This window comes from Flavobacterium sp. (assembly GCF_965657075.1).
Taxonomy (GTDB): domain Bacteria; phylum Bacteroidota; class Bacteroidia; order Flavobacteriales; family Flavobacteriaceae; genus Flavobacterium.
In genome coordinates, this window is sequence record NZ_CBFHMV010000001.1 from 1 (window position 1) to 57,671 (window position 57,671).

The following is a 57,671-nucleotide window of genomic DNA, read 5'->3' on the forward strand; positions in this document are numbered from 1 at the left end:
CCATGATTCCTTTTAATTTTTCATCTACTTCTTGACTGGTCCAACTCAAACGAATTGAGTTTTGAGACATTTCTAACCCAGAAGTAGCTACACCACCTGCATTTGAAGCTTTACCTGGAGCAAATAAAATTTTTGCTTTATGGAACACTTCAATAGCTTCTGGAGTTGAAGGCATGTTTGCACCTTCAGCTATACAGATACATCCGTTTGCAACTAATGCTTTAGCTTCCTCTTCATTTAATTCATTTTGAGTAGCACAAGGTAAAGCAACATCACATTTTACTTCCCAAGGACGTTTTCCTTCTACAAATTTTGCATTAGGATATTTTTTTACATACTCAGAAATTCTTGCAAAATCAACATTTTTAATTTGCATTATGTGAGCTAATTTTTCAGCATCAATTCCATCAGCATCGTAAATATATCCTGAAGAATCTGAAGCTGTTACCACTTTTGCACCTAATTCTGTTGCTTTTTCAATAGCATATTGAGCTACATTTCCTGAACCAGAAACTACAACTATTTTACCATTAAAGCTATCATTTTTAGTTGCTAACATACTTTGAGCAAAATAAACATCACCGTAACCAGTAGCTTCTGGACGAATTAATGAACCTCCAAAAGAAATTCCTTTACCTGTTAAAACACCCGTAAATTCGTTTCTTAATCTTTTGTATTGACCAAACATATAGCCAACTTCTCTTCCACCTACACCAATATCACCAGCAGGTACATCGGTATCTCCACCAATATGTCGTGCCAATTCTGTCATGAAAGATTGACAAAAACGCATAATTTCGTTATCTGATTTTCCTTTAGGATCAAAATCTGCTCCACCTTTTCCACCACCCATTGGCAATGTTGTTAAACTATTTTTAAAAGTTTGTTCAAAAGCTAAGAATTTTAAGATACTTAAATTCACAGAAGGATGAAAACGTATTCCTCCTTTGTATGGGCCAATTGCTGAATTCATTTGAATTCTATAACCTCTATTAACTTGTGTTTTTCCAGCATCATCTGTCCAAACTACTCTAAACATAATGACTCTTTCTGGTTCTACCATTCTCTCTAAGAGCATTTTGTTTTGATATTTTTTATTTTCTTCGATAAAAGGGATAACAGTTTCTGCTACCTCTTTAACAGCCTGCATAAATTCTGGCTCGTTTGGGTTTCTTTTTGCAACCGCTTCAATAAATGATGAAATATTTTCAGTCATAATTAATATAATAAAAGTTTATAGAAAACGTTTTCGTAATTGTTGGCAAAGATACATTTATTTGTAATATCACAATTGATGTTTTAATAATTCTGAGTAAATTTTAACTCATTATTAGCAATTAAAGCTGTTTATAGACCTTGAGTTTTATCAAATGATTAATTTTAAGTGATTTGTTCGATGTTTTCAAGTTATTTATTTTAATCTGAAATTTGTTTTTATATATTTGTAAATTAAAGTAATAAACCCCAAATGCTAAAAAAATCCTTATTTTTAATTTTAATATCAATTGTACTGAGTGATAATGCTTATTCGCAATTTGGTTTTTCACACGAAATAGGTGTTATAACTGGTCCAGTAGCTTTTCAATCCGATTATGGAGAACGTAGTGATTTTGATACAAATTCTGGTAACACAGGATTTGGTTTTGGATTAATTCACTACCTAAATTTTTCATACAAAGCAGAATGTAATTGTTATACTCCTGAAACTTATTTTAATGATCACTTTAAATTAAGAAGTGAGATTTCTTACAACAAAACTAATTTACAACATTTTGGAAGATGGGTTGATCCAGACAGAACTTCTGTTGGAGCTCAACAACTGAGAGACATGAGAGGTTCAACCGAAGTAATTGATTAGGGAATGCAATTAGAATATTTCCCTTTAAGTATTAGAGATTTTACAGTAACTGAAGGTGCTCTTGCTCCTTTTATTAGTTTGGGTGCTCACTATTCATTTTACAATACCGAAGCAAGTTCTTTACAAGGGCCTTTAGGAACTCCTTTAACAACTCCTGTAAAATATTTAGATGCTTTCAGAATTGGTTCAGGAAATACTTGGTCTATTGTTTCAAGTATTGGAACTAGATACCGATTGAACGATACTTCAGATTTAATGTTAGATTTAAGATGGCAATATTATTTTTCAAACTGGGTAATGGCTTGAGTCCTGATCCGGCAAGATATCCAGAAAATAAAGCTAACGATTGGAATTTATGGTTGAACTTTGGATACATTTATTATTTAAACTAAGATTATATTTTTAACAAATACAAAAAGCTCTGAATTTAAAATTTATAGCTTTTTGTATGTAGAAAACCCTTTTTTATGTTAAAGCTTGTTTCAAATCTTCTAATAAATCATCAATATCTTCTACGCCAACACTCAAACGCACTAAATCATCTGTGATTCCCATTTTTGCTCTTTCTTCTATAGGAACTGAAGCATGTGTCATAGTAGCTGAATGATTGGCTAATGATTCTACTCCACCTAATGATTCTGCTAAAGTGAAAACTTTTAATTTTTCAAAAAAAGAAACTGCATCTTCCATTTTACCAGATTTAAAAGTAAAAGAAACCATTCCACCAAAACCACCTATCATTTGTTTTTTGGCAATTTCATGATTGGGATGACTTAGCAATCCAGGATAATATACTTTTTTAACTGCTGGATGAGAACTTAAATAATTGACTACTTTCATTCCGTTTTCACAATGACGCTGCATTCTTAAATGTAGGGTTTTGATTCCTCTTAAAACTAAAAAACTATCCATTGCTCCTAAAATTCCACCAGTTGCAAATTGAGAGAAATGTAATTTTTCACCTAATTCTTTGTCTTTAACAATTAACGCTCCAGCCATAACATCCGAATGTCCTCCCAAATATTTTGTGGCTGAATGCATAACAATATCTGCTCCCAAATCTAAAGGTTTTTGTAAATAAGGTGTTCCAAATGTGTTATCTACTGCTAAAAGTATATTGTGCTTTTTAGTGATTTTAGATATTTCAGTAATATCAGCTAATTTCATCAAAGGATTTGTTGGTGTTTCTAGCCAAAGTAATTTTGTTTTTTTATTTATAAGAGATTCTAATTTTACTAAATCTGTCATATCAACAAAATGAAATTTTATTCCAAAATCTTGATATACTTTGGTAAACATTCTATAAGTTCCGCCGTATAAATTATCTGTAGCTATAACCTCATCATCGGGTTTTAGGATTTTCATTAAAGCATCTGTAGCAGCTAAACCAGATGCAAAAGCCAAACCTCTTGTTCCATTTTCTAAACTTGCTAAAGAATTTTCTAAAGCAGTTCGTGTTGGATTGGCACCTCTAGAATATTCATAATCTCCAATTGGTTTTCCTGGACTTGTTTGTGCAAAAGTAGATGTCAAAAAAACAGGAGGTATAACTGAACCTGTTTCTTTTTCGTGATGTTGTCCTCCGTGTATTGTTTTGGTATTGAATTTCATTTTAACTGTTTTAAAGAAATTTTTTAATTTGCATCATAATTCCATAATGAATTCCTTCATGATAATTATTGAATTCGATTGCCTCATCTAATGAACCTAAATAAAACCCAGTTTTAGTTTGATACGCATTAAATTCTTTAAAAATACCGTTTTCATAATCCGATTTGGTTTGATTGACTAATGAAATAAGTAGTTTTTTAATTTCGTCAACTTCTTCTTGAGAAACTTTCCCATCAGGTTTTGAACCATTTTGATATTTTTCTAACATTTCCTGAGAAATATGCATTGGTAAACCTGATAAAACGTAAACTAGTTTTTGTTGTGAAACGATTATGTGAGCTATATTCCAAATCAAATTATTGCTAAATCCCTCAGGAATTTTATTTAATTGTTCTAAAGAATACGTATCTAAATATTTTAAATATAAGTTTCTGCTGGTTTCCCAAATACTAAAAGTTGTTTTCATTTGCCTAAATTTTTTATAAAATTACTAATTTATAGCCACTAAAGACTGTATTTTTGTAAACCAATTAAAAATTTACCAAAAATGAATAAAATATACTACTTAGCCTCTTGTGACACTTGTAGAAAAATTATTAAATCATTACCAAAGGGCATTGAATTAGAATTTCAAGACATTCGACAAGATAAAATAACAGTAGAGCAATTAGAACAAATGCGCGAATTAGCTGGAAGTTATGAAGCGCTATTCAGCAAAAGAGCTCAATTGTATAAAGAAAGAGGTTTAAAAAATCAAACACTAACAGAAGAAGATTACAAAGCTTTAATTTTAGAACATTATACTTTTTTGAGTCGACCAGTTTTCATCATTAAAAATGAAATTTTTATTGGAAACTCACAACCCAATATTTTTAAATTAATGAAGACTTTAGAAAATGTCTAAAAGAACCTTAGCCATTATTGGAGCAACATTTGTAGCCTTAATTTATGGAACCAATTTCACGGTTGCTAAAGATGTTATGCCTACATATGTGCAACCTTTCGGATTTATTTTAATTCGAGCTTTGGGTGCTTGCTTTTTATTTTGGTTGTTAACTTTTTTTGGTCCTAAAGAAAAAATTGATTTAAAAGATTTTCCGAGAATTATGGCAGCAGCTTTGTTTGGCGTTGCTATAAACCAATTGGCTTTTTTCAAAGGATTGAGTTACACTTCTCCAATTAGTGCTTCCGTTATTATGGTTACTACTCCAATTTTGGTTTTAATTTTATCTGCAATTTTAATCAAGGAAAAAATCGAACTCAAAAAAGTAATCGGAATTATTATTGGTTTAAGTGGAACTTCAATTTTAATCCTTTACGGAAAAGACATTCAGAATAGTCCGAATGCAAGTTTTGGAAATTTTTTAGTGTTTGTTAATGCCTCTTCCTACGGAATTTATTTAATTGTCGTTAAAAAACTAATTTTAAAATACCATCCTTTTACGTTTGTGAAATGGATTTACACTTTCGGATTATTATTTGTTATTCCTTTTGGATATAATGAATTTACCGAAATTAATTGGCAAACTATTCCAACATCTATTTATTTTAATATTGGATTTGTAGTCTTGTTTACCACATTCTTTGCCTATCTAATCAACTTGATGGCTTTAAAAGAATTAAAACCTACTACTCTTTCCATTTTTATCTATTTACAACCATTATTTGCCAGTATAATTGCGATAAGCTTACAAAAAGATAAACTTACTTTTATCAAAATAATTTCTGCTATTTTAATTTTTGTAGGTGTTTTTTTAGTTACGCACAAGAAAGTAACTAGTGATAAGTAATTAGCCATTAGCTTTTTTGGACACTATTCCCTAATTACTTTTCCCTAATTACTAATTACTTTTCTTATCTTTGAAGTCAATTAAAAATCAAGAATGATACAATCAATGACCGGTTTTGGGAAAGCTTTTATGCAATTGCCAAACAAAAAAATAACCGTAGAAATTAAATCATTAAATAGCAAAGGATTAGACTTAAATGTAAGAACTCCTTCTATTTACAGAGAAATGGAATTGCAAATTAGAAATTCAGTTGCTCAACGATTAGAACGTGGGAAAATTGATTTTTCTTTATATATCGAAGTAACTGGTGAAGAAACTTCAGCTAAGATTAATGTACCCATTGTAAAAGGATACATCAACCAAATGAAAGAGGTTATTCCAAATGCAGATGAGACGGAATTGATGAAAATGGCTGTAAGAATGCCAGATGCTTTAAAAACAGAGCGCGAAGAATTAGACAAAAACGAATGGCTTCAAATTGAAAAAGTCATTGATGAAGCTTTAGTTAATATTTCAACTTTCAGAAGTGATGAAGGTCTTTCTTTAGAAAAAGAATTTGAATTAAGAATTTCCAATATTGAAAACTTAATGAATGAAGCTGTTTCGTATGATTCAGAAAGAGTTGAAACCGTAAAAACAAGACTTCGCACAGCTTTAGAAGAATTAAAAGCTACTATTGATGAAAATCGTTTTGAACAAGAGTTGATTTTTTATCTAGAGAAATACGACATTACTGAAGAACGTGTTCGTTTGGGAAATCACTTAAAATATTTCTTAGAAACCATGAAAAACGAGGAAGCTTTAGGAAGAAAACTAGGTTTCATCACACAAGAAATTGGTAGAGAAATCAACACCATGGGTTCAAAATCCAATCATACTGAAATGCAAAAATTAGTCGTGCAAATGAAAGATGAATTGGAAAAGATTAAGGAGCAAGTATTGAATGTATTATAAAAAGTAATTAGAGATTAGTAACTAGTGATTAGCTTTGCCTCTTACTAGTTACTAATTACTATTCACTAATCACTTAAAAAAATGAATAAAGGAAAATTATTTGTATTCTCAGCGCCATCAGGTTCAGGAAAAACAACTATAGTAAGACACTTATTAGAAAAAGAAGAATTAAATTTAGAATTCTCCATTTCATGTACAACACGTGAACCTAGAGGAACAGAAATTGACGGAACAGATTATTATTTCATTTCTTGGGAAGCGTTTAAAAATCATATCAAAGCGGAAGATTTTGTGGAATGGGAAGAAGTTTACACGGATAATTTCTACGGAACTTTAAAGAAAGAAATTGAAAGAATTTGGGCTTTAGGCAAACACGTAATTTTTGATATTGATGTTGTTGGTGGATTAAGAATAAAACATAAATTTCCAGAAGAAACTCTAGCTGTTTTTGTAAAACCACCAAGTGTAGACGAATTAAAAAGAAGATTAAAATTACGTTCCACAGAAAGTGAAGACAAAATCAATATGCGAATTGCAAAAGCATCTGTGGAATTAGCAACAGCACCACAATTTGATTCCATTATTAAAAATTACGATTTAGATACAGCTAAGGATGAGGCTTATCAATTGGTTAAAGAATTTATTAGTAAAGAGTAATTAGTAATTAGCTTAAAATGAATGAAATAAAATCATATAAAGATTTATTAATTTGGAAAAAAGGAATTACAATTGTTAAATTAGTTTACGAACTTGTAAAAGTTTTTCCTCATGAAGAAATGTATGCACTTTCAAGTCAATTAAAAAGGGCTTCCGTTTCTATACCTTCAAATATTGCTGAAGGCTATGGAAGAAATACAGATAAATCTTTCAGCCACTTCTTAGATATAGCAAGAGGCTCTTTATTTGAAATCGAAACTCAATTAGTTATTGCAAAAGAATTAGGTTTTATTACTAATGAAAAAATTTACCAAGATTTATTAAACCAAATTGAAGAAGAATCAAAAATGATAAACGCTTTTTCTAAAAAACTCAAAAGCTAATTACTAGTTACTAATCACTAGTTACTAAAACAATGAAAATCGGACTATATTTCGGAACATTCAACCCCATTCATATTGGTCATTTGATTATTGCTAATCATATGGCTGAACATTCTGATTTAGACCAAATTTGGATGGTGGTTACACCACATAATCCGCACAAAAAGAAGAATACGCTTTTAGATGATTACCATCGTTTAGAAATGGTACATTTGGCTACGAAAGATTTCCCGAAAATTCAACCTTCTGATATCGAATTCAAATTGCCTCAACCGAATTATACTGTAAATACGCTAGCTCATTTGTTTGAGAAATTTCCACAACACGAATTTTCTTTAATCATGGGTGAAGACAATTTGAACTCGCTTCACAAATGGAAAAACTATGAAGTTATTTTGCAAAATCATGATATTTATGTTTATCCAAGATTAAATTCTGGCGAAATGGACGACCAATTTGCCAATCATCCAAAAATTCACAGAATTGGTGCTCCAGTGATTGAATTATCATCTACTTTCATTCGCGAAAGCATTAAAGGCGGAAAAAATATTGTACCAATGTTACCCAAAGAAGTTTGGGAATATGTGGAGCATAATTTGTTTTATAAAAAATAAAAAACACGACCATGAAAAAGTTTAAATTAATCACCTGCCTTTTTTTTATGACCTTCATTTCTTGTGATGATAAAAGTATTGAAAATCATTATGAAAATGATAAAATCAAAATCACTTTTAAAGAAAATAAAGCTGTTTTTTCTGAAAAATCTATTTCTTTACAGTTTGGGTCAAAGGATACAATTATTAAATCCAAAAATTATACTTTTAAAGATATTAAAGGATTACTAAACAGTTCTTTAAATAAGAATAACGAAGATTTAAAATATACAAATTCAAAAACATTCGACATTACTGTTGTTAAAAAAGATTCTTTGTTGAATGAAGAAGAATTCTATTTAGCATTTGAAAAGTTTTTGTCTGAAGAAAATATTACTATTAAAAATCATAAATAGGAAATCAAATATTGTCTTTTATTATAAAATAAAATAATATTATTTTTCGCTTTTCACTATGTTACCCAAAGATGTTTGGGAATATGTGGAGCATAATTTGTTTTATAAGAAGTAACTTAACATTCCTTTACCATTAGTTCCCAATAGCATTTTGTAACTTTGTAAAGATTCTGAAACAACTTCAGAATGAAAAAATCAAAATTTACAAAATGAACAATTTCGAATTATACAATCCCGTAAATTATGTCTTTGGAAAAGGACAAATTGAAAAATTAAAAGACTTAGTCCCTTCAAATACAAAAATCTTAATCGCTTATGGTGGTGGAAGTATTTTTAAAAATGGGGTTTATGATCAAGTAAAATCTGCATTAGCAACGCAATTTGAAGAAAATAATATCGTGGAATTTGGTGGAATTGAACCTAATCCAAGATACGAAACACTAATGAAAGCAGTTGCAATTATTCGTGAACAAAAAATTGGATTTGTTTTAGCCGTTGGCGGTGGAAGTGTCATTGATGGAGTAAAATTTATTTCTGCTGCAGTAAATTATGAAGGTGATGCTGCTGATATTTTAAGAAAAAGAATTCTTTTCAAAGAAGGTTCAGATGTAATTCCTTTTGGAACAGTTTTAACTTTACCAGCAACAGGTTCAGAAATGAATTCAGGAGCAGTAGTTACGATTGAAGCTACACAAGAAAAATTAACATTAGGTGGAAGTGCTTTATTCCCAAAATTCTCAATTGTTGACCCAACCGTGATTACTTCTTTACCAAAAAGACAGTTGCAAAATGGTGTTGTGGATGCTTTTACACACACAATGGAACAATATTTAACGTATAAACATGATGCCATCTTACAAGATAGAATTGCAGAAAGCATTTTGCAAACCTTAATTGAAATTGGACCAGAAGTAGTTGAAAATCCTTCAGATTATAAATTGGCTTCTAATTTTGTTTGGAGTGCAACTATGGCTTTAAACGGCTTAATTCAAAAAGGAGTTCCTTCAGATTGGGCCACACACATGATTGGTCACGAATTAACGGCTTTATATGAAATTGATCATGCTAGAACATTAGCTATCATTGGTCCAAATTTATATAGAGTCATGTTTGAAACTAAAAAAGATAAATTAGCACAATACGGAAAACGTGTTTGGAACATTCAGGAAGGTTCAACCGAAGAAATTGCTGAAAAAGCTATCGAAAAAACAGTTGACTTTTTACACAAAATGGGTATGAAAACTAAATTATCTGAAAACACAGATGATTATGCTAAAACAGCAGATTTCATAGTAAATCGTTTTGAAGAAAGAGGTTGGAAAGCCTTAGGTGAAAAACAAAACATTACTCCAGAAAAAGTTAGAGAAATTGTAGAGATGAGTTATTAATTTAGATTTTTAGATATTCAGATATTGGATGTTCAGACTTAAATAAATTCAAAAAGCGTTCAGGTAGTACTACTTGAACGCTTTTTTTTAACACCAAAACAAAAATTAACTTAATCTACAAGGTATGAATTCAAATAGATTTTCATACAGATAACGGCTTAGTATTTCCAAAATTGTTTCATGTTTACTAATATTGTGTTAAACTTTTAAAAGGATATGTTTTTACCAAGATTTGTTATTGAAATATTAATTAGTATTTTTGACTATTAATAATGAAAAATATGGATGCTAAATCAAAGTTTGCAGTAATTGGAGGAGGAAGTTGGGCAACTGCAATAGCTAAAATGTTGTGTGAAAACCAGCCGGAAATTGCTTGGTACATGCGCAGTACTTACGCTGTAGAACATCTTAAACATCAAAGACATAATCCCAATTATTTGAGTTCTGTTGAGTTTGACATAAAAAAATTACACCTAACTACCGATATTAATGAAGCTGTAAAATATGCAGATATCATTATTTTTGCTATTCCGTCTGCTTTTTTAAGTGCAGAATTAGAAAAACTTACCGAAAGTTTAGAGGGAAAAATAATTTTTTCTGCCATAAAAGGTATTGTACCTGAAAGCAGTTTGATTGTGGGTGAGCATTTTAATACCAAATACAATATTCCTTTAGAAAACATTGGTGTAATTACTGGACCTTGTCATGCCGAAGAAGTAGCCCTTGAACGTTTGTCCTATTTAACTATTGCTTGTGGTGATCGCTCCAAAGCACGTTTTGTAGCTAAAAACATGAGCAGCAGATACATTAAAGCAAAAACCACGGATGATATCATTGGAACAGAATATGCCGCTGTTTTAAAGAATATTTATGCCATTGCAGCAGGAATTGCTCATGGTTTAGGCTATGGTGATAATTTTCAATCGGTTTTAATGAGTAATGCCATTCGCGAAATGAAAAAATTCATTAAGGAAGTGCATAAAATGAAACGTAATATTAATAATTCGGCTTATTTAGGTGATTTACTGGTAACTGGCTATTCTGTTTTTTCTAGAAATAGAATGTTTGGAAACATGATAGGCAAAGGCTACACAGTAAAATCGGCACAAATGGAAATGAGCATGATTGCAGAAGGGTATTACGCTGCCAAAAGTGCTTATAAGTTAAATCAAAAATACGGTGCCAAAACCCCTATAATTGATGCCGTTTATGAAATTTTATACGAAGGTAAAGACGCTAAAAAAGTATTTTCTAAATTAACCGAAAAACTGGACTAAATTATTCAAAGTACACGTTAGGTGTATCAGTAATTTTTAATTTCAGAATGTATTTTTTGTGTAGGTTTTTCTTTTCTTCTGACCAATTTTTAATGTTAGGATCTCTAAGCTCTTTTAGAAGAATTTTTTCTAATGCTAAGGATTCTTGACCTTTTTTGTACCCACCTTCAAAACCTTTAAGTTTATCTAAATTTTCCATCCAATAAATAAAGAAACCGTTTTCCGTTGAATTGATGACATTCTTTAAAATAGAATAAGACGAGATAGAACTCATTCGTGGTTTATCTTTTGAAAAAACCTCGTATAAGTCATTTGTAATTACTTTTAACAAAGAATCATTACTTGTAGCTGCTAAGTATTCACTGTAAGAATATAATGTCCTGATGCTTCTGTCTCCAGCAGCGTAGCGTTTTGGATTATTAGCGTTTTTATAATCTGGATGAAGTGCCGATTTTCCAATATCTAGAACAAAGTTGCTTTCTACATTTATGTTGGAATGATGCACATAGTTTTTATCCGCATCAAAAAACAACAAAACAGGCACATGGTCAAAGGTTAATTTTGAAGCATCCATTAACGCTTTTTCATCGGGTTTTAAATTGCCATCGGCATCGCCTTTGGTGTCCATTTTGTAATTGATGAAATACTTGTTGTAAAATTTAGAAACCACCGTATCCGTTTCTAACAATTTACCCAACTTTTTACAAATGGCACAGTCAGAATTGTAATATTCAACAAAAACAACCTTCTTTTGTTCTTTTGCTATTTTGAACGCTTCTGTTAAAGAAGATTCAAACTTAACTTGTGCATTGCTGCTCATGGTAATTAGTAAAAAGGTAAATAGAACTGTTATTTTTTTCATCTGTAAATATTTATTTTTTTTAAAGGTAATCGGTTTTAGTATTATTTTAATGGTTTGGCAAGCCAATGGGTTTGTTTGTAGCTATTGCATTGTTTATTGCTATTAAACATTAAAAATAAAACAAAAACTACACCAAAGTTGTTAATCAACTGTTATTTCATCTACAAAAATAAACGCTTCGCCATCAAAAGGATGTCCTTGATGCCATTCTGGAAGTTTTCCAAAATTAGTGGCAACCACTTTTACATATCTTGCTTTTTGAGGTTTTATTTTTAGTTCAAAAGGTTTTATTACGACTTCATATTCTTTTGGATCTACAGTATTATCAACGGTTCCTACTTTTGTAAAATTGACATTGTCTTCAGAAATATAGTAGTCTACTTTTGTGGGCATTAGTATCCATGCACGAGTATCTTGTAGGTAATTAGAGGTGATTGAACTAATTTCACGTGTGGATTGCATATCTACGACACACTCAAAATCTTGGGTCTGATAGCCTTGCCATTCTCCTTTTCTCCAGTTTTCGTTACCGTAAATTCCGTCTAACAAACCTTCATCACCACCAGCATGATATTGTGGATTATATTTAGATTTGATGTTGATGGTAAAGTTTGTTGGTTTTTTGAAGAATTGGGCTGAGATTGTGTCGCTTGAAATCATAAAATCAGGCTGAAGAAAAGCTTCAATTTTTGAAGTTTTTGTTATAAAAAAAGGTTTTACATATTCCTTAAAGTCTCCCTTTGGCTGAGATTCATCTATTATTCTATAATATGCTTTAAGCATTTCCTTTTCTGGTACAAAATCTAATTGATTAAAAGAGATAGATATTTCAGTTTTTTTAATAAAACTTTTGCTTTTAGCTTCAATAGTTGGAACAGGAACTATTGGCCCCCAATAATCTCCTGAACTTTTATTTAAATGCTCCATAAATCCAAAAAGATAATACTCTTCTTCAAAATTCTTTATTTTTTGAATTATCCCGCTAGGTTTATTTTCAAATTTTACTTTTATAAAATCAAAAAAAGGTTCAGTGGTAGACCAAGCAACCTTACCTGGAGTTACATTATAAATCCCCATTGAACTCAACACGTACCACGCACTCATTTGTCCGCAATCTTCGTTGCCTATTAAACCGTCTGGTGTGTTTTTGTAGAATTCGTTTAAAATGTAATGTACTTTTTCTTTTGTTTTTTCTGGTTTCCCTACATAATTGTATAAATAAGCCATATGGTGACTGGGTTCGTTTCCGTGTGCATATTGTCCGATTAAACCGGTAACATCTACTTGTTCTCTTCCTGTGGTTTTGCTTTCACTGTTGAACATTTCGTCTAATTTAGCTTCAAAGTTTTCTGGTCCACCATAAGCTTCAATCATCCCAGGAATATCTTGTGGCACAAAAAAGGAGTATTGCCATGAATTGCCTTCGGTAAAGTTATTGTTCACTTCTCTTGGGTCAAAAGGTTTGTCCCAACCCCCATTTTTCTTTGGACGCATAAACTTGGTATTCCAATCGAAAATGTTTTTCCAATTTTGAGAACGTTTCATGAAGTATTCGTACTCTTCTTTTTTGTTTAAAATTTTTGCCATTTGCGCAATACACCAATCATCATAAGCATATTCAACGGTTTTTGAAACACTTTCGTGGTCATCGTCCATAGAAATAAAACCTTGTCTTTTGTAGGCTTCCAATCCTAAAACATCTCTCATGGCTGAGGCTTTACTTGCTTCAAAGGCTTTTTCATAATCAAAACCTTTAATTCCTTTTGCCATAGCATCTGCTATCACAGAAACTGAATGATAGCCAATCATACAATCGGTTTCATTGGAAGCTAGTTCCCAAACCGGTAATCTTCCACCTTGTTCGTATTGTTTTAAAAACGTGTTGATGTAATCGGAAGTGCGTTTTTTATCAATCAAAGTATATAAAGGATGAGCTGCTCTAAACGTATCCCAAAGTGAAAAAACAGTGTAATAATCAAATCCTTCTGCGGTGTGAATTTGGTTATCTCTACCACGATATTTTCCATCTAAATCTTGAGCAATATTGGGTTGCATCATCGTGTGATATAAAGCGGTGTAGAAAATCGCTAACTTTTCTTTATCATTTGAAGTGACTTCAATTTTAGATAATTCTTTGTTCCATAGCGCTTCTGCCTCTTTCTTAACTTTTTCGAAATCCCAATGTTTGATTTCAGAACTGTTTAATAAAGCACCTGAATAATTTGTTGGAGATAGAGACACTTTTACAAGGATTTTTTCTCCTTTTTTGACCATTTTAGAAAAATGAGCTTTAAGTTCTGTTCCTGAATAAAAATCTCCTCTTGTATCACTATTAGACTTGACTTTTGTGAACTTCATAGGAACATTAAACTCTATTCGTGCATATACATACTGATTGGTTGCCCAAGCTTCACTTCTTCTTAAAACTTCAATGGTTTTGTCGTCTATAATTCTCATTGTTCCTTCTAACAATTTATCTCGATGATTCAGATCAAGAATGATGTTAACTGCTCCCGCTTTATTAAAAGTATATTCGTGAAACCCTACACGAGTTGAAGCTGTTAATCGAACATCAATGTTGTGTTTGTCTAATTTTACGCTATAAAAACCTGCAGAAGCTTTTTCGTTATCGTGTGAAAATGAAGAAGCATATATTTTATTGTCAAAGGAAGGTTCTCCCATAGTGGGCATCAACATGATATCTCCATAATCAGAAACTCCGGTTCCGTTCAAATGAGTATGTGAAAATCCATAAATTACATTATCTGAATAATGATAACCACCACAACCGTCCCAACTTCCATCAATTCGTGTGTCAGGAGATAATTGTACCATTCCATAAGGTGTTGTTGCACCAGGAAAAGTGTGTCCGTGTCCACCAGTTCCGATAAATGGGTTTACGTGTTTAGCAAAATCTTGAGCAGAAACCGCTGTTGCCATAAAAAGTATTGAAAAAAGAAAATTCTTCATTGTATGGGTTTTAAATTGCTATAAAATTGAGGAATTTTTATGATTTAAGCAATTTAATCTCAAAAAGCTCTTAAACTGTGGTGTGTTTTTATAAAAAAAGAGAGGTGTACACTATTGAAATTGAAAAATAATAAGAGGAATTTATTAATTTTTGATTTTTTTAGGGTACCACAACCTAGGCTTTTCTATACCTTTACTATGCCTTTTCTATACTGTTGCTATACCTTAAGAGTATGATGACTTGCTTTGAAATGGTTTGTATTTGGTGCGTAATTGATTCGCAAAAGCACCCGTTTTTGGCAAATGCATAGGAATTAGTTACAAAGTAGGGGTACCACAACTGCGAACGAAATACGAATGAAATACGAATGAGATACGAATAGTAAAAAGTCACTATTTGTTGGATTAAGGTGTAAAATAAATGATTTTTTTTTATATTTACTATACTATTTTTAGTATTGAGTAAAAGCAAGGGGTGCGTTTGAAAACATAAAACAAAAAGCCTAATGATATGAAAAAAAATGGAACTCAATTTGTTTTGAACCTTCTCCGTATTTATTTACTGGGAGGAATTATGAGTTTAGTACTTTTAATTTACCTGGTAATGAGCGATCCTTATTTTAAAAATCTTGATTTTAAACTAGAAAATTTTAAAATGAAAATAGATCAATATTTATTATTTACATTTTATATACCCTTACTTTTACTTTTGCTTTTTTGTTTTGTGCTATTAATTAAAGCCAAATCTAAGAAGGATAGATGTATAATTGGCACTTCCTCTTTATTTGGTGTAATTGGATTTGTAAGTTTTGATAATTTTATTAAAAAAAATATTTTATATCCCGATGGAATTTTGTTAGGTTTGGTTGTAAGTTTTTTATGCTACCTGACGCTTTTATTTTTGGTTGATAGAAAAATAACGACCGATTATAAAAACATTCATCATAAAGAATAATGTGTATCAAAAAAACTATAAAAGCAATAAAATGAAGATATTTATGTTTCCTATTATGATATTGTGAAATCCTCTTTTAATGTTATGGCGAATACTAATGGTGAAAAAAATTGGAGTTTAGAAAAATATCAGAGAGCCTTAAGAAATTATCATGATGAGAGTAGCTGTGTCTCATAACATCAATTTATTTTGATTTGATTGTGGGTAAAATAATAAAACATACAAAAGTCACAACAAGCATTGTAATCATGCATAGTAAGAGAAATTGTTGAAAATAAAATATTGTTTCAACAGATACTGCTTCAATTATTATTATTTTAGCAAAAAACACAAATATACATGCAGGTAAAACCTTTTTTAAAATGGGCTGGTGGAAAAACCCAATTAATTACTGATATTGAAATACTTTAACGCGAATTTAGCTGCTTAACATGAATTTAAATTTCAATATCGACCTTGCCAATGGTTATAAAAGTAACTCACAAATTGCAAGAGTTTTAACTGAAAATTGGGTTAAACAAAATTCTTATTGTCCAAGCTGTGGTCAATTACCTTTGAACGAATTTGAAAACAACAAGCCAGTTGCAGATTTTTATTGTTTAAGTTGTAAGGAAGAGTTTGAATTAAAAAGTAAAAGCGGAAAATTGAGTAGCATAATTAATGATGGTGCTTATGACAGTATGATAAAAAGGATTACTTCGGACACAAACCCAAATTTTTTCTTTTTGACCTACGATAAAAACACTGTGAATAATTTTCTAGTAATACCAAAACAATTTTTCACTCCAGAAATTATCATTAAACGAAAACCTTTATCAATTAATGCTAAACGAGCAGGTTGGATTGGTTGCAATATTGATATTTCAAAAGTTCCAGAAAGTGGAAGGATATTTATTGTCGAAAATTCTAAAATAATCGAACAAGAAAAAGTACATATTAAATTAAAAACCACTGATTTTTTAAAATCTAAAAGTTTAGAATCTAGAGGTTGGATACTAAATATTTTAAATTGTGTTGAAGAAATTAAAAAGCAATCTTTTACATTAGATGAATTATATGCTTTCGAAGAGAAGTTAAAAATTAAATATCCAAACAATAATCATATCAAGGATAAAATCCGTCAGCAATTACAGTTTTTAAGAGATAAAGGATTAATTGAATTCAACGGAAGAGGAAATTATAAAAAAATAGAAATATGAAAAAATTTATATTTATTTCACCTGAAGGTTCAACTGAAGCTCCAAACAATTTATACGAGATAAATAATATGCAAGTAATAGGAATTATTGAAGATGTTAAAGATGAAGATGAAGCATTAAAAAAACTATTAATTGAAAATGAATGGATAATTGATGCTGAATTCAATGTTGCTGAATTTATTTGTTACGAGATTTTATAAATCCCGTGAGGGATTAAATTTTGGTAGAATTTAATCGATAACAAAAAAAGTCCCATAGAGACGAAATCAATATGGCAAATACATACACACAAATCCACATTCAATTTGTTTTTGCGGTAAAATACCGAAACGGATTAATTCATTCGTCATATAAAGAGGAATTATACAAGTATATTTCGGGTATTATTAAAGAAAATAATCATAAATTACTAGCAATTAATGGCATGCCAGACCACATTCATATTTTTATTGGTATGCGACCTACACAATCCATTTCTGATTTATTACAAGATATAAAAGGAAGTTCCTCCAAATGGATTAATGAAAAGAAATTTTTAAAAGTAAAATTTGAATGGCAAGAAGGATATGGAGCGTTTTCATATTCTAAATCACATGTCAATAATGTTATTAATTATATTCAAAATCAAGAAAATCATCATAAAAAAGAATCTTTTACAGCCGAATACTTACGCTTTTTGGAGTTGTTTGAGGTTGATTATGATGAGCGTTATATCTTTAAAGAACCTATTTAATATCATCCCTACGGGATTTTGTTTCAAGTATGTATATTTTTTACCCAAATTTTATCCCTACGGGATTTACTTCAAATAAATAAATCGGCCATCAATTCCTGATTTTTTGAGAATTTCTGCATTCTCTTTTCCGTAAGCAATAAACACACTTGGAGCACCAGGAGTGCCTTTTTGTTCACCATCAATATTGTAAAATTTAATTCTTCCTTTTACAAACAGAATGGCATCAGCATCATACCAAATATGATTAAAAAAACATTTAGTTTCGGTTCTAGCAAAAATTAACACAATTCCGTTACCATGATTTTTTAGTTTTTCAATCCAAATTTCCATACCTTTTCCATAAGGGGGATTCATATAAATTCTTCCAAACCAAGATCTAGCTAAACCATCTTCAATAACAGTAAAATTAGTTTTGGCATGAACAAAAGGCGGATTTATTGGAGTACAAGGGTCTAAATCAAATTCACCTAGTTTTTTCACTAAATCTGGTGGTGTTAGCCATTCTACAGTTGTTTTTTCTGAACGTTCAAAAGAAGTATCCATATTATTTATTTAATTTTCCAAAGAAATAAATTTAAAAAATGCTACACAACCCACAATAAGTGTGATTCTGTTTTTTTTTAAATCAATAAACAAAGGTAAATGGGACAAATCAGAAGGGTTTGATTTTATCAATGATTTTAATCATAATTGGTTGAAACAAGTTAGAGAAAAACTAAAAGACAACGGTACTATTTGGATAAGTGGCATGTATCATAATATCTTTTCTGTTGGTCAGTTATTGCAAGAATTAGATTTTAAAATCTTAAACATAATTACTTGGGAAAAGAACAATCCACCACCTAATTTTTCTTGTAGATTTTTTACTCATTCAGCCGAATTAATTATTTAGGCTCGTAAAAAAGAAAAGGTTCCGCATTATTACAACTATGAGTTAATGAAACGTTTAAATGGTGACAAACAAATGAAAGACGTTTGGAAATTACCAGCCATTGCCAAATGGGAAAAGTCATGCGGTAAACATCCAACCCAAAAGCCTTTGTCTGTTTTAACTCGAATTATTTTAGCTTCTACCAAAACTGGAGCTTGGATTTTAGACCCTTTTGCAGGTAGTTCAACAACTGGTATTGCGGCAAATCTTGCAAACAGAAGGTATTTAGGTATTGATATGGAAACCGATTTTCTGGAAATAAGCAAAAACAGAAAACTAGAAATTGAAGATGAAAAAATTGCTAATTCTTACAGACAAAAAATAAATGGTTTTGAAACTAAGAAACAATTAGAATTATATTTAGCAGAAGAGCCAAAAACAGCATATTCATTGGATTTGGAATTGTAATTTCATTAAATTAAAAGGGAGATAAATACCATTCGTAATTGAATACATTCGATTATTGTGATTAGTAAAAAAGATACTTAGAAAAGATGCTAAAACGAATTCATAAAGACAAAAACCAAGCATTAAACACCCATTACGCCTCTTTTACCTATTGCAGGTAAATCGGTTTGAGCGTTTATGTTTATGGAATTGGTTTTGAAGATGAATTTCTTATCATACATTTTATTTCCAATGAAATAGGATAACGAAAATTCGTTGTTCAATTGCAACACATTGTTTTCTAGGAATTCAATTTTTACAGCAGTTTGTGTGTCAACCGTTGCAAAAGCATGTCGCAATTGCATGGTGTTACGGTTTTCACCATTTATTAAACCATAAGCTCTTGAAACAATCATTGCCATTTCTAGGGTTTCATTAGTAGCGTTTAATAAATACGCATACCAACAATTTTCTTGAAAATCATCGCTCCATTCTTGAATGGCTACAATGTGAACGTTTTCTACTTTTGGGATTTCTATGTCTGCTTTCATTATAAAAAAATTAACCCTTCTAGGGTTTTAAACCCTAGAAGGGTTATTAATCATTATATCGTTGCTTTAAATTGCTCTAAGAATCGAACATCGTTTTCATAGAACATTCTGATGTCTCCAATTTGGTATAAAAGCATGGCAATACGCTCTACTCCCATTCCGAATGCGAAACCTGAATATTCTTCTGCATCAATGCCACAGTTTTTTAGAACATTTGGGTCTACCATTCCACAACCACCAATTTCTAACCAACCGGTTCCTTTGGTGATTCTGTAGTCTGTTTCTGTTTTTAAACCCCAATAAATATCGATTTCTGCACTTGGTTCAGTGAACGGAAAATAAGAAGGTCTAAGACGAATTTTTGATTTTCCGAACATTTCTTTTGTGAAGTATAACAAAGTTTGTTTTAAGTCAGCAAAAGACACGTCTTTGTCAATGTATAATCCTTCTACTTGATGGAAAATACAGTGTGAACGAGCCGAAACGGCTTCATTACGAAAAACACGACCTGGAGAAATTGTTCTGATTGGTGGTTTGTTGTTTTCCATGTAACGTACTTGCACGGATGACGTGTGTGTACGTAAAAGTAAATCGGGATTGGTTTGTGTAAAGAAAGTATCTTGCATATCACGTGCTGGGTGATATTCTGGTAAATTTAAGGCTGTAAAATTATGCCAATCATCTTCAATTTCTGGTCCTTCGGAAACGTTGAATCCTAAAGTGGAGAAAATATCAATGATTTGATTTTTTACGATAGATATTGGATGACGAGAACCAATAGCAATAGGTTCTCCTGGTCTTGTTAAATCACCGTAAGTTCCTTTTGCTTCGTCTTTTGTTTCTAAAATTTCCTGAAGTGAAGCTACTTTTTCTTCTGCAGTAGCTTTTAATTGGTTGATTACTTGTCCGAATTCCTTTTTCATTTCGTTAGGAACATTTTTAAATTCGGCAAATAACTCTTTCAATAAACCTTTGCTACCAAGGTATTTAATTCGAAATTCTTCTAATTTTTCTTTGTTTTCAGCACTGAACGCTTTGGCTTCTTCAATGTGTAATTTAATCTTGTCTATCATCGTTCTTTTGTAAAGGGCAAATTTAAGCTTTTTTAGTGATTAGTGAAAAGTGATTAGTAATTAGTTTTTTGCTAATCACTAATTACTAACAGCTAATTACTTAATAATCTCTTTCTCAAGAAAGTAATTCACAATGGCATCTTTCATTAAAATGGATTGTTCTCCTGCTTTTAGCGTTGGTAATTCTTCTTTTACTTTGTAATGAGGCCAACCATCATTATCAAAATAATCGAATTCGTAATAACCATAAGGTTCTAGTAAACGGCAAATAGCAATGTGCATTAGGTTGACTTTTTCGTCTTTTTTGAATTCTTGGTTGAATTTTCCTAATTCTTGAACTCCTATTAGGTATATAATGGCATCAAGGTCAAGTGTTTCACCATCAGCAAATTTGTTTGATAATAGTGTAACTACTGATTCCCAACGTTCTTTTAATTGTTCGTCTCTAGACATTTTTTTTAGATAAAAGAGAAAAGAGAAAAGAGAAAAGACTCTTCAATTTTCTAAATTTTGAAGTTGCAAAGATAGTAAGTAGGATTTTGACTTTCGATAATTCTTTTATCTTTGTTCTTTTCTATTATCTATTTATCTATCGTATGAGTTTTATTGATATTGTTTTTGCTTCTTTATTGGGTTATGCTTTGTATAATGGTATAAAAAATGGGCTTTTTGTAGAATTGGCTTCGTTGATTGCTTTGTTGGCAGGCATTTTTATTGCTTTAAAATTTTCGGGATTTGCTAAAACCCTTTTAGAAGATTCTTTTTCTTGGGATTCTAAGTATATTGAAATTACCGCTTTTGCTTTGACCTTTATTGCTGTTGTTGTGGCCATTCATTTGTCTGCCAAACTGTTGACTAAGATAGCAAGTTTTGCCTATTTGGGCTGGTTGAATAAATTAGCTGGTGCTGGTTTTAGTATGATTAAAACTATTTTAGCCTTGAGTGTTGTGCTATTATTGTTTGAAAAAATCAATGTAAATCATATGATTGCAGAACAAAAAACCTTAGATGATTCGATGTTTTATAATCCGATTAAGAAGGTTTCTGAGTTTATTTATCCTAAGATTGAGGAATGGTATGAAAAGAGTGTTCAGTCTTCAGTTGAGAGTGAGGAGAAGACAGATGGCAGTGATTAGTGATTAGTGATTAGTGATTAGTGATTAGCAAAAATAAATTTTATGAAAATTACACTGTTTTTTTGATTGTATAATTTTGTTTTTAGTTTCTTCTGAAATTTGAACAGTACAAAAACTACCTAACTTCCTTAATAGCACTGCTCAAAACCCAACCTTCTGTTTTATTTGGTAATTGCACTTTTTTGAAATTATCCATAGTTTCCAATACGTTTACTTTTGTACCTTCATGAAGTAACAGCACTTTTTCGGCATCTGATTTTGGTTCAGATTTTAATTCTATTATTGCATCAAAAACGATGGCAGGTTGATCGGTTTCTATAAATTTGTTAAGTGTAAATGCCATAAAAAAGGAAAACATCATCAAAAATAAAGCAGAAAATATTCCGATAAAGAAATATCTTTTTTGTTGGGATTCTTTTTTAAACAAAAATCCAAGTACGGCTGCAAAAACACCGAACGAAAACAAAACACTTAACCATGTCCATACGTTTAAAGAAAAAACAGATGCCGTTTTTTTAATAACATTTGAAAACCCGATTTCTTTTAACGTTTTAAATTGATCTTTTGTTTTCTTTTGAGCAAATGCTAGGTTTGTTGTGATTTTTTCATCATCAGGTGCTAGTAACAAGGCCTTTTCGTAATAATATATTGTTGGTCCTATTTTATTGAGTTTGTAGTAGGCATTTCCTAAATTAAAATACAAATCTGCTGATTCTTGTTTTAAACTTTTTTCAATAAATTCATATTTTTGAATGGCGTTTTCGTAGTTTCCTTGTTTATACATTTCGTTGGCAAGTTCAAATAATTGCGTGGCTTCTTGGCTTGGGTTTTGACCAAAAACATTGGTTATTTGTGTTAGAAAAAAGAATATATAAATTAGATTTTTCATTTTTTTGACTGAATTTCAGTTTACTTTTTCAATTGCTTTTCTAAATCAGTTATTACGTTTACGGCTTTATCAAAATCGGTTTGCATGGAATGACTGGATGAGGGTGCATATCTGGCAAATTCGGCCGATTTCATCAAATCAATAAATGCATTTATGGTTTCCGAAGTGGCTTGTTTTTGAATTAATAATTCGCGAATGTTCTCTTTGTCCATTTCAGAAGTTTCGATGTTTAATTTGGCTTTTAAGAAGTTATGCAAAGCTTTTTCGATAGACAAATAAAACGAAGAGGCATTTCCTAAAGCTCCTTTTGCTTCGCTTAAATATTTTTTAGCCAATTTATCTTTGTTTTTTAGTTTTAAGCCTACAACATCTTCTTGAACGGCTTCTTTTTTACGTTTTATAACAAATGCCACAGGAATAAAACAAAGAGGCATTAATAAAAGTGCATAGTACAAAGGACTTCCAAAAGGATTGGATTTGTTTTTGCTTTCAAATGCAGTTGTAGTATTGATGAACTGAAAGGTTTTAATTTTTTTAAGTTCTTCTTGGTCGTTATTTGCCAAGCTACTTAATCCTGGACCGTCTAAAACATCAATAGTTATAGGATCTGAAGTTATGGTTTTGTATTGATTTGAATCTGTATCAAAATAAGAAAAGGTAATGGGTTTTAAAGTCATTTTACCTTTGGATTGAGGTACAATAGTGTAAATATCTGCGGTATTACCTATCATTCCTGTAACTACAGAACTGGTGATGTTTTCTTGATGTTTTGGTTCAAATATTTCTAACTCAGGTGTGTTTTCTACTCTTGGTAAATTGATTAAATTTAAGTTTCCTTTTCCGATGAGTTCTACTTTTAGGTCTAAAGATTCTCCAAATTTGATTTGTTTTTTGTTGGGAATCACGTTTAACTCAAAAGTTCCGACAGCGTTTGTAAATTGGGCTGGTTTATTATTTTCTGGAAGTGCTTTTACCTCAATTTTTTTTGGTCTACAAGTTATATTTTGATTGATAATGCTGTATCGGTTATTGAAAAAACCAGCATTAGGGTCTTCAATTTTTAAATCTAAATTAAGCGTTAATGGTTCTAAAGTTTGATTTCCTGCTTTAAGTGGAATTAGAAGTGCTTTTCTAAATTCTATAACACCATATTCTTTTCCATCGTAAACTTCTAAGTAAGGTCGTGGATTGTTATCACTTTCAAACTGACTCCAAAAGTTATTGAAGGTTGGTGCTTTATTAACAAATACATTGGTAATACTTGTGGTTGGATCAAAATATATTTTGTAAATTACACTAACTACTTCGTTGACATAAGCTGTTTTTTTGTCTGTTTCGGCAATTAAGAAAACACCATTTCCAACCAGTCGACTGTTGTTATTTGATGCATTTGGATTGGAATTGGTTCTGGAATCGGTAATTTGTATGGTTATGGGTTTAGAATAATATTTTTTGCCTTTGTAATCAATTTTAGCCGCTTGAATGGTAAAATTTCCTTTGGCTTTAGGCGTTAAAAAGAAATTATTTTCGGTATAAATAGAACGTTTTGTGGTTACTCTTCCGTTTACAACCGTCACGGATTCACTATTTCCTTTGAAAATTTGTGGTCCTTCTACTTTAAAGCCCTCAAAAGTGGGCGGTTCAAAGTTGTCGCCATCAGTATTTATTCTAAAAGAGACTCTGATTTTTTCATCTAAAGCATAAGTAGATTTATCTGTAGATGCCTCAAATTGAATTTCTTGAGCGTTTACAGTTAACGTTATTGTGAAAATAAAAAATAATAAAATCTTTTTCATTTTTGTATTACCAATCTTTTTCGTTTTTGTTACTTCTTCTTTGTTCTTTTCTTGAATTGACTTTTTGTTGCAATTCTTGTTCCGCGTTATTAACCGCTTCTAAAATGCTTTCTATTTGTTGTTGGTTTTGACCTGAAGGTTTGGGCTGATTTTCTTGTTGTTTTTCCTTCTCGCTGTTATCATTTTTTGGCTTTGGTTGCTTTTGGTTGTCGTTTTCTTGTGGAGCACTGTCTTTGCCATCACCTTCGTCTTTTGGACTGTTTGGTGGTGGATTATCTTTAAGCATTTTTTTAGCCAAAGCATAATTATAACGCGTTTCTTCGTCTGAAGGATTGTTTCTTAAAGCATTTTTATAACTGTCCACAGCATTGGCATAGTCTTTATCTTTCATAAAAGCATTCCCTAAGTTGTGAAAAGCTTTGTGTTTTTCTTCTTTAGTTTTTGCCAATTCTGTAGCCTGAAAAAAACTGTATTTTGACTCATTGGGTTGATTGCTTTTGTAAATACTGTTTCCTAAATTGTAAAAAGAAGTGGCCTTTGAACTTTTATTTGTATTGGTTGAAGCTCTAAATTTGGCTTCCGATTTAGTGAATTTTTTGTCGTTATAAGCTTTATTGCCTTCGTATAAATTATTGGTTTCATCTTGAGCCAAAACCCAAGTGGATGTCAATAAAAACAAATAGGTTAGGATTTTATTCATGATTTTTTTCTTTAAATAAATTTAACTTATTAAACCAAGCAGTTTTTCTTTCTAAGAAGAACATATCCATTAACAAAAGTAAAAAAGCAATGCCAATAAACCACTGAAATTGCGATTTGTATTCAGAAATTTGTTGGCTTTCGGACTTGTTTTTTTCAATTGCATTTATGGCACTTAGTAAGCTTTTTATGGCTGTTGATGAATTGTTTCCGTTGATGTATTTGCCATCAGTATCACTTGCAATTTCTTTAAGGATGTCTGCATTTAATTTTGAAACTACAATTTCACCGTCAATATCTTTTTTATAGCCTACTACTACTCCATTTTCTAAAAACGGAATGGTGCTTCCTTCTTCAGTACCTAAACCAATAGTTACGATTTTGACTCCTTTTTCTTTAGCTTCATTAATAGCATCGTCCATATCATTTCCGTGATCTTCACCATCGGAAAGCAATACAATTAATTTACTCTTTTTCTTTTTATCAAAAAATGTAAGTGCTAAATTAATGGCATCGTTAATAGCGGTTCCTTGCGAAGACAACATGTTGGTATTCATGTTTTGAATTTGCATTTTTCCCATGCTATAATCTGAAGTTATGGGTAAAATGGGATAAGCACTTGCTGCATAAGCTACAATTCCTATTCGATCGCCGTTTAGTTTATTAATGGTTTGGTTTACAATTTGTTTAGATTTTTCTATTCGGTTTGGAGCTACATCATTCGCCAACATACTTTTGGAAACATCTACTGCAAAAACAACATCAATTCCTTCTAATTGCACCGTTTCCATTTTACTTCCAAATCTAGGATTGCAAAGTGCATAAATGATTAAAGCCAGTGAAATGACAAAAACCACAAATTTCAATACAGATTTTGTTGGAGAATAATCGGGAATTAATTTTTTGAGTAATTCCACATCACCAAACTCCTTTTGTTTTCTTTTTTTCCAAAACCAATTCCACAAGAAAAGCACTACTAAAACTGGAATTAGTAGCAATAAATACAAATATTTTGATTCTTCTAATATATACATTTATATAATTCCTTTTAAAATTGTGTTTCTTAATGTTATTTCAATCAGTAATAAAACCAAAGCAATTAGAGCAAATGGTCTATATAATTCTAAGTAATTGGTGAATTTATTTTCTTTAATTTCTGATTTCTCTAATTTATTGATTTCGTTATAAATGGCTTCAAGTTTTTCATTATCTGTAGCTCTAAAATATTTTCCGTCTGTTTTTTGTGCTATGGTTTTCATTAAATTTTCATCTAATTCTACATCCATTAGTTCAAAAACATATTCACCTGCTAGATTTTTTCTGACAGGAAACAAAGCTCTTCCGTTGGTTCCGATTCCGATTGTGTAAACTTTTATACCGTATTGTTTGGCAATATCAGCGGCCATTTTAGGATCAATAGTTCCCGAATTATTTACACCATCTGTCAATAAAATAACGACTCTACTTTTGGCTTTACTTACTTTTAAACGATTGATGGCTGTTGCCAAACCTACTCCAATTCCTGTGCCGTCTTGCAGTATCGAATTATTGTATTCAATTGATTTGATGGCTTCCTGAATGACTAAATCATCGGAAGTTACTGGAGATTTTGTATAACTTTCTCCTGCATAAACCACTACTCCAATTCTGTCATTTGGGCGTTCCAAAGCAAATTTTGAGGCTACTTTTTTTAAGGCTTCTAATCGATTCGGTTTTAAATCTTTTGCCAGCATACTTCCAGAAACGTCGATGGCCATTACAATATCAATTCCGCTTGTAACATCATCTGAACCTGATGCATCTACCATTCTTGGTCTAGTTAACGCTATAATTAAAAAACATAAAGCAATTACTCTAACATAAAAAAGAAACGGTTTTAATTTTGAAAGTAGTGTTGTGTTGTTTTTAAAAACAGCTGTTGCGCTCATTTTTAAAGTTGCTTCTGTATTTTTCTTATTGAAAAAATGCCAATATACAAGCAATGGAATGGTTAAGAACATCCAGAAAAAATAAGGACTCATAAAGGTTATTTGATCCATCATTACCAATTGGTTTTTTTTAATTCGATTGAGTTGATTACTTTATCCATCATTTCTTGAGCATCTTTATCATTATCGTTGTAAATCAAGAAGAACTCCTGAATGGCATTGTATTGTCTGAAAACTACTATTTCAAATTTCTTTTTTGTGGGATTTTTACCTTCTTTATCAAATTGTGTAAAGCTTCCTTTGGCTTTTAAACCTTTTAAATTGTTAGTTTTGGTCTCAAAACTTTGGGTTTGAGTAAAAATGTTTTTAGCACCATCTGTTTCCATTTTTTTGATTCGATTTTCAATTACTAAATCAGGAATAATTTCAGAAATAGAATCATTTGGATCGATTTTTAAGGTCGTAAGATAAATGGCATATTCGTTTAATGTACTTTCGTATTTAAAAGTACTCATTGGATTTGACTTTTTAGCGTCTTTCCAATTAGGATCTAAAATGCGTTCTAATGGCCTAGGTGTTTCAATCTTGATTGCTGGATCACCATATTCAGAGGTTACCCAATCTGTGTCGAGGATTTCTTTGGCAGAATAGCCTATAAAATTTTCCTTCAAAAAATCATATCCAAGCGTAAAAGCAAATGTTAAAGAAGCTATTAGAAAAAATAGAATGATAATCAATGAAGTTAAAAAGAAACGCTTGTTTTTTTGAGAAACTACTTTTTTAACACTGGTTTTTTCTATAATTTCTTGTTCTTGAGCAATAATTTCCTCTGGTTTTGCTTTTTCTAAATCGATTATAAAAGTAGCCACAATGCTTTTATCTGTTTCTATTTCCGTTTGAACGGGTTTGGATTTGGCAAATTTTACCAAATCAGCGTTTTTTAGCACCGAATAAAACTGATTTATAGTTTCATTGCTTAGTTTTATTTTCTTGTTTTTTGTTTCTTCAATTAAAGCATCAATTAATTCTGAAGAAGTGCTTTCCATGGCTGGAATTGCCATAGACTCTTCAATATAAATTCGGACAATATTGGTTAATTCTGAATAATAATCTTTTACGTTTCCGTTTTGCCAAAGTTGTTTTTTTTCTAGTTCTTCTGAAAATGCAATGGCTTTTTCAATGGGAGACGTGTATTTTTGAGCGGCTTCAATTTTAGATTTGTAAATCATTTTAATAAACATGTAAGCCAAATAGCCTAAAAAAGCTAAAAACATGACATAAAGAAGATATTTCCACCAATCGCTGTTTTGTTTGGTAGTTGCAATTACCCCTTTTATATCGTACATAGGTTGCTTTAATGTATCGACTTTTACATCGTTCACACGAACGGAAGTTGAATCCGAAAAAACATCTTTTTTATTGATTTGAACGGCAATTCGAGGAATTTTATAAATTCCTGAATCAAATTGTGTTAAGCCATATTTTTTTATTAGTTCTAAATTGTTATCTTTTTTAATGGTATCAATTGGGTACGATTCTAAAACCTCTAAACTACCTATATATTTAGGTTCAGGAAAAACTACTAAATCCGACAACTTTACCTTAGCTTTTAAAGTCAAATTGACTTGAGCGCCTATTTTTATTTGAGTAGAATCAATAGAAGTTTGAAGGGTTTGCGAAAAACCAAAACTGCAAAACAAAAGGAAACCGACCCATACAATTGATGATGGATGCGTTACTATTTTTGATTGCAACATTTTTAACATTTTCATAGTTATGTTTTCGTTTTTCATTCGATTGGATAGAAAATAACGATTTGTTTTTTTTAATTTTATTAATTTAAATATAAAACATTCCTAGGCTTTAGTACAGAACATCTCTATTATATTTATTTTATTACCATTAGGGTTTTTAAGATTCTTTAAGAATACCTTTTTAACCTTATAAACACTTAACCTTTTAACCCATTTCTAACTTCAAATTTATCATCATCTTGCTTTGAAATAGCTTAAAAGTTTTTTCACATAATCCTCATCTACTCTAGAGTCGATGGTTCCTGCACCAGATTTTGAAAAAGTCTCTTTAAAATAAGCTACATGTTCTTTAAAATGATTTTCATAATCGCTTCTGGTTTTCTTGGCATTGGTATCTACGTAAATCAACTCATTGGTTTCAGCATCAAGCATTGGAATTACTCCAATGTTAGGAATAGTTTCTTCTCTTTTATCATAAACTCTGATGCCTGTTACATCATGTTTTTTTGAAACAATTTTCAAAGTTGTATCATAATCCTTAACCATAAAGTCTGAAATTAGAAAAACAATGGCTTTTTTCTTCATCACATTAGATAAAAACCTTAATGCATTGGACAAATTTGTTTTCTTGCTTTTAGGTTGAAATTCGATCAGTTCTCTAATGATTCTTAAAACATGAGATTTCCCTTTTTTGGGTGGAATAAACAATTCGATTTCATCAGAAAAAAGAATCAATCCAATTTTGTCGTTGTTATTTGTGGCAGAAAAAGCCAATGTTGCAGCTATTTCGGCTACCACATCGTTTTTGAATTGCTTTGACGTTCCAAAGTTTTCTGAACCCGAACAATCTACTAAAAGCATCATGTTTAGTTCACGTTCTTCTTCATATACTTTTATGTAAGGCTCATTATATTTGGCTGTTACATTCCAATCGATATTTCTAACATCATCACCAAACTGATATTGACGCACTTCAGAAAACGTCATTCCTCTTCCTTTGAAAGACGTATGGTATTCTCCCGAAAAGATGTGATCGCTCAATCTTCGGGTTTTGATTTCTATTTTACGTACTTTTTTAAGAATTTCTTTTGTATCCATTTTTTTAGTGATTAGTAAATAGTGATTAGTGATTAGTAGAAAGCACAAAGCCAATTACTAATTACTAGTTCCTAATTACTACTATGGTACTTCTACTTCATTAATGATTTTATTAATAATATCTACAGAAGTAATATTTTCTGCTTCAGCTTCATAAGTAATTCCAATTCTGTGACGAAGTACATCGTGAACTACTGCTCTAACATCTTCAGGAATTACATAACCTCTTCTTTTAATAAATGCATAGCATTTGGATGCCATTGCTAAATTAATACTACCACGAGGAGAAGAACCAAAACTGATTAACGGTTTTAAGTGGGCTAGTTTATATTTTTCAGGATAACGTGTGGCAAAAATGATGTCTAAAATATATTTTTCGATTTTTTCGTCCATGTAAACTTCCTTAACGACTTCTTGCGCACGAAGAATTTGCTCTGTTGAAATAACCGCTTGAATTTTTTGAAAATTACCCGCTAAACTTTGCTTCATAACGATTCGTTCTTCTTCCATTTTTGGATAATCGATAACTGTTTTAAGCATGAACCTGTCTACTTGAGCTTCAGGTAATGGATAAGTTCCTTCTTGTTCTACTGGGTTTTGAGTTGCTAATACGAAAAAAGGTTTGTCTAAAGTAAACGTTGTATCTCCAATAGTAACTTGTTTTTCTTGCATGGCTTCTAAAAGAGCCGATTGTACTTTAGCAGGAGCACGATTAATTTCATCTGCTAATACGAAGTTGGCAAAAATAGGTCCTTTTTTAATTGAGAATTCATTTTGCTTCATGTTATAAATCATGGTTCCGGTAACATCTGCAGGTAATAAATCTGGTGTAAACTGAATTCGACTAAACGAACCTTCCACGGCTTGAGCTAAAGTATTAATTGCTAATGTTTTTGCTAAGCCAGGCACTCCTTCTAACAAAATATGTCCTTGCCCTAATAATCCAATTAACAATCGTTCTATCATGTGTTTTTGACCCACAATAGTTTTATTCATTTCTCTAGTTAACAAATCAACAAAAGCACTTTCTCTTTCAATCTTTTCATTAATAGCTCTTATGTCTACTGTTGTTATGTTTTCTTCCATTTTATTATTAATTTAGTACGCTATGTGTCGTTTAAATGTTTTTTAAATTTTAACATTTCAAAATTGTGATTTTTTTTAGTTTATTGTTGTTAACATTGCGTTAAAAGTAATAAGATTTTGACCCTTTTGGCAATGATTTATGATATTGTTTTTACTTTTAAGAAAATTTTTAATACATACACTTTATGAATGCAAAACTTTCACCTATTGTAGCTGGAGTTATGAATTGGGGCATTTGGGATAAAAACCTCAACGAGCTCGAAATGATTTCATTAATAAATTCATTTCTAAATCAAAATATTACTTCATTTGATCATGCAGATATTTATGGTGGTTACACTACAGAAGCTGCTTTTGGAAAAGCTTTTTCAAAATCTGGAATTGACCGAAATTCTATTCAGTTGATTACAAAATGCGGTATAAAACTTATTTCTGATGCTAGAAATTATAAAATAAAGCATTACGATTACAGTGCTGAATATATCATTTGGAGTGCAGAAAACTCTCTAAAAAACTTAAAAACAGATTATTTGGATGTGTTTTTATTGCACCGTCCAAGTCCACTACTTCAACCTGACGAAGTGGCTCAAGCCGTAACAAAATTAAAATCAGAAGGCAAAATACGTTCTTTTGGAGTTTCTAATTTTACCAATTCTCAAAGTGAGTTGCTTCAAAAAAGTGTACCCATTGCTTACAATCAAATTCAATTTTCAGCTACCAATTTTGAAGCAATGTTGGATGGAAGTTTGGATTATATGCAAAGCAACCAAATAACACCAATGGCATGGAATCCTTTAGGTGCTGTTTTTAAAGAAAATACCGAACAAACAAGAAGGTTGAAAAAATTGTTGACCAACTTAGTCATTAAATATGAAGTTTCTTCAGACGTTATTTTATTGGCTTGGATTTTACAACATCCATCGAACACGATTCCAGTTGTTGGAACAACTAATATTACTAGAATTCCTCAGTTAAATAAAGCATTAAGCCTTCAACTTGAAAGAGAAGATTGGTTTAGCATTTGGGCCGAAAGTCAAGGAAATGAAGTTCCGTAAAAAATAGTCATTGTTCAGTAGTTGTAGGCAAAATTTAGTGGTTATAACTATGATTTAATAATAAAAAATATGATTAACAAACGCTTGCTCATTAAAAACTTATTGGCTCACAATGATGAGAACAGTTTTTATGACAAAAAGCGTCAACTGAATTTGCATACAAAAGAAGGAAAAGCTAAATTTTTAAAACACATTTGTGCCTTGTCTAATTCCAATCCCACCAACACTTCATTTATTGTAGTTGGTGTTGAAGATGAAACCAATGAAATTGTTGGAGATGATTTTTTTGATGACAGTCGCATTCAAAATTTGGTGAATGCTTATCTTGAAAATCCGCCAAAAATTCAATATGAAAATGTACCTTTTCCTAATTTGCCAATAGATAAAGTTGTGGGTTTAGTTAGCATAAAACCAAATGGAAAGGTTTCTAAGTTCAAAAAAAATATTCATACTATTTTGGCCAATTCTACTTTTATAAGAATAGGAAGTAATACAATGCCAACAGAAGAAAAGGTTTCGTTTTCAAAATTAAATACAGAAACCGTTATCAGTATTGAAAATAATTCGAGAAACAATATTGAATACACCTTGGAAAGTGTTTTAAACTTTATAAATATTACACACAAAGATTTGTCTTCAGAATATAAAGTTTTTAAGGAACTTTTTGTGGTTTGTTGGGCAGGAAATCGTAAAAAAGTAAAAGACAAAACTTATTATTCAAGAGTTGATATTGAATTGGTTAACGAACAAGTAAAATTATTTTATTCTGCTTTAGATGAAATAAGCATATCTTTTGATAATGAATCTTTTACAATAATTGAATATGTTCAGTTGGGTTTGAATGACAAAACCAGTTATTATCCTTTAGAAAAATTAAAGATTACTTTTTTTGATAATGGCTATTATAAAATGGATACCGAATTTTTATTTGAACCACCACAATACAACAGAAAAATGTTGTATCACATTTACAATGCTACCTTAACGTTAATTCAGAAAATGAATAAGGGAAACTCTTTAACTTCTCAAGAAAAAAAAGATGTTGAAAATATTCCGTCGGTTCTAATGATTTGTTACTTGAATGGTTTTGATGAAGCTAAACAAAAGTTAATTGATGCCAAATTAGTTTTAAAACATTTTGAAAATTCCGAAGTTTACATTGCTTTTAAAGAAGCTTTACGGGTTTTGAGAAAAATGAAATATAATAAAAATGAATAACACGTTTGTAATTGGTGACATTCACGGTGGTTTAAAGGCTTTGAAACAAGTTTTAGAAAGAGCAAAAATTACCCGAAATGACACTTTAATTTTTTTAGGTGATTTTGTAGACGGTTGGAGCGAATCACCACAAGTTTTAGATTTTTTAATGGCATTAGAACATACACATTCCTGTATTTTTATAAAAGGTAATCATGATGATTTGTTACTCAACTATTTGAAAACGAATACTTACAACGAGGAATGGTTTAAACATGGTGGAAAATCAACCGTAGAAGCTTATCAAAATTGTGATGAAATGACCCTAAAAAATCACATCGCTTTTTTAGAACGATTAAAGCCTTATCATCTTGATGATGCCAACCGATTGTTCATTCACGCTGGATTTACTAATTTAAAAGGAGTTGCCTTTGAGTTTTTTAAACCGCTTTTTTATTGGGACAGAACTTTATGGGAAATGGCTTTGGCTTTAGATGGAAACATTCCTTTTGAAAGTGACTTGTATCCCAGTCGTTTAAAATTGTATAAAGAAATTTTTATTGGGCACACACCCACCACAAAAATCAATCAAAAAATACCGGTTCAAAAGGCTTGTATATGGAATGTTGATACAGGAGCCGCTTTTCTGGGTTCGTTAACCATTTTGAACATTAATACCAAAGAATTTTTTCAAAGTGATCCCTTGCCTGAATTGTATCCTAACGAAACAGGCCGTAATTAAATTATCTTTTTATATTTGTATCGAATTTAAATACATTACATCATGAAAAAAATTACTACATTTTTAATTATTTTGGTAACTTTTACAGTAAATGCTCAGGTTTTTTCTGGAAAAGGAGATGCAAAATTTCAAGTTGGAGCTAACATGCAAAATGGAGGAACTGGTATAAATGTTACTACCGATTTTGGTTTAGGTGAAAATATGTCTTATGGTTTTGCGGCAACTTACTTATTAAATGCTGATAGAATAGCAGATGTTAAACCTGATTTTGAAGACCGAGTAGATTTAAGACTTCGTTTTAATGCGAATATTGGAAGTGTTTTAAACATTAATGATGCCTTAGATGTTTATCCTGGATTGAGTTTAGGACTAAGAAATTTTGGAGGTCATGTTGGAGCTCGTTATTTCTTTACGGATGGTTTCGGGGTGTATTCGGAAGTGGGTTTTCCTATTGCGAGCTATAAAAATAATTTAGTGGGTTTTGATAAATACAACAATCAATTTACTTTTAACATTGGAGCTAGTTTCAATTTATAAAATATTAAAATGAGTATAGTTACCGAAAAAAGATTAAAAGACCGAAGTAATTCGGTGTGTGAAATTAGTGGAAGTGATGAAAATTTAGTAGTATATCTAGTAGAACCTAAAACAGAAGATATTCCTGAGAATTGCGTTTTAATCACTAAAAAACTAAAAGATCAAATTGAACATCCAGAAACTACTGATGCTAACGATTGGAGAGGTTTAAGTGATAGCATGTGGAATGAAAATCTTCCGGTTCAAATTGTCTCTTGGAGAATGCATGCCCGTTTAAAAAATATGGATATGTTAGAAATGATGTATCTTGATGAAGATGCTTTGGAATGGGCCAAAGCTACTGGTGAAGCGGATGACGATGAAGGTAAAATTATTCATAAAGACAGCAATGGAAATGTCTTAAACGATGGCGATTCGGTTGTTTTAATTAAAGATTTAGATGTTAAAGGAGCTAACTTTACAGCAAAACGTGGAGCTGCTGTTCACAACATTAAATTGGTTTGGGATAATGCGGAACACATTGAAGGACGCGTTGAAAATCAACACATTGTTATTTTAACCCAATATGTAAAAAAGACAAAATAAATCATTTGATATAAATTTTTTATTCAACCTCTCAAGAGCACTTAACCTTTGAGAGGTTTTTCTTTTCTTTGTTTAAACCAATTTTACTTTGCTAAAGACTTAAAAACACTTTGCGTTAAAAAAAATTATACCTTTGCTTTATGGAATTTACTTATCCCAAAAATGAAAAGCTAAAAAGCAAAAACACAATAAATGTTCTGTTTAGTGAAGGTAAATCGGTCTCTAAATATCCATTGCGATTGGTTTTTGTTGAAAATCGTTTAGAAGAATCTGAGCGAATTAAAATGGGTGTTTCGGTTTCTAAAAAATATTTCAAAAAAGCAGTAGACAGAAATTATTTTAAACGTGTTTTGCGCGAATGTTATCGTTTAAACAAACACATTTTAGCAAATCATCTTGAAAAACCTTATGCTTTCATGTTTTTTTATCAATCTAAAGATCGTTTAACGCATCAAGAAATTAATGAAAAAACCATTCAATTGTTCCAAAAATTTGTTGAAAATGTTAAGTAAAACCTAACTTTGGTTTACTTTTTGCATATAATTAATTACATTCGTAGTTCCTTTTTATTTAATTCAAACATTATGAAGTCTCTTTTTAGAAAAAGAATTATTTTTCCTATCATAGGTATTGTGTTTTTGTTTGTTGGTGTGAGTTTTAAAAGCGATTTTTTTGAACTTGCCAAACAAATTGAAATATTTACCAATTTATTTAAAACTGTCAACCAAAATTATGTAGATGAAACCAATCCAGGCGATTTGATGGATAAAGGTATCAAAAGCATGTTAAAGGAACTTGATCCTTACACCGTTTTTTTTAATGAGCAAGATGTAATCAAATTCAAAATAAACAATACGGGTGAATATACTGGAATTGGAGCGATGATTACTCGCAAAGACGACAAAGTAATTTTAAAAGAAATTTATAAAGATTTTCCAGCAGATAAAGCAGGTTTAAAAGCAGGTGATGAAATTATTCAAATTGATGATGTAGTACTAAAAGATTTTAAAGATGATGCTTCACAACTTTTAAAAGGAACCAAAAACTCAAAAGTGAACATCGTTTATTTCCGTCAAGGTAAAAAAATGAATGGAACCATTATTTTAGATGAAGTTGAAATAAAAGCCGTTCCTTATTTTAAATTACTAGATGATTCTATTGGCTACATTGTATTGTCTAAATTTACTGAAAAAGCCAGCGCTGAAACAAAAGCAGCTTTATTGGAATTGAAAAAACAAGGAGCAACAAAAATTGTTTTAGATTTAAGAGGAAATCCTGGTGGTTTATTGAGTGAAGCTGTAAATATTTGTAATTTGTTTGTTCCAAAAAACGAAATTATTGTTACTACAAAATCAAAAGTTCAAAAACACAACAATACTTACAAAACGCAATTTGAACCTGTAGATTTAGAAATTCCTTTAGCAATTATTGTTAATGGTCGAAGTGCTTCGGCTTCCGAAATTGTTTCTGGAGCATTACAAGATTTAGACAGAGCGGTTATTGTTGGCAACAGAAGTTTTGGAAAAGGATTAGTACAAAGACCTTTAAATTTATCTTACGGAACACAAGTAAAAGTCACTATTTCAAAATATTATACGCCTTCAGGAAGATGTATTCAGGCTTTAGATTATTCTCAAAAAGACGAAAACGGAAAAGCCATTCGTACCGATTCTAAAAACTTTAATGCTTTCAAAACCAAAAAAGGAAGAGTAGTTTATGATGGTGGTGGTGTTTTGCCAGATGTGGAAGTTGTGGAAACAAAACCTTCAACAGTTTCAAAATCTTTAGAAGCTAATGATGCTATTTTTAATTTTGTAACTGAATTTTATTATAAAAATCAAAACAATCCCAATGCACTTTTTACTTCTAATGAATTTGACTCGTTCAAACAATTTGTAAAAAAGAACGAATATAAACTCAATACAGAAACCGAAAAAGCTTTATTAAATGTTTTAGAAGTTGCTAAAACTGAAAATATTGATGCTACCATTCAATCCGAATATAATGGATTAAAAACTGCTATTGATAAAGCCAATGAAAAGGAAATGGACAAAAATAAAACCGAAATTATTGGGAAAATTAACGATGAAATCATCACCCGATTTGCCTACAAAGAAGGTTTGTTTGAATACGATACTAAAAATAATTTAGAAATTAAAAAAGCCATTTCTATTCTTAATAACACATCAGAATACAACAAAATTCTAAAAAAATAATGCGTTTTCTAACATACCTTTTGTTACTTACTATCTCCATTTCTTATGCACAAGAAGAAGAAGCTATTCAATCCATTTTCTTTGATTTTGATAAGTTTGATATACGTGAAGATCAACAAAAAATATTCAAATCATTTATTGCAACTATTGATACTAGTAAAGTAGAAAGTGTACAAATTTTTGGCTATTGTGATGATAGAGGAAAAGATGCTTACAATTACGATCTATCTACCAAAAGAGCTACAACCGTAAAAGATAGTTTGAATAAATATGGCGTTAAAAACAAAGTAATTATCTCGATAGAAGGTAAAGGAAGAATTTTGATTGATGAAGATTTAGAAAGTAACGTTCCTGCTGCAAGGTCTAAAAACAGAAGGGTTGATGTCTTAATTAATTTTAAACCCCTTTTAAAAGAAAAAAGAACAACTCCCGAAAATTATACCATGCTAAAAAAAGATGTTATTGTTGGAGATGTCATCACCTTAGACAAAGTTCTTTTTGATAGAGGAAGTAGCAAATTAACAACTTCAGCCAAAAAAGAATTGGATAAAATTGCCATCAGACTTCACAGATATCCTAATATTGAGTTGGAAGTTCAAGGACATGTTTGTTGTACGCCTGAGTTTCAAAAAGAAGCTGTAGATATTGCTACCAAAAAAAGAGAACTTTCTGTTAATAGAGCAAAAGCTGTATATAAATATCTGATTTCAAGAAGAGTTAATGCAAAAAGAATGATTTATAACGGTTATGGCAATACAAGACCTTTAGGTAAAGCTAGTGAATTAGACAGAAGGGTAGAATTGGTAATTACAAAAGTGGAATAATTTTAAACAATTATGGATCATCTTAAAAAATCAGGTTTAGTGCGTTGGGGAATTATTGGCTGTGGTAATGTTACAGAAGTTAAAAGTGGACCAGCCTATAAATTAACCAAAGGTTTTGAATTAAAAGCTGTAATGAGAAGAGATTTGAATTTACTTAAAGACTATGCCCAAAGACATCAAATTGAGAAATATTATACCCAAGCCGATGCATTAATTAACGATCCAGAAATTGATGCTGTTTATATTGCCACGCCACCAGATACTCATTTGCTTTATGCTTTAAAAGTAGCAGCTGCAGGAAAACCTTGTTGCATAGAAAAACCATTAACACCTTCCTATGCTGAAAGTTTAAAAATTTACGAGACTTTCAAAGACAAAAACATACCTCTTTTTACTGCCTATTACAGAAGATCTTTACCACGTTTTGAACAAATAAATACTTGGTTAAAAGAGCATAAAATTGGTGAAATTCGAACCATCAATTGGCAATTTTGTAAACCTCCAAGTGCCACAGATTTAGCCGAAACCTACAACTGGAGAACTGATGCAAAAATCGCTCCAGGTGGTTATTTTGATGATTTAGCAAGTCACGGTTTAGATTTGTTCATACATCATTTAGGAACTATTAAAAATGTCTTTGGAATTAGCTTAAACCAACAAAATTTATATGAAGCCAAAGATGCTTTTGTAGCCTGTTGGATTCATGAAAACGGAGTAACTGGAACCGGTAATTGGAATTTTGGAGCATCAGAACACAAGGATGTTGTTGAAATTATAGGAAGTAAAGGTAAAATTACTTTTTCGGTTTTTGAAGAAAATGCTATTACTTTACAAACCAACGAAACAACTATGGAACTTTTTATTGAGCATCCCAAACACGTTCAAATGCCTCATGTGGAAAACCTAAAAAAACATCTTTTGGAAGAAAATTATACCCATCCTTCAAGTGGTTTTAGTGGTTTGCACACCAGTTGGGTTATGGATAAAATATTAGGTAATTTGTCTTAAGAACAATTATTTTCTTTTCATTTGAATATGAGGAATATCATCTTCTAAATACATTTCGCTGGTTTGTTCAAATTGATGCGTTTCATAAAATTTTTTAAGATACTCTTGAGCTGAAATGGTTATTTCTGAAGTTTTGAATTCTTGTTCTACGGTTGCTATAGAAACTTTCATTAATTCGTGACCGAATTTTTTTGCTCTTACTTTTTCACTTACCACTACTCTACCAATAGAAGCTTCTTCAAAATAATATCCTTTATCAAATAATCTGGTGTAAGCTACTAATTCGTCTTCAAAAAAACCTAACACATGAAGTGCTTTCTCATCTTTGCCATCAACATCCTGATAAACGCAATTTTGTTCCACTACAAAGACTTCGCTTCGTAATTGTAATAATTTATATAGCTCTTGTAAAGATAGTTCGTTAAATCGCTTTATTTTAAAGGTAAGCATGATAAATAAAATTAAAAAAGAGCAAATAAACCAATTTCAAAAACGAGTTTCATTGCTCTTTATATGATGAAAAAAAACAGTTTATTTTATAATTTTGGCCGAATTAATTATTGCTTCTAATTCAAAAACGTGATCTCTTTTAGCTTTAGCAGGTAAATAAGTAAATCCTTCAATAATAACGTATCTGTTGTTTTTAGTATCTTTTATGGCATAATTTACAAATGGACCAGCCATAAAATCGTTTTTAAGATACCAAACCCCTTTTGACAAGTAAGTGAATTTATTATTTATTTTAGTTTCAAACAAATAAGGCGGATAAGCTTTGTCAGTTTCCATCCAAGTGTTATCAATCACTCCATGAATGTTTTGTTTTCCGATGGTATCTCTTAAATTGATGATGTTTTGGGTAATTTCACCGTCTTTTTCAACCTCAGCAATTGGCGCTGTGTAAATTAAAATACTGTTATAACCTGAAGTAAATTCTTTTCTTAGCCAAACAAAATCTTTTTTAACCATATCGTATTTATACCCATAACCAATATTCATTTTAAGACCAAAAAGCTTTTCTAATTGTGCATCATCAACCAATGACTTATTCATACGGCGTTGATTTTCTTTAATTTCTCCTTGTTTAATTGAAGTAATTATTTCATCTGCCTTATTTTCAAAAACAGTAATAATGTCTGCCGCTGATTTACCTGAAATTACAAATAAATTTTGTGGTGCTGCGTAAGTGTCTTTTTGAGCAGAAAAAGTGTTTTGTTCACCTTTTTGAATGAAGATGATGTTTCTCCCTTTTTTAACAAATCCGTCAAAAATTTTTGTTGGATATTGATTGATGTTAAAAAGAGGCTCTTCATTTTGCAATCCATCTACTGGAGCGGCTAATTTTTTTCTGATGGAATCTCCTATTTCGCTATTCCAAAGTTGATCGTCAATAAATACAGAAACATTATTGATATTTCCTGATGAATCTCCTACATTAGACTTGTTGGTACTAGTTGTTTCGTTGCATGAATATAAAACTAGCGTTGCAATAATTAATAAGAAAATCTTTTTCATTTTGTGCGTTTTTTTTGTGATTTTACCCTTTGGTTTTTAATTTCATTCCGGGTTTAATAGTATCACCACTAATACCGTTCCATTTTTTTAAATCTTCGGCAGAAACTCCTGGAAATTTTTTAGCTATTGAGTATAAACTATCACCATTTCTAACTACATAGGTCATTTGACCTGAAGTATTTTTAATTTCTTTTTGTGAGGCAACTCCGTAAAGTTTCAGTTTTTGTCCGTACATGATGGTGTTCGAACGCATGTTGTTCCACTTTTTTAAATCTGATACAGATACATCGTATTTTTGGGAAATTAAACCTAAACTTTCTCCTCTTTTTACTTTATGGTAGGTTGGTTTCGAAGTTGGAGAAGCTTCAGAACTATTGGGTTCTTCAACTGAAGTTGAAGCCACTGAAGTAGAACTGTCTTTTTCTAATTTGTTTTTTTCGTAATCAATGTACGCATATACTTTTTCTTCATTGGAAACAAAAACACCTATTTTGTCTTTTGATAATCTTAAGAATCTGGGTTTGTCTTCATCAAAAGGAATGATATTTAGTTTGTAAATGGGATTCAAAAACGAAATCTCATCTTCAGGAACATCAAAAAGGTCTGCAATTTGCTTGAAAGTCATTTCCTTTTTGATTCGAATAGTATCGGTTTCAAAATATGTTGTATGCGCTTTTTTTGGTTTTAAGCCGTGTTCTTTATGATATTCATAAATATAAAATGTAGCCAAAAAAGCAGGAACATAATTAGCTGTTTCTCTTGGTAAATATTTTCTTATATTCCAATAGTTTTGACTTCCTCCAGAACGTCTGATGGCTTTTGAAACATTACCTGGTCCAGCATTATAAGAAGCTAAAACCAAACTCCAATCTCCAAAAATTTGATAAAGACTTGATAAATATTGGCAAGCAGCTTCTGTAGCTTGAAGTGGATCAAAACGTTCATCAATATAAGAAGTAACTTCTAAATTAAATTGTTTTCCTGTTGGATACATGAATTGCCACAAACCTGAAGCACCTACTCTACTTCTTGCTTTTGGATTAAGAGCAGATTCTACAATTGCTAAATATTTTATTTCAAGAGGTACATTGTATTTGGCTAATTTATCTTCAAACATTGGAAAATAATATTCTGATATTGCCATTAATCGTTCAAAACCTCCTTTTCTATTTTTAAGAAAAGATTTGATTACATTTTCTAAAGCTGCATTGTATTCGATGTTAAAAGGAGATTTATCATCTAATTTTTTTAATCGTTTTTTTAATAATTCTGTAGACAGGTCAAAAGTTACGGTTTCATCTATATCTAAAGTTGAAACATCGTTATATAACTCATTGAATGGTTGTTGATTAGTTAATTCTTGCAACCATCTATCGTCTATACAATTACTCGTATTGTGATCGTTAAAAGTAGCTTTAATAGAATCTAAAAAGGATAATTTAATAAATTCTGGTTCCACAAAATTATTTTTTGTACTTTCTTGAGCAAAAGCTACAATAGGAACTAGTAAAAACAGAAATTTTTTAATCTTCATTTTTTAAATTTTTTAATAGATTTAAAGGATAACTTAAAAATCTAATAATTAGTATTTAGTCTTCTAAAATTGCTTGAATTCCAGGCAATGTTTTTCCTTCTAACATTTCTAACATGGCACCACCACCAGTAGAAACATAACTCATTTCGTCTTCTAGCTTAAATTGTTTAACAGCAGAAACTGAATCACCACCACCAACTAATGAAAAAGCACCATTTTTAGAAGCTTGACCAATAAATTGACCCACTCGTAAAGTTCCGTTTTCGAAAGAAGGCATTTCAAAAACACCTACTGGACCATTCCAAAGAATTGTTTTTGATTTTAGGATTACCTCTTCAAAAATTTCTAAAGATTTTGGACCAGCATCTAAGCCTTGCCAACCGTCAGGAATTTTATTTACTTCAACAATTTGTGTTTTGGCATCATTTGAAAAAGAATCGGCAGCAATTACATCTACTGGAATATGGATTTGTACATTTTTGGCTTTAGCTTGTTCTAAAATTTCTAATGCCAATTCCATCTTATCATCTTCACATATAGAGTCTCCAATAAAACCACCTAAAGCTTTAATAAAAGTATAAGTCATTCCACCACCAATAATCATATGATCCACTTTATCTAAAATGTTCTCAATAATTGTTATTTTAGAAGACACTTTTGAGCCACCCAAAATAGCAGTAACTGGTTTTTGAGAATCTTTTAAAACTTTATTTATGCTTTCAATTTCTTTAGCCAATAAAAATCCGAAACATTTATGTGTTGGAAAGAATTTTGCGATAATTGTTGTTGAAGCATGAGCTCTATGTGCTGTTCCGAATGCATCGTTAACATAAATATCGCCATAAGAGGCTAATTTTTTAGCAAAATCTTCATTTCCAGCTTCTTCTTCAGCATAAAAACGTAAATTTTCTAATAAAACTATTTGACCTTCTTGTAAGTTTTGACAAATAATAGCGGTTTCATCTCCCATACAATCTTCTGCAAAAATTACATTTCTTTCTAAAACTTCTTCTAATTTAGAAATTATATGTTTTAATGAATACTTGTCTTCTTTACCTTTTGGTCTTCCAAGATGCGACATTAAAATTACACTTCCACCTTCATTAAGTATTTTATCGATAGTTGGTTTTGCAGCTTCTATACGAGTTGCATCTGTCACTTTAAAATTTTCATCTAAAGGAACATTAAAATCTACTCTAATAATTGCTTTTTTATTTTTAAAATCGAAAGTGTCTAGTGTTTTCATGTATCTGTTTTTTTTTAATGGTATTGTTTGGTATAGCTTTTATATAAAATTTTGGTTTCTACTTATTTTCTATTAGTGATTTTACAATGCTATTTTGCAAATATATTTAATATTAATTTAGAATGAAAGAAAATTAAAAAAGACCCATTCCTGAGTCTTTTTTTAAAAGTAATTTAATTTTTTTAGCTGAGTTCTTCCTCAACTTTTAATGCGACCATGAGTTGTTTGGGACAAAAAGGTTTTGTTTGTAAAATTACTTTTGTATTATCTGTGATTTGTGTTCCTATTGTGTTTATAGGCATTATCCAAATGTCGTTGTAATATTTTCCCTCAACATTGGAATAATACAAGCTGCATGCACTTGACCAATTGTTGTGTTTGCTTACATAAACATATCTGTAATTGTTTTTTGGGTTTATGAAATAATTGGCATCAATACCCATACTTCTTAATTTTGCGGTAAATCTTACGGCGTTGGAATGAACTCCAAATACTCCAGCGACTACGTAATAACCTTCATCCATGTCGTCAATCTCAACTGTTGGACCTAGAAGCGCCGTAACTTTAGGTTTTGATCCAAATTTTTGTTGAGCTACTCTACTTAAATTTTCGCTAATTAACAATGCGTTATTTGTAATTGCTTTAGCTTCAGCTATTGGGTTTACTTGCGGTTTCTCTTTTGAAGTAACTGTTGTCTTAACCTTTGGATGATTAACTTCTGGAGCTTTTATAGGTTTTACTGTAGGTTGAGCAATAGAAACTTTTTTATTTGTTGCTTCAATTTCTGCAGATAATATTGGTCGTTCAGTAGCACTATCCACATTAGAAATTTCTTTTAAAGGCTTTTTGTTGTTGCTTGTATTAGATACCACAGTTTCTTTAGTTGTTGGTATTTCTTTTTTGATTACCGTTTCTTTAATTTCGGGCTTTTTATTAATCTTATTGTTTGAAACTATAGTATTATCTTCTTTATTTTCAATAAGTTGTACTTCAATATTAAAGGCGTTAAAAAATACAAAATATCTATCACCAACTGTCTTCAATTTTAAAGTAACTTCGTCTGTATTGTTTTGAATAACCGTATTATCAGGATTATTTATTGTTATTAAACTGGTGTCGTACCCTAAAGTATTTTTACTGTTTGGATTTCTAAGTGTAAAAAACTCATCTTCCACAACAATGTTACTGTTAAAAAAATTATTTTCTTGTTTTAACGAATTGCTTAATAATGTGAATTTTTCTGTGAACTCTGATTTAATTTGAAGTTGGTCACCAGATAAATTATTATCACCTTCTAAACCAGCACAAGCTAACTTTGCAATTACTTTACCTTCAGGTAATGATTTAAATCCAGTAAACGAAATATCTGTATCTTTGTCTGTTACGCCTGCAAAACCATCAAAAGAGGTAATGAACTTTGAAGTTTCAGTTTCATCTTCATAAACAAAAAATATAGTCCAACCTCCAGAAACTCCACCTTCAATTTCACCTTGAGTCGCTTTAATATTTGCTACGGTGTATTCTCCTGTTGGATCTTCTAAATCTTTAACTAAATAAGTAATATCGGCATAAACCGCATAAGGAGCGCTTTCATCAAAACCTTTTTTATTGATTCCATCAAAAATTACTTCCCCTTTGATGTCTACATAAGTATCATAGCTAGGAAGTTTTATTTTTATTTCATCAAAAGCTTCTCTATTTTTATCAAAAGCTTTAAATTTGTTCTGACTTTTTCTTACACCTGAATTATACTTGTAAGTTGCAGACCAATATAAACCTGCATATACTATTTTTTTATTTGGGCTGTTTTTAAGATTTAAAGTTGCAGCACTTGAACTGAAAGTTGAAAAGTCTTTATCAATATCGATATAGTACATTTTAAATTCATCGTTAAGTTTTGCTGTTTTTGTTGCGTTGTTATATGGAACATTTGGAGCGCCAGAATAATCTTTTCTATTTACAATGTTATTTGCAATTACCGTCATATCGCCTTTAACATAAGATTGATATCTAACTTTAAAAGGGACTGGTAATTGTGCTAACGAAATATTTGATGCAAAAAACGTTGCAATCATTAATACGGAAAGGAAAGATTTTTTTAGCATAACAATAGTATTTTACAATTTAACGACAAACTGAATTTAATAACGTAAAAAGTGTTAATAAAGTCTTTTGTTTTGTGAGCTATTTTTCACATTACTAAATTATCAATAACCAAACGTGATTTATCAACACCAAAAAAGTAGTTATCAACAATTTTTAAGTTGTTATAAACAAAATATAAAATAAAACCATCCGAACAGTGTTTAAAAGTGTAATTGGTAATAAAAAATTAGTAGATTATCTTGTTTCAAGTGTGGATAATCAAAGGATACCGCATGCTCAACTGTTTGTTGGCCCTGAAGGAATTGGCATGTTAAATACTGCCATTTACTATGCAGATTACATAATCAATCACAACAAAAATGTTGAAAACTCTTTAGAAAAGAGCAGGTCAAATCGTGTAATTGAACTAGCACATCCTGATGTTCACTATGTATTTCCTGTCATTAACACTGAAAAAATTAAAAAAGCCATTAGTGATGATTATTTACTTTCTTTTAGAGAATTTGTATTGAATAATCCATTTGGTTCCTTAAAAGATTGGCTTGATTTTTTAGGTTTAGAAAAAAAGCAAAGTCAGATAGGAGTAGACGAAATTCAGAGTGTTTTAAAAAAAATAGCATTAAAATCCTATGAAGGTGGTTATAAAATAATGATCATTTGGATGGCTGATAAAATGAACACCTCTTCCTCCAATAAAATTTTAAAGCTTTTAGAAGAACCGCCACAAAAAACAGTGTTTCTATTAATAACTGAAAAATTAGAGGATATAATTCCAACCATTCTGTCTAGATGTCAAGTCATTGAGTTCAATAAGCCAAATAATGCCGAAATAGAGGCTTTTTTAGTTAACAATGCTGTAGATGCTTCAATAGCTAAAAAAGCGGTTCATTTGGCACAAGGTGATGTAAATAAAGCCCTAAAACTAGCACATCAAGAAAATGACGAAAAACAATTTGAAGAATGGTTTATAAAATGGGTAAGAACTGCTTATAGTGCCAAAGGAAATGCTGCAGCAATTTTAAGTTTAATTGCTTGGGGTGAAGAAATAGCCTCTTATTCAAGGGATGTTCAAAAGCAATTTTTGAATTATTGCATTCATTTTTTCCGACAAGCGTTACTTGCTAATTACAATACCAAAGATTTGGTGTATTTAGATGCTGGTTTAGAAGGATTTTCTTTAGATAAACTAGCTCCTTTTGTTAATGGTGCTAACATTGAAGAAATATTTAAAGAAATTTCGGATGCCATTTACCATATTGAACGCAATGGAAACGGAAAAATAATTCTTACCGACTTATCGATAAAATTAACCCGTTTGATTCATAAGAAATAAAACAGTAATCATTAAAAACTCCTCCAATATTCGCTGTAAAAATTATTAGTTTGCATTAGTACGTTATGATTTCCTTGTTTTGTGATCGTTTTATTATCTAAAACATAAATTACATCAGCAATGTTCTTTAAAGCATTTAAACGATGAGAAATGAAGAAAATAGCACAATTGGGTTTTATCTTTTCAAATAAATTCATGGTGAAGTTTTCAGTATTTCTGTCCATAGCAGAAGTAGCTTCATCAAGAATTAGAAATTGAGGTTTTTTATACAAAACTCTTGCTAATGCAATGATTTGTTTTTGTCCACCACTTAAATTAATTCCTTCTTCTCCAAGAATGGTTGCAAAACTTTGTGGCAATTGATTAAAATAAACATCAAAACCAAAATCATTTAAAAACTGCATTATGTTTTCTGGTGTATCAATTGCGCCTAATAAAATATTATCAATTACATTTCCATTAAAAATGGTAATTTCTTGCGGAATTACGCCAATTAAATTTCTATAACTTTTTAACTCAATTTCATTTAATTTATGTTGATTATTTAGTATAATAGAACCATTTTCAAATGAATAAAAACGTTGTAAAATTTGTCCTAATGTACTTTTTCCACTACCACTTTCTCCAACAATAGCTGTAAATTTTCCTTTTTCAATGTTTATGTTTATGTTTCTAAATAATTCACGTCTTCCTGCAAATCGAAAAGTTAAATTTTTAATAGCTATTGAATTTATTTCAATCATGGGCTGTCCTTCTTCCTTTTCTTTTTCAATAGATGCAAATTCATACATTCTGTTAAAAGCAATTTTAGCTTCATTTATAGGAATGGAAATCAAAGCTAAATTTGCAATAGAAGGCATTAAAGAACCTACAATTCCTAATATTGCCATCAATTCCCCTAATTTTATTTCTTTATTAAAAACCTGAATAGAAGTATAAATCAAAACACCAATCAAAAAGAATACACTTGCCAAACCCGATTGCCAAGAAAGAGTAATATTAATTTTCCCTAAATTGATTATTTTCTCTTGAAAATTAGCAAAAATCACTTCATTGGTTTTATTAAAAACTTCTTGTTTGTTATCATTTTTTATGGTTGCAATGCCTTGAATGGTGTTGATGTAATTACTTTCGTTAAAAGCATAACTTTGCATGACTTCTTTTTGCGAATTGATTATTTTTTTATTACTTCTATAAATAATATAAAAGTAAATTGGCACACTCAACAACGAGATTAACCCTATTTTCCAGGAATACATAAACAAGAAAACCATTGAAATTATTGAAACTAAAACATCAATAACTAAACTACTAGCAAGCATTTTAATAACTCGTTGCACTCGTTGTGTATCATTTAAACGTGCTACTAATTCACCTATTTTTCGAGTGTCAAAAAATGGTTTTGGCAATTGTAATAAAGAAGTAAAAAAGTTAGTGTTAATTCTATTATTAAAATCTTTAGATTGTTGCAACAAAAAGAATTCTCTTAAAACCGAAATTCCAACTCTTGCAATCAATAAAATAGCTAATAATCCAATGCCAGAAACTAATTTTTTAATATTATTTGAAGGTAAAATATCGTCTATCAATTTTTGAGAAAACAACGACATGGCTAAACCTAAACCTGCCACAAAAACACCTAACAAAACCGAAATCCAAAGTAGTTTATAATCTTCTTTCAACAAGTTTAAAAACCATTTCTTTTGCGAATGTTTTTCGGTTTCAGTCTTTACAAAACTTTCATTTACTTCTAAAGTTAAACAACTTTTGGAAACCCAAATTTTGTCTAATTCGTCAGCTGTTAAATAATAAATTCCTTTTGCTGGGTCGCCAATTAAAAAACCTTTTTCACCATCATACGCATAACAAACTACATAATGTTGCAATTGCTCTTGAATCACAACATGCAAAATCACAGGTTGTTTATGGTCAATTAATGCCTGAATATCTGCTTCGCAGCCTTCGGCAGTAAATCCTATTTTGTTAGCCACTTGATACAATCCAAGCATGGTTGTGCCTTGTTTGGTTGTACCACTCAATTCACGCAGTTTCTCAATAGAATTTGTACCGCCATTTAATTTAATTAGGCTCATTAAACAAGCAACGCCACAATCTGATTGATCTAATTGTAGCGTATGTGTTTTCTCGATATGTTTTTTGTTCATTATTTTATTAAGATTTTGTCATGCTGAACTCGTTTCAGCATCTAATCATGCAGTAAAACTCGTAATTCCTAATTCGTAATTCCCAATTTTTTAATCAAATTTTCCCCTTTTATCTGTCCTTTTATTTTTTCAATCAAATTTTTGTCTTTGTCATACAACACTAAACAAGGCAAAGATTTAACATCAAAAGTAGTAGCGAAAGTAGCTTTTGAATCGCATAAAAAAGTAACGTTATCATAAGTATCTAATTGATGGTTATTTGCAAATTGTTTTATTTTTTCATTTTTTTCAAAGGAGATAAATAAGATTTGAGTGTTCTTAAATTCTGCTAAGTTTTCTTTTATCATTTTTGCTTCTTCATTGCAAAACTCACACTCGCTATTGTAGTAAACAAACATCAAAGGAGTTTTTTCCATTAAATTTGCGTTAGTAAACTTATTGTTATTCAAATCTTTATATTCAAAATTGGGTAAGGTTTGTATGTTTTTAGCAACTTCTTTTTTGTGGTTTATTTTGCTAATTACTTGGTAACCCATGAATGCAAGTAAGCTGATTACGAGTATTGGAATTATTATTTTTAGTGTTTTTTTCATAGTCAAGTCATTGCGAGGAGGAACGACGAAGCAATCTCTTCATTTTTTAGTTTAATGTTTGTTTTAAACGAAGTAATCTAAATTGTCATTATATCTATAACTTCTTCAAACAAATCATTCCAATTTGGATTACTGCTTTCTATAAGTTTAATTTTGGCAGCTCTAGAACCTCCTTTTAATTGTTTTTCTCTTCCAATGGCATCACCTATCATTTGAAAAGCTTCATAATATACTAATTTGTTTAAATTATATCTAGCTGAAAATGAAGTTGGATACCTTTTGTTTCTATGTTCTTCTATTCTTTGTACTATGTTAGATGTTACCCCAATGTATAACGTTGTATTGTTCTTGTTAGTGATGATGTAGATGAATCCTGGTTTCATGATTTTGAGATTGCTTCGTTGTTTCTCCTCGCAATGACGTTAACTATAATTCAAAGTAAAAAACATAACCACCACTACCCACAACAACAAAGCACTGCCATAACTTGTTGCCACAATTTTTAACCCAAAATCCATTGGGTTTTTTCTTGCTTCTAAATTTTTTGTAGGGCTTGCAATTTTACCAATATAATACGCCAAAACCAACCAATAAGCCAACTCAAACAAATTTAAAACTTGTAATGGGTAAATAAACCAAGCATCTAAACCTTTATAACCTACAATATTAAGGGCCGATAGCGGATAAAAATATTGTAAATCCTCTAATGTATAATTAATTTGGAAAAAGTAAAACCATACTATTTTAACAATGCCTACAATTAAAAAAACAAACTCTGCTTTTACTACAAGGTTAAACAATTGTTTGAAAGTAATTTTTATTCTTTTGTAGAAAAAACAACTTATGTAAAGAATACTCGCAATTATGGCAGTTTTAATGATTAAAAAAATAGGAATAATTGAATAAGACATCCATTCCCATTTTTTTTTACTTGTTAAAAAATTATTTATATATTTTATTGAGAATTCATTACCTAAATATGTAAAAAAAAGTTCATCATTTATTAAAAGAAAGTTTGTTAAATAACTAATAATAAAATATATAATTACGATAATAATAATTTTTTTTAAAATCATAAAAAATTAAATTTAAAAAAAGCTACAAGATTTTATCTTATAGCTTTTATCAGATTACTAATTTTTGTTTTTTAACTTTTTTCTAATTAAAATTGAATTAATTATACTCACAATTAATCCAAAAGAAGCTAAATAAAAATTTAAAGTTAATTGCTCAATAATAAAAAAATTATAGTAAAATAAAGCAATTAATAAAAATATCATTATTAAAACAAAAAAAGTATTTAATTTAATCATTTCTTTATTTTATCAGTTAAAATTTAATTAGCACATGTTTCGACAGAATTCACCCATAATGAACCTATTCCTAAACATGACCATAAAGTAATACCTGCTGGCCCTAATGAAGCAGCGGCGCCTGTAGCTGCAACAACAGCTATAACACTTGCAGCACAACCCCAAGCTGTTCCCCCTTCAAGATTTTCCATCTGATTTAATTCTAATTTTTTCATAATTTAAAAATTTTATAGTTAAAAATATTTCAAACATAGTATATATTTTACTAAGAAAAACAACAAATAAATAAAGGTATAGAAATGAATAAATAAGTGATTAATTATTCAGCATAATTGATACTATTTTAAAAATCTATTAACATCAATTAAATAGTAAATTATTGTATAATAGTGTATTAATAAATCAAAGCTAGTAATTCGCAATCTAAAGTAATTCTTAAATGAATCGTTATTTGCTCCATACAATAAGCAATGGAAACGGAAAATGATATTAACCGACTTATCGATAAAATTAACCCGTTTGATTCATAAGAAATAAACTAATCTTGTTGAAATGAAGCTTTGTAGAGTTTTAATTCTTCCCAAGTAAATTTATCTCCAACGGTTTCTTTTAATTCAGATAAACTTTCGCCTTTGAAATACTTAAAAACAACTTCCAATTGTTTTATTTTTTCGGCTGGAAGCAAATCGTTAATATTGATTTGATTTTCTTTTAAAAGTTTAACAAAATGACTGTAAATAGTGGTTTCTGTAAGCTTTCTTTTGGTTGCGATTTCAGAAACGGATAAGTTTTGTTTCCAAAAATCTAAAGTAATTTCAATAGTTGGTTTTTTATCTTCTTTTGATTTTTTGGCTTTTGGCTCGTAATAAGAAACGTCTGGATCCTCGTCAAACACACCAGGTTTTACTGAATGTAAGTCTTTGATTTGTTTAAGTTTAGAAAATTTGTAAGTCAAAATTTCATCTGAAATTAAGTTTTCTTTAGAAATTTCTTTTCCAGAAACCACCATCGCTAAGAGCAATTTTGCCTTCATTAATCGTTGTAAGGTTTTAGTTTGAGAATCTTCTAAATCATTCAATTCATCATAAAATGTTTTTACTTTTTTAATTCGTTTTATTTCGTCAATCTTAAGTAACAATTCGTAAACTAAATGATCTAAATCCTTATAAAAGTAGTTGTAAGCGGCTTCAAATCTTTCATTTATAAATTGAATATCAAATGTTTCCTTTAAAAATAAATTATTCAATTGTTTGATGAAATTTTGAGCTGGAGTTACTAAAGTTTCCATTTTATGGGATTGTATTTCGGCCCATTTGGTGTATTTTGACTTTGGAGACTTTGGTGCTTCCTCTTTGTAGCTGAAGCGATGATTTCTCCATTCTTGCGACAAATCTTGCCAATCAAAAGTAGCTTTTAAATAGTTAAAAAGGTAGTTTTTGGTTTCTTGTTCTAGTGATTTTTTAATGTATTCTTCACTGGCTTTTTGTTCCGAATAAAGCATAACATCACTATCGTTCGACAAACCATTCATTTGAATAGGAGCTAATAAAACCAAACCTTTAAGAGAACGTAAACGTGACAATGCCACATATGCTTGACCTGGTTGAAAAACTCTTGAGACATCTAAAGCCGCTTTATCAAATGTTAGTCCTTGGCTTTTATGAACTGTTATTGCCCACGCCAATTTTATAGGAAAATGAGTAAAAGTTCCTAAAACTTCTTCCTGAATTTCTTTAGTAGTTTCGTTGACTTTATACCTAATATTTTGCCATTCGTAACGTTCTACTTCAATGGATTTATGTTCTTCAGGAAAATTTACAATAATCTCATTATCAGAAAGGTATTTAATAATTCCCATTTTTCCATTAAAATAATTTTTTTCAAAAGAAAGATCATTTTTTATAAACATGATTTGAGCACCAACTTTGAGTTCTAAAACATCATCAACAGGAAAAATTTTGTCGGGAAAATCGTCCACAACATGAGCTTTAAAAGTAAACTTTTTGCCTTTAAGTTCATTAATAGCTTCATTATTAATGGAATCCGCTTTTTGATTGTGCGTGGTTAAAGTAATAAAACCAGGATTATTTTTTAGGTCAAAACTTGGATTTACAAATTGGTTTAAAACACTCAAATCTGCTTTAGTTATGGTATTATTTCGTAAATTATTAAGCACTTCAATAAATTCTCCATCGGTTTGACGATAAATTTTGTCTAATTCGATGTATAAAGGAGGATTTTGCTGCACTACATGCGAATGAAAAAAGAATTTACCTTGATAATACTTTCTTAAAATTTCCCATTCTTCGGGTTTAACTATAGGTGGTAATTGTAATAAATCTCCTATAAAAAGGACTTGAGCACCACCAAAAGGAAGTTTGTTTCTTCTTACAGATTGCATCATAAAATCAATAGCATCTAAAAGATCTGCACGCAACATACTGACTTCATCAATAACTAAAAGTTCAATATTTCTTATTACGTTTCTTTTAGAAGCACTCATTTTAAAGTGTCTAGAAAGCGTACTTTTAGATTCAAATTTTATAGAATTGGAAATGTGTGGAGCAGTAGCATCAGGAATAAAACCACCAAAAGGCAATTGAAATAAAGAATGTATAGTAACACCACCTGCATTAAGAGCTGCTATACCGGTAGGCGCCACTACAGCTGTGTTTTTATGGGTTGTTTTTATAATCTCTTTAAGAAGTGTGGTTTTACCCGTTCCTGCTTTTCCGGTTAGAAATACAGATTTATTGGTCTGGTTGATAAACTTTAAAGTATATTTAGCAACGGCTGATATTGAGTTCATTGGCTTATAATTTAAGCTATAAAAGTAATAAAAAATGCAAATAAAAAAACCTCATTAAATAAATAATGAGGTTTTAGAATGGTAAAAATGATAAATTTACTTCTTATCATCCTTTTTAACTTCTTTATCTTCAGTAGTTTTAGCTTCTTTATTTGGAGTATAACTCTCATTTAAAAGTTTAGTTAATTCTTCAGTAATATCGTATTGATCTTTAGCATACAAAACAGTAGCAATATTTCCAGTTCCATAAACATAATCAAAACCCTGTTTTTTTCCGTAATCTTTAATAAAAGTTTTGATTTCAGTAACTAAAGAATCCATTTCAGCACCACTTTGTTCTTGTATTTCTTTGTACATCGCTTGTTGCTTCATTGATAACTGTTGTTCTCTTTGTTGCATTTCCATTGCTTTTTCTTGAGCCCACTGTGGCCCTTTTACTTGTGCTTGTCTTGAAGCAAATTGATAATCCGATTGAAACTTTTTTGCTTCGGCATCAAGTTCTCTTCCCATTTCTTCAGACTTTACTTTATATTTTTCTTCTAAATCAATTGCTTTTTGGTATTTTTCAACTAATTTATCTGTATCAACATAAGCTGTTTTTAATCCTGTTGATTCTGTTGTTTGATTACATGATACAATTGCTAATCCTAAAGCAATAATTAATAATTTTTTCATTTTTGACTTTTTGTTAATTTTTATTGAAGAACTGAAAACCAATTCAGATTTTTAAAATTTTCGGTAAATGTAAACAATTGAAAATAGTAATGCAAGAACTAATTTTTTACTATTAGATTAACTTATTACAATTTAATTATCCATAACTATAACTTATTTAAAACAATACATTTAAAATCGATTTAAGAAACAATTTAAAAACAGCAAACAAAATAGTTGGTTGAGTTAAAAAGATTTGAATAAAGGTAATTTAAATCGTTTTTAGACGTTTTTTATGATATAAATGTGAGAAGAAAACTCTTTTTTTACAATTCCTGAGCAATTTGACAAGAAACCATAAAAAAAACCTTTAATGAAATTTATTTTTCCTGTTTTGTGTTTTTCAGAAAGTAAGCAAACATAAAAACTATCAAACCACATAGGTTTAACTTTGTGTAACTTTAAATTTTCATTAGCTACTAATTTTTGAATACTACTTTTGGAAAAATGCCATAAATGTCTTGGAACATCATAAGCAGCCCAAAATGATTTGTAGTGTTTGGCATCAAAAGAGTTATAATTTGGAACTGCAATAAATATAGTTCCATTTGGTTTTAGTAATCTTTTTAAAGTTTTGATTTGATATTCTAAATCGGGAACATGTTCTAAAACATGCCACATTGTAATTACATCAAAAGAATTATTATCTAGTTCTTCTAAAATATTAATGAAATTAACTCCTTTTGAAACGGCAATATTTTTGGCTTTTTCGTTAGGTTCAATTCCAATGCAATTCCAACCTGAATTTTTGACTTGATATAAAAAGTCTCCTGTTCCAGCTCCAATGTCTAATAAATTTCCTTTTAAAGGATTATCTTTTGTAATCAATGCCACTTTATTCTTTAAAGCATTTGTCTTTACTATATGATATAATTTTTCAAAAAATGTTCGTTTTGAATCTGTATGGGAAATATAATCTTCACTTTCATAATAGGAGGGAAGTTGCTCTAAAGAGGGTTGAGGATGTGTTTTTAATAATTGTAATTCTTCATCTAAAAGCAAATCAAATGATTCTTTTGTAACCGAATGGTCTTTAACTTTAATAAAAACATTATTAGGAGAAAAATTCATATTTTTTATAAAACTGATATAAATGTAGTAAATATAGTAGTTAACAAAGTTTGTTTCACGTGAAACATTTGATTGCTGATAGTTGATTAACGATTTTAGATTTTTGAAGTTTCTTGAATTCTTAAATCAAAAATCGTTAATTTACATTCTTAAATAAATTATCTTCCCATATAAATTAACAAAACGGAAATATCACTTGGAGAAACCCCACTTATTCTTGAGGCTTGAGCAATTGTTTTTGGGCGAATTTTGTTGAACTTCATTTTAGCTTCTGTAGAAATTGATTTAATTTTATTAAAATCAAAATTATCGGGAATGATTGCATCTTCTAGACGATTTAATTTATCGGCATGTAATCTTTCCTTTTCAATATAACCAGAATATTTGACATCGATTTCAGCTTGTTCTATAATTTCATCATCTAATACGTTAGAATCAATATAATCAGAAACTTTCTTAAATTTAAGAATATCTTCTAATTCAATATGGGGTCTAGAGAACACTTTAAACATTTTGTCAGGTTGAGACATTGGACTGGAACCTTTAGCTTCAAGAATTGGATTTGCTTCTTGTGGTTTAGCACTTGTTTCTCTAAAAAACTGAACCATTGCATCAGATTTAGAAAACTTTTCTTCCATACGAATTAAACGATCTTCAGAAGCTAAACCTAAATCAAAACCTTTAGGTGTTAATCTAAAATCTGCATTATCTTGACGTAATAGAGTGCGATATTCAGCACGTGAAGTAAACATACGATAAGGTTCTTCAGTTCCTTTAGTGATTAAATCATCAATAAGAACACCAATATAAGCTTCATTACGCTTAAGAATAAATTCTTCTCTATCTTGGACTTTAAGAGCTGCATTTATCCCAGCCATTAATCCTTGAGAGGCTGCTTCTTCGTATCCTGTAGTACCGTTAATTTGTCCGGCAAAATATAAGCCTTCAACTAATTTTGTTTCAAGCGTGTGTTTTAATTGTGTAGGAGGGAAGTAATCGTATTCTATAGCATAACCAGGTCTAAAGAATTTAACTTTTTCAAAACCTTCAACTGAACGTAATGCTTTAAATTGAATATCTTCAGGTAGAGATGTGGAAAAGCCATTTACGTATACTTCAACCGTATTCCAACCTTCAGGTTCAACAAATAATTGATGTCTGTCTTTATCTGCGAAACGATTAATTTTATCTTCAATAGATGGACAATATCTTGGACCAATACTTTTAATTCTACCATTAAACATGGGACTTCTATCAAAACCTTCTCGAAGATAATCGTGAACTTGATTAGAAGTGTATGTCATGTAACACGACTTTTGATGAGTCAAGGGTTTTATACTTTGTAAATAAGAAAACTTATGCGGTTTTACATCACCTGGTTGTTCAGACATTTTAGAATAATCTAAAGAACGACCATCAACTCTTGGTGGAGTACCTGTTTTCATTCTTCCAGCTTCAAAACCAATTTTAACCAAATCTTCTGTGATTCCAAATGAAGCACTCTCTCCTGCACGACCACCACCAAACTGTTTATCTCCAATATGGATTAAACCATTCAAAAAGGTACCATTAGTTAAAACTACTGTTTTTGATTTAATCTCCAAACCGAGTGATGTTTTGATTCCCACAATCTTGTTGTTTTCAATCAACAATCCAGAAACCATTTCTTGGTAGAAATCCAAATTAGGAGTTCCTTCTAACATCAATCTCCATTCTTCTGCAAAACGCATTCTATCACTTTGAACTCTTGGAGACCACATCGCAGGTCCTTTTGATTTATTCAACATCTTGAATTGAATGGCTGTTTTATCAGACACAATTCCAGAATAACCACCAAGTGCATCAATCTCTCTAACAATTTGACCTTTTGCAATTCCACCCATTGCAGGATTACAAGACATTTGTGCAATGTTTTGAAGGTTCATTGTAACGAGTAGAGTAGAGCAACCCATATTAGCAGCTGAAGCAGCAGCTTCGGAACCAGCATGACCTGCACCAACTACAATAACATCATATTTTTCTTGAAATATACTCATTGTTCCACGTGAAACATTTAAATTAATATTATAAGATGTTTATTGTTGTTCCACGTGGAACAAAGCAATTTTTTCATCTTCTTTTTGACGCATCAGTT

56 protein-coding genes and 2 pseudogenes (1 of these 58 running past the window's edge) are annotated in these 57,671 nt (G+C 30.5%); 26 read left to right on the forward strand and 32 right to left on the reverse strand.

What is annotated here, in order from left to right; all coding sequences use genetic code 11:
- On the reverse strand, window positions 1–1,216 hold a 1,216-nt coding region (gene gdhA, locus ACTF56_RS00005; protein WP_438964849.1), incomplete at its 3' end, for an NADP-specific glutamate dehydrogenase.
- Between the two features lie 252 nt (window positions 1,217–1,468).
- Here gdhA and ACTF56_RS00010 point away from each other — a divergent pair.
- Window positions 1,469–2,250: pseudogene (locus ACTF56_RS00010) on the forward strand (THC0290_0291 family protein).
- Between the two features lie 73 nt (window positions 2,251–2,323).
- Here ACTF56_RS00010 and ACTF56_RS00015 read toward each other — a convergent pair.
- Together ACTF56_RS00015 and ACTF56_RS00020 are read right to left on the reverse strand one after the other, a co-directional pair.
- Window positions 2,324–3,469 carry a cystathionine gamma-synthase gene (locus tag ACTF56_RS00015; RefSeq protein WP_438964850.1) on the reverse strand — a complete coding sequence of 382 codons (1,146 nt, stop codon included), beginning with the start codon at window positions 3,467–3,469 and terminating at the stop codon, window positions 2,324–2,326.
- A 10-nt stretch (window positions 3,470–3,479) separates the two neighbouring features.
- Complete coding sequence (locus ACTF56_RS00020; protein ID WP_438964851.1) at window positions 3,480–3,935, reverse strand: DinB family protein; 456 nt, start codon at window positions 3,933–3,935, stop codon at window positions 3,480–3,482.
- A gap of 81 nt (window positions 3,936–4,016) precedes the next feature.
- Between ACTF56_RS00020 and ACTF56_RS00025 the strand changes: the two genes are divergently transcribed.
- The 9 genes from ACTF56_RS00025 to ACTF56_RS00065 all read left to right on the forward strand — a co-directional run bounded on the left by ACTF56_RS00025 (window position 4,017) and on the right by ACTF56_RS00065 (window position 10,927).
- The gene (locus ACTF56_RS00025; RefSeq protein WP_438964852.1) at window positions 4,017–4,373 is read left to right on the forward strand and encodes an arsenate reductase family protein; all 357 of its coding nucleotides are present in this window, start codon (window positions 4,017–4,019) and stop codon (window positions 4,371–4,373) included.
- Window positions 4,366–5,259 carry a DMT family transporter gene (locus ACTF56_RS00030; protein WP_438964853.1) on the forward strand — a complete coding sequence of 298 codons (894 nt, stop codon included), beginning with the start codon at window positions 4,366–4,368 and terminating at the stop codon, window positions 5,257–5,259. The genes ACTF56_RS00025 and ACTF56_RS00030 overlap by 8 nt, the downstream gene beginning before the upstream one ends.
- Before the next feature lie 93 nt (window positions 5,260–5,352).
- Window positions 5,353–6,213, forward strand: coding sequence for a YicC/YloC family endoribonuclease (locus ACTF56_RS00035; protein WP_438964854.1), 861 nt, complete (start codon window positions 5,353–5,355; stop codon window positions 6,211–6,213).
- 81 nt (window positions 6,214–6,294) lie between these two features.
- On the forward strand, window positions 6,295–6,870 hold the full coding sequence (gene gmk, locus ACTF56_RS00040) for a guanylate kinase (protein ID WP_438964855.1): 576 nt from the start codon (window positions 6,295–6,297) through the stop codon (window positions 6,868–6,870).
- Between the two features lie 17 nt (window positions 6,871–6,887).
- Window positions 6,888–7,253, forward strand: coding sequence for a four helix bundle protein (locus ACTF56_RS00045; RefSeq protein WP_438964856.1), 366 nt, complete (start codon window positions 6,888–6,890; stop codon window positions 7,251–7,253).
- 32 nt (window positions 7,254–7,285) lie between these two features.
- Window positions 7,286–7,867, forward strand: a complete 582-nt coding sequence (gene nadD, locus ACTF56_RS00050) for a nicotinate (nicotinamide) nucleotide adenylyltransferase (protein WP_438964857.1) — start codon at window positions 7,286–7,288, stop codon at window positions 7,865–7,867.
- An 11-nt stretch (window positions 7,868–7,878) separates the two neighbouring features.
- Complete coding sequence (locus tag ACTF56_RS00055; protein ID WP_438964858.1) at window positions 7,879–8,262, forward strand: hypothetical protein; 384 nt, start codon at window positions 7,879–7,881, stop codon at window positions 8,260–8,262.
- A gap of 209 nt (window positions 8,263–8,471) precedes the next feature.
- The gene (locus tag ACTF56_RS00060) at window positions 8,472–9,650 is read left to right on the forward strand and encodes an iron-containing alcohol dehydrogenase (protein ID WP_438964859.1); all 1,179 of its coding nucleotides are present in this window, start codon (window positions 8,472–8,474) and stop codon (window positions 9,648–9,650) included.
- A 281-nt stretch (window positions 9,651–9,931) separates the two neighbouring features.
- Window positions 9,932–10,927, forward strand: coding sequence for an NAD(P)H-dependent glycerol-3-phosphate dehydrogenase (locus tag ACTF56_RS00065; protein ID WP_438964860.1), 996 nt, complete (start codon window positions 9,932–9,934; stop codon window positions 10,925–10,927).
- A 1-nt stretch (window position 10,928) separates the two neighbouring features.
- Here the strand turns inward: ACTF56_RS00065 and ACTF56_RS00070 are convergent, their stop codons facing one another.
- Both ACTF56_RS00070 and ACTF56_RS00075 read right to left on the reverse strand, forming a co-directional pair.
- Window positions 10,929–11,789 carry a thioredoxin family protein gene (locus tag ACTF56_RS00070; RefSeq protein WP_438964861.1) on the reverse strand — a complete coding sequence of 287 codons (861 nt, stop codon included), beginning with the start codon at window positions 11,787–11,789 and terminating at the stop codon, window positions 10,929–10,931.
- A gap of 141 nt (window positions 11,790–11,930) precedes the next feature.
- On the reverse strand, window positions 11,931–14,759 hold the full coding sequence (locus ACTF56_RS00075) for a GH92 family glycosyl hydrolase (protein ID WP_438964862.1): 2,829 nt from the start codon (window positions 14,757–14,759) through the stop codon (window positions 11,931–11,933).
- Window positions 14,760–15,270: 511 nt separating this feature from the next.
- Between ACTF56_RS00075 and ACTF56_RS00080 the strand changes: the two genes are divergently transcribed.
- The 4 genes from ACTF56_RS00080 (at window position 15,271) to tnpA (ending at window position 17,646) form a co-directional block, all read left to right on the forward strand.
- Window positions 15,271–15,714 carry a hypothetical protein gene (locus tag ACTF56_RS00080; protein ID WP_438964863.1) on the forward strand — a complete coding sequence of 148 codons (444 nt, stop codon included), beginning with the start codon at window positions 15,271–15,273 and terminating at the stop codon, window positions 15,712–15,714.
- Between the two features lie 431 nt (window positions 15,715–16,145).
- A complete protein-coding gene (locus tag ACTF56_RS00085) occupies window positions 16,146–16,913 on the forward strand; it encodes a DpnI domain-containing protein (RefSeq protein WP_438964864.1) in 768 nt (255 codons plus the stop codon).
- Window positions 16,910–17,113 (forward strand): hypothetical protein, encoded by a 204-nt coding sequence (locus tag ACTF56_RS00090; RefSeq protein ID WP_438964865.1) that lies wholly within the window; start codon window positions 16,910–16,912, stop codon window positions 17,111–17,113. Before ACTF56_RS00085 ends, ACTF56_RS00090 begins: the two co-directional genes overlap by 4 nt.
- A gap of 71 nt (window positions 17,114–17,184) precedes the next feature.
- On the forward strand, window positions 17,185–17,646 hold the full coding sequence (gene tnpA, locus ACTF56_RS00095; protein WP_438964866.1) for an IS200/IS605 family transposase: 462 nt from the start codon (window positions 17,185–17,187) through the stop codon (window positions 17,644–17,646).
- 66 nt (window positions 17,647–17,712) lie between these two features.
- On the opposite strand, the gene ACTF56_RS00100 is transcribed toward tnpA, so the two are convergent.
- Window positions 17,713–18,192: a DNA N-6-adenine-methyltransferase gene (locus ACTF56_RS00100; protein ID WP_438964867.1), complete on the reverse strand. Its 480-nt coding sequence runs from the start codon at window positions 18,190–18,192 to the stop codon at window positions 17,713–17,715.
- Between the two features lie 82 nt (window positions 18,193–18,274).
- Between ACTF56_RS00100 and ACTF56_RS00105 the strand changes: the two are divergent.
- A pseudogene (locus ACTF56_RS00105) lies at window positions 18,275–18,988 on the forward strand (DNA-methyltransferase); the annotation flags it as partial.
- 122 nt (window positions 18,989–19,110) lie between these two features.
- Here ACTF56_RS00105 and ACTF56_RS00110 read toward each other — a convergent pair.
- From ACTF56_RS00110 to ACTF56_RS00120, 3 genes are all read right to left on the reverse strand, one after another.
- Window positions 19,111–19,518 (reverse strand): hypothetical protein, encoded by a 408-nt coding sequence (locus tag ACTF56_RS00110; protein ID WP_438964868.1) that lies wholly within the window; start codon window positions 19,516–19,518, stop codon window positions 19,111–19,113.
- Between the two features lie 53 nt (window positions 19,519–19,571).
- Window positions 19,572–20,591: a phenylalanine--tRNA ligase subunit alpha gene (pheS, locus tag ACTF56_RS00115; protein ID WP_438964869.1), complete on the reverse strand. Its 1,020-nt coding sequence runs from the start codon at window positions 20,589–20,591 to the stop codon at window positions 19,572–19,574.
- 96 nt (window positions 20,592–20,687) lie between these two features.
- Window positions 20,688–21,044: a hypothetical protein gene (locus tag ACTF56_RS00120; RefSeq protein ID WP_438964870.1), complete on the reverse strand. Its 357-nt coding sequence runs from the start codon at window positions 21,042–21,044 to the stop codon at window positions 20,688–20,690.
- Window positions 21,045–21,187: 143 nt separating this feature from the next.
- Between ACTF56_RS00120 and ACTF56_RS00125 the strand changes: the two genes are divergently transcribed.
- The gene (locus ACTF56_RS00125; protein WP_438964871.1) at window positions 21,188–21,727 is read left to right on the forward strand and encodes a CvpA family protein; all 540 of its coding nucleotides are present in this window, start codon (window positions 21,188–21,190) and stop codon (window positions 21,725–21,727) included.
- A gap of 115 nt (window positions 21,728–21,842) precedes the next feature.
- On the opposite strand, the gene ACTF56_RS00130 is transcribed toward ACTF56_RS00125, so the two are convergent.
- The 8 genes from ACTF56_RS00130 to ACTF56_RS00165 form a co-directional block, all read right to left on the reverse strand.
- A complete protein-coding gene (locus ACTF56_RS00130; RefSeq protein WP_438964872.1) occupies window positions 21,843–22,616 on the reverse strand; it encodes an SH3 domain-containing protein in 774 nt (257 codons plus the stop codon).
- A 20-nt stretch (window positions 22,617–22,636) separates the two neighbouring features.
- On the reverse strand, window positions 22,637–24,412 hold the full coding sequence (locus ACTF56_RS00135) for a BatD family protein (RefSeq protein ID WP_438964873.1): 1,776 nt from the start codon (window positions 24,410–24,412) through the stop codon (window positions 22,637–22,639).
- A gap of 7 nt (window positions 24,413–24,419) precedes the next feature.
- Window positions 24,420–25,112: a tetratricopeptide repeat protein gene (locus tag ACTF56_RS00140; RefSeq protein WP_438964874.1), complete on the reverse strand. Its 693-nt coding sequence runs from the start codon at window positions 25,110–25,112 to the stop codon at window positions 24,420–24,422.
- Complete coding sequence (locus ACTF56_RS00145) at window positions 25,105–26,145, reverse strand: VWA domain-containing protein (RefSeq protein ID WP_438964875.1); 1,041 nt, start codon at window positions 26,143–26,145, stop codon at window positions 25,105–25,107. The genes ACTF56_RS00140 and ACTF56_RS00145 overlap by 8 nt, the downstream gene beginning before the upstream one ends.
- Window positions 26,146–27,150: a vWA domain-containing protein gene (locus ACTF56_RS00150; protein ID WP_438965146.1), complete on the reverse strand. Its 1,005-nt coding sequence runs from the start codon at window positions 27,148–27,150 to the stop codon at window positions 26,146–26,148.
- A 2-nt stretch (window positions 27,151–27,152) separates the two neighbouring features.
- Window positions 27,153–28,811 carry a hypothetical protein gene (locus ACTF56_RS00155; RefSeq protein ID WP_438964876.1) on the reverse strand — a complete coding sequence of 553 codons (1,659 nt, stop codon included), beginning with the start codon at window positions 28,809–28,811 and terminating at the stop codon, window positions 27,153–27,155.
- Between the two features lie 216 nt (window positions 28,812–29,027).
- A complete protein-coding gene (locus ACTF56_RS00160; RefSeq protein ID WP_438964877.1) occupies window positions 29,028–29,891 on the reverse strand; it encodes a DUF58 domain-containing protein in 864 nt (287 codons plus the stop codon).
- An 81-nt stretch (window positions 29,892–29,972) separates the two neighbouring features.
- Window positions 29,973–30,977, reverse strand: coding sequence for an AAA family ATPase (locus ACTF56_RS00165; RefSeq protein ID WP_438964878.1), 1,005 nt, complete (start codon window positions 30,975–30,977; stop codon window positions 29,973–29,975).
- Window positions 30,978–31,162: 185 nt separating this feature from the next.
- Here ACTF56_RS00165 and ACTF56_RS00170 point away from each other — a divergent pair, with 185 nt between their 5' ends.
- The 9 genes from ACTF56_RS00170 to ACTF56_RS00210 all read left to right on the forward strand — a co-directional run bounded on the left by ACTF56_RS00170 (window position 31,163) and on the right by ACTF56_RS00210 (window position 39,141).
- Window positions 31,163–32,032, forward strand: coding sequence for an aldo/keto reductase (locus ACTF56_RS00170; protein WP_438964879.1), 870 nt, complete (start codon window positions 31,163–31,165; stop codon window positions 32,030–32,032).
- 69 nt (window positions 32,033–32,101) lie between these two features.
- Window positions 32,102–33,250, forward strand: coding sequence for an ATP-binding protein (locus ACTF56_RS00175; RefSeq protein WP_438964880.1), 1,149 nt, complete (start codon window positions 32,102–32,104; stop codon window positions 33,248–33,250).
- Entirely contained in the window at window positions 33,243–33,971 is a 729-nt protein-coding gene (locus ACTF56_RS00180; protein WP_438964881.1) for a metallophosphoesterase family protein, read from the forward strand. Before ACTF56_RS00175 ends, ACTF56_RS00180 begins: the two co-directional genes overlap by 8 nt.
- Before the next feature lie 42 nt (window positions 33,972–34,013).
- Complete coding sequence (locus tag ACTF56_RS00185) at window positions 34,014–34,508, forward strand: DUF6646 family protein (protein WP_438964882.1); 495 nt, start codon at window positions 34,014–34,016, stop codon at window positions 34,506–34,508.
- Window positions 34,509–34,517: 9 nt separating this feature from the next.
- Window positions 34,518–35,093: a PhnA domain-containing protein gene (locus ACTF56_RS00190; RefSeq protein WP_438964883.1), complete on the forward strand. Its 576-nt coding sequence runs from the start codon at window positions 34,518–34,520 to the stop codon at window positions 35,091–35,093.
- A gap of 140 nt (window positions 35,094–35,233) precedes the next feature.
- Window positions 35,234–35,605 carry a ribonuclease P protein component gene (gene rnpA / locus ACTF56_RS00195; RefSeq protein ID WP_438964884.1) on the forward strand — a complete coding sequence of 124 codons (372 nt, stop codon included), beginning with the start codon at window positions 35,234–35,236 and terminating at the stop codon, window positions 35,603–35,605.
- A gap of 72 nt (window positions 35,606–35,677) precedes the next feature.
- Window positions 35,678–37,309: a S41 family peptidase gene (locus ACTF56_RS00200; RefSeq protein ID WP_438964885.1), complete on the forward strand. Its 1,632-nt coding sequence runs from the start codon at window positions 35,678–35,680 to the stop codon at window positions 37,307–37,309.
- Window positions 37,309–38,133 (forward strand): OmpA family protein, encoded by an 825-nt coding sequence (locus ACTF56_RS00205; protein WP_438964886.1) that lies wholly within the window; start codon window positions 37,309–37,311, stop codon window positions 38,131–38,133. The genes ACTF56_RS00200 and ACTF56_RS00205 overlap by 1 nt, the downstream gene beginning before the upstream one ends.
- Window positions 38,134–38,145: 12 nt before the next feature.
- Window positions 38,146–39,141 (forward strand): Gfo/Idh/MocA family protein, encoded by a 996-nt coding sequence (locus tag ACTF56_RS00210; protein ID WP_438964887.1) that lies wholly within the window; start codon window positions 38,146–38,148, stop codon window positions 39,139–39,141.
- A 6-nt stretch (window positions 39,142–39,147) separates the two neighbouring features.
- Here ACTF56_RS00210 and ACTF56_RS00215 read toward each other — a convergent pair whose 3' ends face one another.
- The 5 genes from ACTF56_RS00215 to ACTF56_RS00235 form a co-directional block, all read right to left on the reverse strand.
- A complete protein-coding gene (locus ACTF56_RS00215; RefSeq protein WP_438964888.1) occupies window positions 39,148–39,591 on the reverse strand; it encodes a GNAT family N-acetyltransferase in 444 nt (147 codons plus the stop codon).
- Window positions 39,592–39,672: 81 nt separating this feature from the next.
- A complete protein-coding gene (locus tag ACTF56_RS00220) occupies window positions 39,673–40,653 on the reverse strand; it encodes a DUF4837 family protein (protein ID WP_438964889.1) in 981 nt (326 codons plus the stop codon).
- A gap of 22 nt (window positions 40,654–40,675) precedes the next feature.
- On the reverse strand, window positions 40,676–42,187 hold the full coding sequence (locus ACTF56_RS00225; RefSeq protein ID WP_438964890.1) for a LysM peptidoglycan-binding domain-containing protein: 1,512 nt from the start codon (window positions 42,185–42,187) through the stop codon (window positions 40,676–40,678).
- Between the two features lie 55 nt (window positions 42,188–42,242).
- Entirely contained in the window at window positions 42,243–43,433 is a 1,191-nt protein-coding gene (locus tag ACTF56_RS00230) for a phosphoglycerate kinase (RefSeq protein WP_438964891.1), read from the reverse strand.
- 182 nt (window positions 43,434–43,615) lie between these two features.
- Window positions 43,616–45,538: an SPOR domain-containing protein gene (locus ACTF56_RS00235; protein ID WP_438964892.1), complete on the reverse strand. Its 1,923-nt coding sequence runs from the start codon at window positions 45,536–45,538 to the stop codon at window positions 43,616–43,618.
- 197 nt (window positions 45,539–45,735) lie between these two features.
- Between ACTF56_RS00235 and ACTF56_RS00240 the strand changes: the two genes are divergently transcribed.
- Complete coding sequence (locus ACTF56_RS00240; RefSeq protein WP_438964893.1) at window positions 45,736–46,872, forward strand: ATP-binding protein; 1,137 nt, start codon at window positions 45,736–45,738, stop codon at window positions 46,870–46,872.
- A gap of 11 nt (window positions 46,873–46,883) precedes the next feature.
- Here the strand turns inward: ACTF56_RS00240 and ACTF56_RS00245 are convergent, their stop codons facing one another.
- From ACTF56_RS00245 to ybeY, 10 genes are all read right to left on the reverse strand, one after another.
- Entirely contained in the window at window positions 46,884–49,037 is a 2,154-nt protein-coding gene (locus ACTF56_RS00245) for a peptidase domain-containing ABC transporter (RefSeq protein ID WP_438964894.1), read from the reverse strand.
- A gap of 68 nt (window positions 49,038–49,105) precedes the next feature.
- Window positions 49,106–49,630 (reverse strand): peroxiredoxin family protein, encoded by a 525-nt coding sequence (locus ACTF56_RS00250; RefSeq protein ID WP_438964895.1) that lies wholly within the window; start codon window positions 49,628–49,630, stop codon window positions 49,106–49,108.
- A 77-nt stretch (window positions 49,631–49,707) separates the two neighbouring features.
- Window positions 49,708–50,013: a GIY-YIG nuclease family protein gene (locus tag ACTF56_RS00255; protein ID WP_438964896.1), complete on the reverse strand. Its 306-nt coding sequence runs from the start codon at window positions 50,011–50,013 to the stop codon at window positions 49,708–49,710.
- Window positions 50,014–50,052: 39 nt separating this feature from the next.
- Window positions 50,053–50,541, reverse strand: a complete 489-nt coding sequence (locus ACTF56_RS00260; RefSeq protein WP_438964897.1) for a hypothetical protein — start codon at window positions 50,539–50,541, stop codon at window positions 50,053–50,055.
- A 425-nt stretch (window positions 50,542–50,966) separates the two neighbouring features.
- Window positions 50,967–51,158 (reverse strand): hypothetical protein, encoded by a 192-nt coding sequence (locus ACTF56_RS00265; protein ID WP_438964898.1) that lies wholly within the window; start codon window positions 51,156–51,158, stop codon window positions 50,967–50,969.
- Window positions 51,159–51,481: 323 nt separating this feature from the next.
- Window positions 51,482–53,752, reverse strand: a complete 2,271-nt coding sequence (locus ACTF56_RS00270; RefSeq protein WP_438964899.1) for a helix-turn-helix domain-containing protein — start codon at window positions 53,750–53,752, stop codon at window positions 51,482–51,484.
- 96 nt (window positions 53,753–53,848) lie between these two features.
- Window positions 53,849–54,427, reverse strand: coding sequence for an OmpH family outer membrane protein (locus ACTF56_RS00275; protein WP_438964900.1), 579 nt, complete (start codon window positions 54,425–54,427; stop codon window positions 53,849–53,851).
- 261 nt (window positions 54,428–54,688) lie between these two features.
- A complete protein-coding gene (locus ACTF56_RS00280) occupies window positions 54,689–55,537 on the reverse strand; it encodes a class I SAM-dependent methyltransferase (RefSeq protein ID WP_438964901.1) in 849 nt (282 codons plus the stop codon).
- 158 nt (window positions 55,538–55,695) lie between these two features.
- The gene (gene mnmG / locus ACTF56_RS00285) at window positions 55,696–57,573 is read right to left on the reverse strand and encodes a tRNA uridine-5-carboxymethylaminomethyl(34) synthesis enzyme MnmG (RefSeq protein WP_438964902.1); all 1,878 of its coding nucleotides are present in this window, start codon (window positions 57,571–57,573) and stop codon (window positions 55,696–55,698) included.
- A gap of 39 nt (window positions 57,574–57,612) precedes the next feature.
- Window positions 57,613–57,671, reverse strand: the final stretch of a protein-coding gene (ybeY, locus tag ACTF56_RS00290; RefSeq protein WP_438964903.1) for an rRNA maturation RNase YbeY. Its footprint extends 364 nt past the window's final position; the window shows 59 of its 423 coding nt (coding positions 365–423); its start codon lies beyond the right edge, outside the window; the stop codon is at window positions 57,613–57,615.

What these genes read in the sequence shown, in the direction of transcription:
- ACTF56_RS00020 (WP_438964851.1), bottom strand. Translation starts at nt 3,935, where the DNA reads ATGAAAACAACTTTTAGTATTTGGGAAACCAGCAGAAACTTATATTTA.
- ACTF56_RS00045 (WP_438964856.1), top strand. Translation starts at nt 6,888, where the DNA reads ATGAATGAAATAAAATCATATAAAGATTTATTAATTTGGAAAAAAGGA.
- ACTF56_RS00270 (WP_438964899.1), bottom strand. Translation starts at nt 53,752, where the DNA reads ATGAACTCAATATCAGCCGTTGCTAAATATACTTTAAAGTTTATCAAC.
- ACTF56_RS00060 (WP_438964859.1), top strand. Translation starts at nt 8,472, where the DNA reads ATGAACAATTTCGAATTATACAATCCCGTAAATTATGTCTTTGGAAAA.
- ACTF56_RS00170 (WP_438964879.1), top strand. Translation starts at nt 31,163, where the DNA reads ATGAATGCAAAACTTTCACCTATTGTAGCTGGAGTTATGAATTGGGGC.
- ACTF56_RS00235 (WP_438964892.1), bottom strand. Translation starts at nt 45,538, where the DNA reads ATGCTAAAAAAATCTTTCCTTTCCGTATTAATGATTGCAACGTTTTTT.
- ACTF56_RS00065 (WP_438964860.1), top strand. Translation starts at nt 9,932, where the DNA reads ATGGATGCTAAATCAAAGTTTGCAGTAATTGGAGGAGGAAGTTGGGCA.
- ACTF56_RS00210 (WP_438964887.1), top strand. Translation starts at nt 38,146, where the DNA reads ATGGATCATCTTAAAAAATCAGGTTTAGTGCGTTGGGGAATTATTGGC.
- ACTF56_RS00125 (WP_438964871.1), top strand. Translation starts at nt 21,188, where the DNA reads ATGAGTTTTATTGATATTGTTTTTGCTTCTTTATTGGGTTATGCTTTG.
- ACTF56_RS00225 (WP_438964890.1), bottom strand. Translation starts at nt 42,187, where the DNA reads ATGAAGATTAAAAAATTTCTGTTTTTACTAGTTCCTATTGTAGCTTTT.
- ACTF56_RS00230 (WP_438964891.1), bottom strand. Translation starts at nt 43,433, where the DNA reads ATGAAAACACTAGACACTTTCGATTTTAAAAATAAAAAAGCAATTATT.
- ACTF56_RS00030 (WP_438964853.1), top strand. Translation starts at nt 4,366, where the DNA reads ATGTCTAAAAGAACCTTAGCCATTATTGGAGCAACATTTGTAGCCTTA.
- nadD (WP_438964857.1), top strand. Translation starts at nt 7,286, where the DNA reads ATGAAAATCGGACTATATTTCGGAACATTCAACCCCATTCATATTGGT.
- ACTF56_RS00135 (WP_438964873.1), bottom strand. Translation starts at nt 24,412, where the DNA reads ATGAAAAAGATTTTATTATTTTTTATTTTCACAATAACGTTAACTGTA.
- ACTF56_RS00100 (WP_438964867.1), bottom strand. Translation starts at nt 18,192, where the DNA reads ATGGATACTTCTTTTGAACGTTCAGAAAAAACAACTGTAGAATGGCTA.
- ACTF56_RS00110 (WP_438964868.1), bottom strand. Translation starts at nt 19,518, where the DNA reads ATGAAAGCAGACATAGAAATCCCAAAAGTAGAAAACGTTCACATTGTA.
- ACTF56_RS00070 (WP_438964861.1), bottom strand. Translation starts at nt 11,789, where the DNA reads ATGAAAAAAATAACAGTTCTATTTACCTTTTTACTAATTACCATGAGC.
- tnpA (WP_438964866.1), top strand. Translation starts at nt 17,185, where the DNA reads ATGGCAAATACATACACACAAATCCACATTCAATTTGTTTTTGCGGTA.
- ACTF56_RS00155 (WP_438964876.1), bottom strand. Translation starts at nt 28,811, where the DNA reads ATGAAAATGTTAAAAATGTTGCAATCAAAAATAGTAACGCATCCATCA.
- ACTF56_RS00120 (WP_438964870.1), bottom strand. Translation starts at nt 21,044, where the DNA reads ATGTCTAGAGACGAACAATTAAAAGAACGTTGGGAATCAGTAGTTACA.
- ACTF56_RS00220 (WP_438964889.1), bottom strand. Translation starts at nt 40,653, where the DNA reads ATGAAAAAGATTTTCTTATTAATTATTGCAACGCTAGTTTTATATTCA.
- pheS (WP_438964869.1), bottom strand. Translation starts at nt 20,591, where the DNA reads ATGATAGACAAGATTAAATTACACATTGAAGAAGCCAAAGCGTTCAGT.
- ACTF56_RS00280 (WP_438964901.1), bottom strand. Translation starts at nt 55,537, where the DNA reads ATGAATTTTTCTCCTAATAATGTTTTTATTAAAGTTAAAGACCATTCG.
- ACTF56_RS00015 (WP_438964850.1), bottom strand. Translation starts at nt 3,469, where the DNA reads ATGAAATTCAATACCAAAACAATACACGGAGGACAACATCACGAAAAA.
- ACTF56_RS00145 (WP_438964875.1), bottom strand. Translation starts at nt 26,145, where the DNA reads ATGTATATATTAGAAGAATCAAAATATTTGTATTTATTGCTACTAATT.
- ACTF56_RS00185 (WP_438964882.1), top strand. Translation starts at nt 34,014, where the DNA reads ATGAAAAAAATTACTACATTTTTAATTATTTTGGTAACTTTTACAGTA.
- ACTF56_RS00250 (WP_438964895.1), bottom strand. Translation starts at nt 49,630, where the DNA reads ATGAAAAAAACACTAAAAATAATAATTCCAATACTCGTAATCAGCTTA.
- ACTF56_RS00160 (WP_438964877.1), bottom strand. Translation starts at nt 29,891, where the DNA reads ATGGATACAAAAGAAATTCTTAAAAAAGTACGTAAAATAGAAATCAAA.
- ACTF56_RS00200 (WP_438964885.1), top strand. Translation starts at nt 35,678, where the DNA reads ATGAAGTCTCTTTTTAGAAAAAGAATTATTTTTCCTATCATAGGTATT.
- ACTF56_RS00275 (WP_438964900.1), bottom strand. Translation starts at nt 54,427, where the DNA reads ATGAAAAAATTATTAATTATTGCTTTAGGATTAGCAATTGTATCATGT.
- ACTF56_RS00190 (WP_438964883.1), top strand. Translation starts at nt 34,518, where the DNA reads ATGAGTATAGTTACCGAAAAAAGATTAAAAGACCGAAGTAATTCGGTG.
- gmk (WP_438964855.1), top strand. Translation starts at nt 6,295, where the DNA reads ATGAATAAAGGAAAATTATTTGTATTCTCAGCGCCATCAGGTTCAGGA.
- ACTF56_RS00165 (WP_438964878.1), bottom strand. Translation starts at nt 30,977, where the DNA reads ATGGAAGAAAACATAACAACAGTAGACATAAGAGCTATTAATGAAAAG.
- ACTF56_RS00035 (WP_438964854.1), top strand. Translation starts at nt 5,353, where the DNA reads ATGATACAATCAATGACCGGTTTTGGGAAAGCTTTTATGCAATTGCCA.
- ACTF56_RS00130 (WP_438964872.1), bottom strand. Translation starts at nt 22,616, where the DNA reads ATGAAAAATCTAATTTATATATTCTTTTTTCTAACACAAATAACCAAT.
- ACTF56_RS00150 (WP_438965146.1), bottom strand. Translation starts at nt 27,150, where the DNA reads ATGGATCAAATAACCTTTATGAGTCCTTATTTTTTCTGGATGTTCTTA.
- ACTF56_RS00205 (WP_438964886.1), top strand. Translation starts at nt 37,309, where the DNA reads ATGCGTTTTCTAACATACCTTTTGTTACTTACTATCTCCATTTCTTAT.
- ACTF56_RS00215 (WP_438964888.1), bottom strand. Translation starts at nt 39,591, where the DNA reads ATGCTTACCTTTAAAATAAAGCGATTTAACGAACTATCTTTACAAGAG.
- ACTF56_RS00080 (WP_438964863.1), top strand. Translation starts at nt 15,271, where the DNA reads ATGAAAAAAAATGGAACTCAATTTGTTTTGAACCTTCTCCGTATTTAT.
- ACTF56_RS00255 (WP_438964896.1), bottom strand. Translation starts at nt 50,013, where the DNA reads ATGAAACCAGGATTCATCTACATCATCACTAACAAGAACAATACAACG.
- ACTF56_RS00025 (WP_438964852.1), top strand. Translation starts at nt 4,017, where the DNA reads ATGAATAAAATATACTACTTAGCCTCTTGTGACACTTGTAGAAAAATT.
- ACTF56_RS00175 (WP_438964880.1), top strand. Translation starts at nt 32,102, where the DNA reads ATGATTAACAAACGCTTGCTCATTAAAAACTTATTGGCTCACAATGAT.
- ACTF56_RS00075 (WP_438964862.1), bottom strand. Translation starts at nt 14,759, where the DNA reads ATGAAGAATTTTCTTTTTTCAATACTTTTTATGGCAACAGCGGTTTCT.
- ACTF56_RS00055 (WP_438964858.1), top strand. Translation starts at nt 7,879, where the DNA reads ATGAAAAAGTTTAAATTAATCACCTGCCTTTTTTTTATGACCTTCATT.
- ACTF56_RS00265 (WP_438964898.1), bottom strand. Translation starts at nt 51,158, where the DNA reads ATGAAAAAATTAGAATTAAATCAGATGGAAAATCTTGAAGGGGGAACA.
- ACTF56_RS00180 (WP_438964881.1), top strand. Translation starts at nt 33,243, where the DNA reads ATGAATAACACGTTTGTAATTGGTGACATTCACGGTGGTTTAAAGGCT.
- ACTF56_RS00090 (WP_438964865.1), top strand. Translation starts at nt 16,910, where the DNA reads ATGAAAAAATTTATATTTATTTCACCTGAAGGTTCAACTGAAGCTCCA.
- ACTF56_RS00260 (WP_438964897.1), bottom strand. Translation starts at nt 50,541, where the DNA reads ATGTCTTATTCAATTATTCCTATTTTTTTAATCATTAAAACTGCCATA.
- ACTF56_RS00085 (WP_438964864.1), top strand. Translation starts at nt 16,146, where the DNA reads ATGAATTTAAATTTCAATATCGACCTTGCCAATGGTTATAAAAGTAAC.
- ACTF56_RS00140 (WP_438964874.1), bottom strand. Translation starts at nt 25,112, where the DNA reads ATGAATAAAATCCTAACCTATTTGTTTTTATTGACATCCACTTGGGTT.
- rnpA (WP_438964884.1), top strand. Translation starts at nt 35,234, where the DNA reads ATGGAATTTACTTATCCCAAAAATGAAAAGCTAAAAAGCAAAAACACA.
- ACTF56_RS00245 (WP_438964894.1), bottom strand. Translation starts at nt 49,037, where the DNA reads ATGAACAAAAAACATATCGAGAAAACACATACGCTACAATTAGATCAA.
- mnmG (WP_438964902.1), bottom strand. Translation starts at nt 57,573, where the DNA reads ATGAGTATATTTCAAGAAAAATATGATGTTATTGTAGTTGGTGCAGGT.